The 40510-nt window shown below is 71.2% G+C and carries 40 protein-coding genes; 22 read left to right on the forward strand and 18 right to left on the reverse strand.

The window, feature by feature from the left end; genetic code table 11:
* Positions 1 to 2288, forward strand: a 2288-nt coding sequence (locus P1P75_RS13525; RefSeq protein WP_319254952.1) for an AAA family ATPase, incomplete at its 5' end; no start/stop codon positions are given.
* Here P1P75_RS13525 and P1P75_RS13530 read toward each other — a convergent pair.
* The gene (locus P1P75_RS13530) at positions 2289 to 3977 is read right to left on the reverse strand and encodes a bifunctional 3'-5' exonuclease/DNA polymerase (RefSeq protein WP_319254955.1); all 1689 of its coding nucleotides are present in this window, start codon (positions 3975 to 3977) and stop codon (positions 2289 to 2291) included.
* Between the two features lie 332 nt (positions 3978 to 4309).
* Positions 4310 to 5056, reverse strand: a complete 747-nt coding sequence (locus P1P75_RS13535) for a Clp protease N-terminal domain-containing protein (RefSeq protein WP_319254957.1) — start codon at positions 5054 to 5056, stop codon at positions 4310 to 4312.
* Between the two features lie 85 nt (positions 5057 to 5141).
* Between P1P75_RS13535 and P1P75_RS13540 the strand changes: the two genes are divergently transcribed.
* Entirely contained in the window at positions 5142 to 6248 is a 1107-nt protein-coding gene (locus P1P75_RS13540) for a DUF2786 domain-containing protein (RefSeq protein ID WP_319254959.1), read from the forward strand.
* A 33-nt stretch (positions 6249 to 6281) separates the two neighbouring features.
* Here the strand turns inward: P1P75_RS13540 and P1P75_RS13545 are convergent, their stop codons facing one another.
* From P1P75_RS13545 to rpmB, 4 genes are all read right to left on the reverse strand, one after another.
* The gene (locus P1P75_RS13545) at positions 6282 to 6833 is read right to left on the reverse strand and encodes a DUF4232 domain-containing protein (RefSeq protein WP_319254963.1); all 552 of its coding nucleotides are present in this window, start codon (positions 6831 to 6833) and stop codon (positions 6282 to 6284) included.
* A gap of 93 nt (positions 6834 to 6926) precedes the next feature.
* Positions 6927 to 7478 (reverse strand): hypothetical protein, encoded by a 552-nt coding sequence (locus P1P75_RS13550; protein ID WP_319254965.1) that lies wholly within the window; start codon positions 7476 to 7478, stop codon positions 6927 to 6929.
* 333 nt (positions 7479 to 7811) lie between these two features.
* Entirely contained in the window at positions 7812 to 8117 is a 306-nt protein-coding gene (rpsN, locus tag P1P75_RS13555; RefSeq protein WP_319254967.1) for a 30S ribosomal protein S14, read from the reverse strand.
* Positions 8117 to 8353, reverse strand: a complete 237-nt coding sequence (gene rpmB / locus P1P75_RS13560) for a 50S ribosomal protein L28 (protein WP_073495651.1) — start codon at positions 8351 to 8353, stop codon at positions 8117 to 8119. The genes rpsN and rpmB overlap by 1 nt, the downstream gene beginning before the upstream one ends.
* A gap of 63 nt (positions 8354 to 8416) precedes the next feature.
* Between rpmB and rpmG the strand changes: the two genes are divergently transcribed.
* The 5 genes from rpmG (at position 8417) to P1P75_RS13585 (ending at position 11280) form a co-directional block, all read left to right on the forward strand.
* Positions 8417 to 8581, forward strand: coding sequence for a 50S ribosomal protein L33 (gene rpmG / locus P1P75_RS13565; RefSeq protein WP_073495654.1), 165 nt, complete (start codon positions 8417 to 8419; stop codon positions 8579 to 8581).
* 6 nt (positions 8582 to 8587) lie between these two features.
* Complete coding sequence (locus P1P75_RS13570; RefSeq protein ID WP_319254971.1) at positions 8588 to 8842, forward strand: type B 50S ribosomal protein L31; 255 nt, start codon at positions 8588 to 8590, stop codon at positions 8840 to 8842.
* Entirely contained in the window at positions 8839 to 10023 is a 1185-nt protein-coding gene (locus P1P75_RS13575) for a GTP-binding protein (protein ID WP_319254973.1), read from the forward strand. Before P1P75_RS13570 ends, P1P75_RS13575 begins: the two co-directional genes overlap by 4 nt.
* 3 nt (positions 10024 to 10026) lie before the next feature.
* A complete protein-coding gene (rpsR, locus tag P1P75_RS13580) occupies positions 10027 to 10260 on the forward strand; it encodes a 30S ribosomal protein S18 (protein ID WP_319254975.1) in 234 nt (77 codons plus the stop codon).
* Positions 10261 to 11019: 759 nt separating this feature from the next.
* The gene (locus P1P75_RS13585) at positions 11020 to 11280 is read left to right on the forward strand and encodes a DUF397 domain-containing protein (protein WP_319254977.1); all 261 of its coding nucleotides are present in this window, start codon (positions 11020 to 11022) and stop codon (positions 11278 to 11280) included.
* A 96-nt stretch (positions 11281 to 11376) separates the two neighbouring features.
* On the opposite strand, the gene P1P75_RS13590 is transcribed toward P1P75_RS13585, so the two are convergent.
* Positions 11377 to 11859 (reverse strand): ATP-binding protein, encoded by a 483-nt coding sequence (locus P1P75_RS13590; protein WP_319254979.1) that lies wholly within the window; start codon positions 11857 to 11859, stop codon positions 11377 to 11379.
* Between the two features lie 375 nt (positions 11860 to 12234).
* Here P1P75_RS13590 and P1P75_RS13595 point away from each other — a divergent pair, with 375 nt between their 5' ends.
* The 5 genes from P1P75_RS13595 (at position 12235) to P1P75_RS13615 (ending at position 17245) form a co-directional block, all read left to right on the forward strand.
* On the forward strand, positions 12235 to 13059 hold the full coding sequence (locus tag P1P75_RS13595; RefSeq protein ID WP_319255024.1) for a helix-turn-helix transcriptional regulator: 825 nt from the start codon (positions 12235 to 12237) through the stop codon (positions 13057 to 13059).
* A 149-nt stretch (positions 13060 to 13208) separates the two neighbouring features.
* Entirely contained in the window at positions 13209 to 14669 is a 1461-nt protein-coding gene (locus tag P1P75_RS13600; RefSeq protein WP_319254981.1) for an aldehyde dehydrogenase family protein, read from the forward strand.
* Positions 14670 to 14808: 139 nt separating this feature from the next.
* Positions 14809 to 15450, forward strand: coding sequence for a PadR family transcriptional regulator (locus P1P75_RS13605; protein ID WP_319254983.1), 642 nt, complete (start codon positions 14809 to 14811; stop codon positions 15448 to 15450).
* A gap of 83 nt (positions 15451 to 15533) precedes the next feature.
* Positions 15534 to 16490, forward strand: coding sequence for an ATP-binding cassette domain-containing protein (locus P1P75_RS13610; RefSeq protein ID WP_319254985.1), 957 nt, complete (start codon positions 15534 to 15536; stop codon positions 16488 to 16490).
* Complete coding sequence (locus P1P75_RS13615) at positions 16487 to 17245, forward strand: ABC transporter permease (RefSeq protein ID WP_319254987.1); 759 nt, start codon at positions 16487 to 16489, stop codon at positions 17243 to 17245. Before P1P75_RS13610 ends, P1P75_RS13615 begins: the two co-directional genes overlap by 4 nt.
* A gap of 71 nt (positions 17246 to 17316) precedes the next feature.
* On the opposite strand, the gene P1P75_RS13620 is transcribed toward P1P75_RS13615, so the two are convergent.
* Positions 17317 to 18717 (reverse strand): glutamate decarboxylase, encoded by a 1401-nt coding sequence (locus P1P75_RS13620; RefSeq protein ID WP_319254989.1) that lies wholly within the window; start codon positions 18715 to 18717, stop codon positions 17317 to 17319.
* A gap of 76 nt (positions 18718 to 18793) precedes the next feature.
* The gene (locus P1P75_RS13625) at positions 18794 to 20077 is read right to left on the reverse strand and encodes an ion channel protein (RefSeq protein ID WP_319254991.1); all 1284 of its coding nucleotides are present in this window, start codon (positions 20075 to 20077) and stop codon (positions 18794 to 18796) included.
* A 131-nt stretch (positions 20078 to 20208) separates the two neighbouring features.
* Here P1P75_RS13625 and P1P75_RS13630 point away from each other — a divergent pair, with 131 nt between their 5' ends.
* A complete protein-coding gene (locus P1P75_RS13630; protein WP_319254992.1) occupies positions 20209 to 20973 on the forward strand; it encodes a MerR family transcriptional regulator in 765 nt (254 codons plus the stop codon).
* A 16-nt stretch (positions 20974 to 20989) separates the two neighbouring features.
* Here P1P75_RS13630 and P1P75_RS13635 read toward each other — a convergent pair whose 3' ends face one another.
* Positions 20990 to 21355 carry a YbjQ family protein gene (locus P1P75_RS13635; protein WP_073495697.1) on the reverse strand — a complete coding sequence of 122 codons (366 nt, stop codon included), beginning with the start codon at positions 21353 to 21355 and terminating at the stop codon, positions 20990 to 20992.
* A gap of 139 nt (positions 21356 to 21494) precedes the next feature.
* Between P1P75_RS13635 and P1P75_RS13640 the strand changes: the two genes are divergently transcribed.
* Entirely contained in the window at positions 21495 to 22478 is a 984-nt protein-coding gene (locus tag P1P75_RS13640) for a VTT domain-containing protein (protein WP_319254996.1), read from the forward strand.
* 28 nt (positions 22479 to 22506) lie between these two features.
* Here P1P75_RS13640 and P1P75_RS13645 read toward each other — a convergent pair whose 3' ends face one another.
* Positions 22507 to 24186 carry a threonine/serine exporter family protein gene (locus P1P75_RS13645; RefSeq protein WP_319254998.1) on the reverse strand — a complete coding sequence of 560 codons (1680 nt, stop codon included), beginning with the start codon at positions 24184 to 24186 and terminating at the stop codon, positions 22507 to 22509.
* Positions 24187 to 24313: 127 nt separating this feature from the next.
* A complete protein-coding gene (locus P1P75_RS13650; protein WP_024885835.1) occupies positions 24314 to 24805 on the reverse strand; it encodes an inorganic diphosphatase in 492 nt (163 codons plus the stop codon).
* A gap of 79 nt (positions 24806 to 24884) precedes the next feature.
* Here P1P75_RS13650 and dacB point away from each other — a divergent pair, with 79 nt between their 5' ends.
* The 6 genes from dacB (at position 24885) to folE (ending at position 32589) form a co-directional block, all read left to right on the forward strand.
* The gene (gene dacB / locus P1P75_RS13655) at positions 24885 to 26540 is read left to right on the forward strand and encodes a D-alanyl-D-alanine carboxypeptidase/D-alanyl-D-alanine-endopeptidase (RefSeq protein WP_319255000.1); all 1656 of its coding nucleotides are present in this window, start codon (positions 24885 to 24887) and stop codon (positions 26538 to 26540) included.
* 109 nt (positions 26541 to 26649) lie between these two features.
* Positions 26650 to 27780, forward strand: a complete 1131-nt coding sequence (locus tag P1P75_RS13660) for a zinc-dependent metalloprotease (protein WP_319255002.1) — start codon at positions 26650 to 26652, stop codon at positions 27778 to 27780.
* Between the two features lie 200 nt (positions 27781 to 27980).
* Positions 27981 to 29006: a tRNA lysidine(34) synthetase TilS gene (tilS, locus tag P1P75_RS13665; RefSeq protein WP_319255004.1), complete on the forward strand. Its 1026-nt coding sequence runs from the start codon at positions 27981 to 27983 to the stop codon at positions 29004 to 29006.
* 51 nt (positions 29007 to 29057) lie between these two features.
* Complete coding sequence (gene hpt, locus P1P75_RS13670; protein ID WP_086767428.1) at positions 29058 to 29618, forward strand: hypoxanthine phosphoribosyltransferase; 561 nt, start codon at positions 29058 to 29060, stop codon at positions 29616 to 29618.
* 184 nt (positions 29619 to 29802) lie between these two features.
* Positions 29803 to 31842: an ATP-dependent zinc metalloprotease FtsH gene (ftsH, locus tag P1P75_RS13675; RefSeq protein ID WP_319255026.1), complete on the forward strand. Its 2040-nt coding sequence runs from the start codon at positions 29803 to 29805 to the stop codon at positions 31840 to 31842.
* 141 nt (positions 31843 to 31983) lie between these two features.
* Positions 31984 to 32589, forward strand: coding sequence for a GTP cyclohydrolase I FolE (folE, locus tag P1P75_RS13680; protein ID WP_319255006.1), 606 nt, complete (start codon positions 31984 to 31986; stop codon positions 32587 to 32589).
* 47 nt (positions 32590 to 32636) lie between these two features.
* Here the strand turns inward: folE and P1P75_RS13685 are convergent, their stop codons facing one another.
* The 6 genes from P1P75_RS13685 to P1P75_RS13710 all read right to left on the reverse strand — a co-directional run bounded on the left by P1P75_RS13685 (position 32637) and on the right by P1P75_RS13710 (position 37856).
* Positions 32637 to 33125 carry a DUF3180 domain-containing protein gene (locus P1P75_RS13685; protein ID WP_319255008.1) on the reverse strand — a complete coding sequence of 163 codons (489 nt, stop codon included), beginning with the start codon at positions 33123 to 33125 and terminating at the stop codon, positions 32637 to 32639.
* 70 nt (positions 33126 to 33195) lie between these two features.
* Positions 33196 to 33807, reverse strand: a complete 612-nt coding sequence (folK, locus tag P1P75_RS13690) for a 2-amino-4-hydroxy-6-hydroxymethyldihydropteridine diphosphokinase (RefSeq protein WP_319255010.1) — start codon at positions 33805 to 33807, stop codon at positions 33196 to 33198.
* Entirely contained in the window at positions 33804 to 34163 is a 360-nt protein-coding gene (gene folB, locus P1P75_RS13695; RefSeq protein WP_319255012.1) for a dihydroneopterin aldolase, read from the reverse strand. Before folB ends, folK begins: the two co-directional genes overlap by 4 nt.
* Positions 34164 to 34425: 262 nt before the next feature.
* Complete coding sequence (locus P1P75_RS13700) at positions 34426 to 34947, reverse strand: nuclear transport factor 2 family protein (RefSeq protein ID WP_319255014.1); 522 nt, start codon at positions 34945 to 34947, stop codon at positions 34426 to 34428.
* Positions 34944 to 35921, reverse strand: a complete 978-nt coding sequence (folP, locus tag P1P75_RS13705) for a dihydropteroate synthase (protein ID WP_319255016.1) — start codon at positions 35919 to 35921, stop codon at positions 34944 to 34946. Before folP ends, P1P75_RS13700 begins: the two co-directional genes overlap by 4 nt.
* Positions 35922 to 36029: 108 nt before the next feature.
* Positions 36030 to 37856, reverse strand: coding sequence for a phosphatidylglycerol lysyltransferase domain-containing protein (locus tag P1P75_RS13710; protein ID WP_319255018.1), 1827 nt, complete (start codon positions 37854 to 37856; stop codon positions 36030 to 36032).
* Between the two features lie 231 nt (positions 37857 to 38087).
* Here P1P75_RS13710 and P1P75_RS13715 point away from each other — a divergent pair, with 231 nt between their 5' ends.
* Together P1P75_RS13715 and P1P75_RS13720 are read left to right on the forward strand one after the other, a co-directional pair.
* A complete protein-coding gene (locus P1P75_RS13715) occupies positions 38088 to 39212 on the forward strand; it encodes an alpha/beta hydrolase-fold protein (protein WP_319255020.1) in 1125 nt (374 codons plus the stop codon).
* A gap of 174 nt (positions 39213 to 39386) precedes the next feature.
* A partial coding sequence (locus tag P1P75_RS13720) for a hypothetical protein (RefSeq protein WP_319255022.1) occupies positions 39387 to 40510 on the forward strand: 1124 nt, incomplete at its 3' end.

The raw sequence follows: 40510 nt of genomic DNA on the forward strand, positions 1-40510 counted from the left end.
CCCCGCCTCCTGCCCACTTCACGGGCCGTACCGCCACCCTCCGCTCCCTTCACCGCACGCTCACCACGGAGCCGCTGCCCGGCGCGGGCGCGCTCACCGTCATCAGCGGCATGGCCGGCGTGGGCAAGAGCGCCGTCGCCCTGCATGTGGCCCACGCCCTGAAGGAACGTTTCCCCGACGGTCAGCTCTACATCAACCTGCACGGGGCCACCCCGGGCATGACCCCCCTCACCGCAGGCCAGGCCCTCGCCGCCCTCCTCCGCGACCTCGGCACCGACCCCCGGCACATCCCCGAACCCCCCGACGCGGCAGCCGCATTGCTCCGCACCCTGCTCGCGCCGACCCGCACGCTCCTCGTGCTGGACGACGCCGCACACGCCGCGCAAGTACGCCCGCTGCTCCCGGCCGGCCCCGGCTGCGCGGTGATCGTCACCAGCCGCTCCCTGCTCACCGCCCTCGACAGTGCCCACCGTTTCCCCCTGGCGCCCCTGTCCGACGAGGAGAGCGCCGCCCTGCTCCGCGCGGTGTCGGGACGCGACGGTCTCGGCCCCGGGCACCCGCTCGTCGGCCTCACCGGCCGTCTCCCGCTCGCCCTGCGCGTGGTCGCCGCCCGCCTCGCCGCGCGCCGGGCCCTCACCCCCGACGCCCTGGCGGGCCAACTCGCCGAGACCCGGTACCGGTTGCACCACCTGGAGTACGACGACCTCAGCGTGCGCCGTTCCCTCGCCGTCGCGCACGACGCGCTCGCCGCCTCCGAGCGCGAGGCCGACCGCGACGCAGCCCTCGCGCTCCGCCACATCGGCGCCCTCGACCTCCCCTCCTACGGCGTTCCGCTGCTCGCCCGCCTCACCGGCACCGACGCCCGCCGCGCCGGGGCGGCCCTCGACCGCCTCGTCGACGTCGCCCTCCTGGAGGAGACGGCGTACGGCCGCTACACCCCCCACGACCTGGTGCGGGACTTCGCACGCGAACTGGCGAAGGGCGGCGCGGGCACCGACGGCGTCGTCGACAACGACTCCCCGAGGACGGCCGCCCTGCGCTGGTACGCCGCCGTCGCCGAACGGGCCCTCACGGCCATCGTCGAACCGGGCCCCGACCAGGACGACCGCCGCCGGCCCACCACCGCCCAGCCGCCCGGACACGCGGACCAGGCGCGCGACGTGCCGCCCTTCGCCGGCCCCGAGGAGGCCTTCGCCTGGGCCGACAGCGAACTGGAGAACATCGTCGCGCTGGTGGAGCACGGCACGAACCACCCGCACGGCGTTGCCGAGGCACAGGATGATGCCGGCACCCACGGCGTTGCCAAGGCGCACGGCGATGCCGCCGCCCACGGCGATGCCGCCGCCCACGGCGATGCCGCCGCCCAGGGTGATACCGGCACCCACGGCGATGCCGACCACCACGCCCCCCTCGTCTCCACCCTCCTGCGCCTGCTCTTCCCCTACCTCCACCGCAGCGGCCGGGTCGCCGAGATGGACGTGCTCGGGCGGACCGCCCTACGGGTGGCGCGGCGGCTCGCAGACGAGGCCGCCGAGGCCTACGCGCTGGGCGATCTCGCGGGCCTGCACTTCCTGACCGGCCGCCAGAAGGACGCCCTCGCCCTCACCGACCGGGCCCTGAGGATCTGGCGTCGCCTCGACCGGCTCTCCTGGATCCGGCGCTGCCTCAACAACCGGGGCCTGCTCCTTGAGGGCCTCGGCCGCTACGCGGAGTCCGGCCTCGCCCTGCGGCAGAGCCTGGAGTACTCGCGCCGGCTCGGCGACCGGCACGGCCAGGCCGTCACCCACAGCCACCTCGGCAACCTGTACGAGCACACCGACCCGCGTGCCGCCATCGAGCAGCACCGGCTCTCGCTCGCCATCGGGGACGAGATCGGGGCCGTACTCGTGCAGCACTCGGCGCACTGCAACATCGGCTACGCGCATCTCACCCTCGGTGAACCGGCCGCCGCCCGCCCGCACTTCGAGGAGAGCCTGCTCATTCTCGGGGGCCACGGCGACTGGCACGGCGAGTCCCAGTCCCGGCTCGGCCTGGTCCGTGCGCTGCGCCTGCTGGGCCGCACCGAGTCCGCCGTCCGTGAGTGCGCCGAGCTGCTGCGCCGCGCCGACGCCCGCGCCGACTGCTACACCGGCGCCCTGGCCCGCCACCAGCACGGTCTTCTGCTGCGTGAGCAGGGCAGGCCGGAGCGGGCGGCGGACGAGTGGCGGCGGGCGCTGGCCGCGCTGGCCGGCACGGACGAGAACGCCGTGGTGGGGGAGCTGAGGGAACTGCTCGCCGGGGAGCGGTGATCACTTGGCGTCGGCATAGCACTCCACGACCGCCGTGGTGAACGGGAACCGCACCGGCGTCTGTCCGAACGTGAGCCGTCCGGCCAGGTCGGACGCCTCCCGGATCGCGGCGACGACCGTCTCGGCCTCCTCCTCGGGACAGTGCACGATCACCTCGTCGTGCTGGAAGAAGACCAGCTCCGCCGCCATGTCCGCGCAGGTCTGCCGCAGCGCGGCGAGCAGCAGCAGGGTCCAGTCGGCCGCGCTGCCCTGGACGACGAAGTTGCGGGCGAAGCGGCCCCGCGCGCGGGCGTCGCTGGAGGCGTACCCGGGCACCCACGGGCGGTCCTCGGGAGGATCCTCGTCCCCGGAGGGGATGCCCGCCTCCTCCGCCGCGTCCGCCCCGGCCCCGACCGCGGGTGGGCAGGTCCGGCCCAGCCAGGTCCGGACGAGCCGGCCTTCCTTGCCGGCCTGTGCCGCGTCGTCGACGTAGGCCACCGCGCGCGGGAAGCGGCGGCGGAGCGCGGCGAGGTTCTTGAGCCCGTCGCCGGAGGTCTGGCCGTAGACCGCGCCGAGTACGGCGAGTTTGGCCTGGGCGCGGTCGCCGGAGAAGGCGCGCTCGGACACGGCCTGGTAGAGGTCGCTCTCCCGGCCGGCCACCTCCATCAGTCCCGGATCGCGGGAGATCGCCGCGAGGACGCGCGGCTCCATCTGGTCGGCGTCGGCGACCACGAGCCGCCAGCCGGGGTCGGCGACCACGGCACGCCGGATCACCTTGGGGATCTGGAGGCCGCCCCCGCCGTTGGTCACCCAGCGGCCGGTGACGGTGCCGCCCGCGAGGAACTCGGGGCGGAAGCGGCCGTCGCGTACCCAGTCCTGCAGCCAGGACCAGCCGTGCGCGACCCAGATGCGGTACAGCTTCTTGTACTGGATCAGCGGCTTCACCGCCGGGTGGTCGATCGACTCCAGTTCCCAGCGGCGGGTGGACCTGACCTTGATGCCGGCCTGCGCGAACGCCTTGACCACGTCGGCGGGCAGGTCCGGACGCACCCGGCGCCCGAACGCCGCCGACACCTCGTCCGCGAGTTCGGCGAGGCGCCGGGGTTCACCCCTGCCCGCGTAGCGCTCGCCGAGCAGGTCGTGCAGCAGCGCGCGGTGGACGTCGGCGCTCCAGGGCAGTCCCGCGCGGTTCATCTCGGCGGCGACCAGCATCCCCGCCGACTCGGCCGCCGTCAGCAGCCGCATCCGCTCCGGGTGCTCCGCCCGGTCGTGCCGTCGCTGCTGCTCGGCGTAGACCGCCAGGAGGTCGGCCAGCGGGAGGGTGGCGGCCTGCGGCTCGAAGAGCGAGGACTGCGCGCCGGGCTCCGCGGCGCGCTGCGGCGGGTCGGGAGGCACCGGGCCACCCCGCAGCCGGGCCAGGGCGGCGACGGCCGAGCGGGGCTCGCCGTGCCGCCCCTCGTGGCCGAGGAGGAGGGTCTCGGCGTCCTCGACGTCGTAGCACCGCTCTGCTCGCACCCCCGCGGCGAGCAGACGCGGATACACCTCCGCCGTGGACCGCCACACCCACCGGCCGACGTCCGGCCGGGACCGGACCGCCGCCGCGAGGTCCGGCTCGCGGACCACAGGGCCCGCGGGCAGCCCGTCCGGACCGAGGGGGGCCAGCTCCGCGCCACCGCCCTCGGCCGGAGCAAGTGCCCAGCGTTCGGCCATGCTGCGAGTGTCGCAGGGGGGTCTGACATCGACGCTGATACTCAGGTCCCGTCCTCAGGTCCCGGAGCGACGGCCGGACCCCGGTGTCAGGCGTCGCGCCGGGACAACGGCCGGCCCCCGGTGCCAGGCGTTGCTCCCGGGACAACGGTCGGCCCCCCCGGTCTCAGGCGTCGCGCCGGGACGACCGCGGGGCCCGCAGGTCTCCGCCGTCGCTCCCAGGACGACGTCCGGGCCTGCCGGTTCAGACGTTGCTCTCGGGGCAATGGTCGGCGGACAACGGCCGGGCCCCGGTCTCAGGCGTTGCGCCAGGGCGACGTCCGGGCCCGCCGGTCTCAGGCGTCCTCCTCCTCCGCCTCCTCCCGCGCCCCCACGATGCCGGCCAGCGCCTTTGCCACGTACCGCTCGACGCCCGCCTTGTCGACGCCGAGCCCGCTGAGGACGCCCTCACCGTTCTCGAACTCCAGCAGGGCCAGCAGGATGTGCTCGGTGCCGATGTAGTTGTGGCCGAGGCGCAGGGCCTCGCGGAAGGTGAGTTCGAGGACCTTCTTGGCGTCCGAGCCGTAGGGGACGAGTTCGGGCACCTCGTCGGCGGCGGGCGGCAGCGCGGCGGTCGCGGCCTCGCGCACCGCCTGAGGGGTGACGCCCTGCGCCGCGAGCGCCTTGACGGCGAAGCCTTCCGGTTCGGCGAGCAGGCCGAGGACGAGGTGGGCGGGAAGACCCTCGGAGTTGCCGGCCGTCTTGGACGCGGTGTGGGCGGCCATGACGGTGTTGCGCGCGCGGGGGGTGTACCGGTTGAAGCCCTGGCTGGGGTCGAGGTCGGCCGACTCCTTGGGCACGAACCGCTTCTGCGCGGCCTGCCGGGTCACGCCCATGCTCCGGCCGATGTCGGTCCAGGAGGCCCCCGAACGCCGGGCCTGGTCGACGAAGTGACCGATCAGGTGGTCTGCCACGTCACCGAGGTGCTCGCCGGCGATGACGGCGTCCTGGAGCTGTTCCAGGGGTTCGGGGTGGACCTTCTTGATGGCGTCGATCAGGTCGTCGAGACGGATGGAGGACGTGGGATCCTGTCGCGAAGTCATGTGTCAACCGTAAGTTGACACCCCTCCACTGTCAACTCTTGGTTGACAGTCCCGTGCCGCCACGCGCGCGTGGCACGATCCATGGGTGAGCAGCACGCCCAGCACCGTGGAACGCGCCTTCCAGGCAGCCCTCTACGACGACACCGACACCACTCTCGACACCGGCGCCTCCCTGCTGGCCGCCGACCCGGCCTCGGACGCCGAACTCGACCGGCGCGGCGAGGAGTTCCTGGCAGCCGCCTGGCGCCGCGGCTGGGAGCCCGCCGACCTCGTACGGCTCGTGCGCCGCGACCTGGGGGACGCCCACGTACGACTGCTGTCGGCGCTGATCCGTGCGCAGGCGCCGCACGACCGGGCCCGCGGCCGGCGCTGGACGGCCCAGCTGGAAGAGTTGCCCACCGATCCCTCGCCCCGTACCGGCGACCGCTTCTCCCATGCCACGGCGGTTCTGGAGCTGTACCGGCTGCTGCTGCGGCTGCCCGCCCTGGAACCCCTCCAGGAGGCGGGCGGACGGCCGCGCTCCGACTCGCGCATGCTCACCCGCATCCGCGCGCTGCTCGCGAAGGCGGAGGCGACCGGGTTTCCCGAGGAGGCCGAGGCGCTCACCGCGAAGGCGCAGGAGCTGATGGCCCGGCACAGCGTCGACGAGGCGCTGCTCGACGCGGCGGCCCCGGCGCCGGACGCGCCGGGCGCCCGGCGCATCGGCGTCGAGCCGCCGTACGAGCAGGCCAAGGCGGTGCTGCTGGACGCGGTCGCCGGCGCGAACCACTGCCGGGCCGTGTGGAACGAACCTTTCTGCTTCTCCACGGTCGTCGGTTTCGAGGCCGACCTGGAGGTGGTGGAGCTGCTCTACACCTCGCTCCTGGTGCAGGCGAGGACCGCGATGACGAAGGCCGAGGCGGCACAGCGGGCGGGCGGCCGTAAGCGCACCAAGAGCTTCCGCCAGTCCTTCCTGGCCGCCTACGCCCACCGCGTGGGCACCCGCCTGGCCGCCGCGGCCGGGACCCCGGTCACCGCCGACCTCCTCCCGGTCCTGGCCTCGCGGGAGGTGGCGGTCACAGCGGCCACGGACCGTCTCTTCCCGCGGACCACCACCACCCGTCTGCGAGGCGTCACCGACGAGGCGGGCTGGACGCAGGGCGCCGAAGCGGCGGACCGGGCACAGGTCCACTCCCGCCCGCACCTGCCCTGACGGACCGGTGACCGGGCCCGGCCGAACCCGGAATCAGTCCCCCGCCACCTGGAACGCGCTCACCGAGGCGTCCGGCTTGTCGCCGTCCTTGAGGGCGACCGCGCCGTACGACCAGTCCAGGCTCTCGGTGGCGGAGGCGTCCGGCAGGCCGTACGTGACGGTCTTGACGGCGAGGCTGCTCGCGCCCTCCTCGCCGCGGACGTAGGTGATCGTGAATGCGGCGGCGCCCTGCTCGGCGAGGGGCAGCGGCTGGGACTGGGCGCCCTCGTCGTGGGGGACGGCGGCGGTGGTGCCGTCGGCCTCCAGCTCGACCTTCGGGAAGCCGTCCAGGGTGCACGCCTTGCCGCCGTTGGTGACCGTGACGGTCACGTTGCCGGTGTCCCCGGCGGCCGGCGCGGCGTTCACGGCACCGGCCGCCATGGTGAGGTCACCGGCGGCGCACGCGGTACCGGAGGCGGCAGCGGTGCCGGACGCCGAGGAGGCCTTGCTCTCCCCGTCGCCGGAGGCGCTGTCGTCCCCGCCCCCGCAGGCGGTCAGAAGGAAGGCGGCGGCAAGGGCGGTGACGGTGATCGGAACGGCGCGCATGAGTGGTCCCTACGGTTACGTGACGGTGCTCGGAGGATCATCACGCATGAACGCCCTCCTCCGCCGCACGTCCCCGCCCTCGTGATCGCTTCGCTATCCCAGACCGGCCGTCGGCAGCCCGGACGGCCACTGCCCGTCCTCCGCCTTGGTGTACGTCTCCGCGCCGGCCGGCCCGTCCCAGGTGATCTTGAGGCTGTCGCCCTCGGCGGAGTCGACCATGCCGGTCGTCCGGTCCTTGGTCCCGCTCGGGCAGCTGAGCCGGATCATCGTCATGTCCGCCTCCTTGCCGGCGGTCCCGCTGCACACGGTCCCGCCGGTCGCGAAGAGGGCGGCCTGCTCCCCGGTGATGATCAGGGCGACGGCCCGTCCGTCCGCCGTGGCGAGCCAGCTCCCCTCCAGATCACCGGAGGCCGTGACCGGGGACGAAGGCGTGCTCGCCTCGCCGCTCCCGGTGCCCGAGCCGGCCGTCACACTCGGCGTGGCCGAGGACGAGCTGTCGGAGTCACCGTCGCCGCTGCACGCGGAGAGCGCGAGCGTCCCCGCCAGTACGGCGGCGGTCACGGCGGCGGCCCGCACCCCTCGGCGGGACGTCCCGCGCGCGGGACGTGAGGCGGGCGAGGGGCGCGAGAAGTTCGCCGAAGTCACTGCGGGCTCCCAAGCAGTAGCCGGACGGCCGGATCGGCCGGAAGGACCGTCAGCAAGCTACCAGCCGGGAAACAAGGAGGCCCCGACTCGCGCACTCCCGCAAGCGACGCCCCGACTCGGGCACTCACACAGGGAGGCCCCGACCCCGGCACTCACACAAGGAAGCCCCGACTTGGGCTCACACAGCGGATCTCCGACTCGGGCACTCCCGCAAGCGACGACGCCCGCCCCGGCGGCAACACCGGCGGACGGGACAGGACCCGCAGGGACCTCACGCAGGGGAGGCCCCCGGGGCCCCTCGGCGGGAACACCGGAGCGCGCGAGCCCCGGACCTCACCAGGAGGCCTTGCGCACCCCCGGCAGATACCCCGCGTGCGCCTGCCCCCGCAGGCTCACCCGGGACAGCCCGAACGCCCGGTAGTACCCGCGCGGCCGTCCGTCCACCTGGTCCCGGTTGCGTACGCGCGTGGCGCTCGCGTCCCTCGGCTGCCGGCGCAGTTCCCCTTGTGCGGACAGCCGTTCCGCCTCCGTCGACGAGGGCCGCCGGATGATCTCCTTCAGTTCGGCCCGCCGCTCGGCGTACCGGGCGACTACCTCCTGCCGCCGCTCGTTCTTCGCGATCTTGCTCTTCTTCGCCATCAGACCCGCACCCCCCGCGCCCGGATCCGGGCGACCGCGGCCTCGACGCCGATCACGTCGACCGTCTTGATCCCCTTCGTGCTCAGCCGCAGCCGTACCTGACGGCCCTCGCTGGGCAGCCAGTACCGCTTGGACTGGATGTTGGGGTCGAAGCGGCGCGAGGTGCGCCGGTGGGAGTGGGAGATGCGGTTGCCGAAGCCCGGCTGGGCGCCGGTCAGCATGCAGTGCGCGGACATGGGTGACGTACCTCTCCTCGAAGCCAAGATGCTAATGGAAGTCATTTTCAGTAAGGTAGCAGCATGGCACGCAACGAACTGCGCCCGGTCATCAAGCTCCGCTCCACCGCGGGGACCGGCTACACCTACGTCACCCGCAAGAACCGCCGCAACGACCCGGACCGGATGACCCTGCGCAAGTACGACCCCACCGTCGGCCGCCACGTCGACTTCCGAGAGGAACGCTGACCAGCCATGCGCAAGGGAATCCACCCGTCCTACGGCCCTGTCGTCTTCCGCGACCGCGCCGCCAGCCACGCCTTCCTCACCCGCTCCACGATGAGCAGTGAGAAGACGGTCGAGTGGGAGGACGGCAACACCTATCCGGTCGTCGACGTCGAGATCTCGAACGTCAGCCACCCCTTCTACACCGGCACCGCCCGCGTCCTGGACACGGCCGGCCGCGTGGAGCGCTTCGAGCGCCGGTTCGGGAAGCGGGGAGGGGCGTGAGTCTGCCGGTGGTGATCGTCGGCGGGCTGCACGCGGACGCCCGCCGGAGCACCGTCGCGCGGCTGCTCGCCGACGTCCCCGGCAGCGTGGCCCTCCACCACGACCTGGCGACGGCGGCGGCCGGCACGGTCGTCCGCACGATCCGGGACGCCGACGGCATCCTCTCCGCGGGCGAGGCGCCGCTGGTCAACGACTGCGCCTGCTGCGCCCTGCGCGAGGACCTCGTGCCCGAGCTGCTCCGCCTCGCCGACGACCCCGCCACCCGGCTGGCGGTCGTCGAGCTGTGGGACTCCGTCGAGCCCAAGGCGATGGCGGAGGTGGTCGTCGCCGGTGGTCTCACCGTCACCGGCGTGATCACCGCCGTCGACCCGGCGCTCCTGCTGCCGTACCTCGGCAACGGCGACGACCTCGCCGAGCGCGGCCTCGCTGCCGCGGCCACCGACCGGCGGACCGTCGCCGACACCTTCGCCCGACAGCTGGAGTACGCCCCCGTCCTGGCCGTCGTCGACTCCCCGGAGGCCGATGACGAGGACCGCGAGCTGCTGGCCCAGCTCCACCCGACGGCCCGCCGGGTCCCCGTGCGAGGCGGCCACCTCGCGGACCCGGCGGGCGCATCCGCACGTGCAGGCGCACCGGAGCCGCACGCGCCGCTCACCGCAGCCGCGTTCGCCGGCTTCGACGTGGAGGCCGCCGCCGCGGCCCAGCACCCCGCCTGTGCCCTGCTGCCCGCGGAGGCCGACGCACACGGCGTCGCCACGTTCGTCTGGCACCGCCGCCGCCCCTTCCACCCGGAGCGGCTGTACGCGGCGCTGGAGGACCTGACCTGCGCCGCCGCCCGCAGCCGGGGCCGGTTCTGGCTCGCCGACAAGCCGGACGTGCTGCTCCACTGGGACGCGGCCGGCGGCGCCCTGTGCGTGGAGTCCGCGGGCCCCTGGCTGGCCTCGCTGCCGGACGCGGCCTGGGAGATGCTGCCGCCGGTCCGCCGCGCCGCGGCCGCCATGGACTGGCACCCCGAGCACGGCGACTGCTGCCAGCACCTGGTCTTCACCTCGCCCGGCCTCGACCGCGACGGACTCCACGAGCTGCTGGACTCCTGTCTGCTCACCGACGCCGAGTACGCCGCCGGGCGCGACGCCTGGAAGCGGCTGCCGCCCGCCTTCGACACCCTTCTGGAGGTCTGACCCGTGCCCCGCAAGACCGAACGCAAGCCCGCCAAGAACCGGCCCAACCCGCTGGATCAGGCCGGAATCACGTACATCGACTACAAGGACACCGCGCTGCTGCGGAGGTTCATCTCCGACCGCGGCAAGATCCGCAGCCGCCGGGTCACCGGGGTCTCGGCTCAGCAGCAACGCCGCCTGGCACGGGCCGTCAGGAACGCCCGCGAGATGGCGCTCCTGCCGTACAGCACCCGCTGACACCCCGCCGAACCCCGGTCACCTCCGTACGATCACTCCCCTCATCACCGTAGGAGCTGTTCGCTGTTCGTACGACGGGGAGCACGCCCGGCGTCCCGTCGTCCTGGCGGGAGGACCGACCCTCATATCCGTCAACCGGCTGCCTTCCCTCACTCGTCGGGAGACGGCTCCCCCCTCGCCCCCGTGGACGACGCCCGCGTCGCTCACGGGGGCGAGTCCGTTTTGTGCCGGGGAGGCGGAGGCGGCGGCCCCGGCCTGTTCGCGGCGGGGGAGGCCACGGCGCGGACGGCTGCCGTGAGGTCCGTGGCGGGGCGGCCGGAGTCTCCCCGCCGGCCGGACGGCCCACCGAGTGGACGGCCGGCGTCCGCCCAGGCGGGGTGATCCGGCCACCCGCCGGGGCCCGCGACGGGGGTCGGTCGGCCGAACCGTGTCCGGGACGACGGAACATCGAGGGCACCCGATGCGTCTCTTCCTGTGCACGAGTGGTTCGATCCGTACCACCACCTGTCCTGACCGCCCTGCCGCAGGTCACCCGGAAGACCGGTCATCGCATGCGGGGCGGGCTTCGGGGCAGACGCGCGAAGGGGCCCCAGCACCGTCCTGGGCTCGGTAAAGCAGGCGTCAAAGCTGTAACCGCGTAGGCACCCCGCGTGCACGTGCATCTGCTCATGCAGGCGCACGTGAACGGGGCTATGATCCGGAACAGTTGACCATGGCATCTATGGCCGCACGAGCCAGTGCACCACCAGGGAGCGACCTGTGGACCACGACGTTGACGGGGGGCACGACGTGTACAACGGCATGGCGGCCACACAGCTGTACGGCGTTGCCTGGCAGAAGAGCCGGCACAGCAACTCCCAGGGGTCCTGCGTCGAGTTCGCGCGGCTGCCCGGCGGTGAGGTGGCCGTACGCAACTCGCGTTTCCCGGACGGTCCCGCGCTCGTCTACACCCGGGCCGAGATCGAGGCGATGCTCCTGGGCATCAAGGACGGCGAGTTCGACCACCTGATCGCGGGCTGACGGCGGTCGGTCCCGGCGTACGACATGCCGGGAAAAACGGTGCACAAGGGGCTGTGACGCGCGTAGAACCGCGGCACCGGAAGGCGCCGCGGTTCGTCATTCGCCGGGAGTGTGCAGGCGGAACAGCGCCCAGACGACCTTGCCGCCCAGGTTCGGCGACAGCGGCTGCCAGCCCCAGCCCTCGGCGAAGGAGTCGACGAGGAACAGGCCGCGGCCCGACTCCGCCGAGAAGTCGTCCACCTCGCGCGGCAGGGGACTGTCGTGACTGGGGTCGCGCACCGCGCACACCAGCCGCTCGGTCCACCGCAGCAGGTGCAGACGCACGGGTGCCTGCTGCTCGGGTACGCGCGGAGCGGCCTCGGGTGACAGTCCGTGCCGCAGGGCGTTGGTCACCAGTTCCGAGACGACCAGGCATATGTCGTCGAACCGCTCGCCCACGTCCCACTGGCCCAGGGTTCTCCTGGTGAACTGGCGTGCCTCGCGCACCGCTTCGAAGCGGGCCGGCAGGGCGCAGGAGGCCGCGTCGGACACGGCCGCGGGATCAAGCGGCGGAAGGCCCTGCCGTAACGGCTCGAGCATGGTCGATCCATTCGTCCCCATGCGAGGCACTCCCGGGATTCGCGGTCGTTGCGATGCAGCGGTGGCGCGGGACCATGGTTTCCGATGCGAAGGGCAGATGCAAGGGCAGATGCACGTGCACGTGACCGAAATGGACCCGCCCGTACCGCTTCTTGGCCATTTTTTCCGCCATCTTCTTGTGGTTGGCGAACACTTCCCTTGCTTTCTCCTCACCCTTCCCTCGCGCGGCACCACGTGTACCCTTTGGCTTTTTTCCATCTCTGTAATCGGACGAGTACTGCTCGAAGTGTTTTAGTGGCAGACTGCGGGCCCTGAGGACGGTTGGGGAGGCTGGCGAACGTGAGCGCGGGAGAGCCCGGATCGGTGGTGCGGCGGATGCTGCTCGGCTCGCAACTACGGCGACTGCGTGAGGCGCGAGGCATCACACGCGAGGCGGCGGGTTACTCGATCCGGGCGTCGGAGTCGAAGATCAGCCGGATGGAACTGGGCCGGGTGAGTTTCAAGACCCGTGACGTCGAAGACCTGTTGACGCTGTACGGCATCGCGGACGACGCCGAACGCCAGGCGCTCGTCGGACTCGCCCGCGAGGCCAACGTCGCCGGCTGGTGGCACAGCTACTCCGACGTCCTGCCCAACTGGTTCCCCACCTACGTGGGCCTGGAGGGCGCCGCCGCCCTGATCCGGGCGTACGAGGTGCAGTTCGTGCACGGTCTGCTCCAGACCGAGGCGTACGCGCACGCGGTCGTGCGGCGCGGGATGAAGGGCGCGAGCGCGGCCGACATCGACCGGCGGGTGGCCCTGCGCCTGGAGCGCCAGAAGTACCTCGTCGCCGAGAACGCCCCCGACTTCCACATCGTCCTCGACGAGGCCGCCCTGCGCCGCCCCTACGGCAACCGTGAGGTCATGCGCGAGCAGCTCCAGCACCTGATCGAGGTCTCCGAGCGGCCCAACGTGCGGCTGCAGGTGATGCCGTTCAGCTTCGGCGGCCACTCGGGCGAGTCCGGCGCCTTCACCATCTTGAGCTTCCCGGATTCCGACCTCTCGGACGTCGTCTACCTGGAACAGCTCACCAGCGCCCTCTATCTGGACAAGCGCGAGGACGTCACCCAGTACGAGCAGGCGTTGAAGGAACTCCAGCAGGACAGCCCCGGCCCCGACGAGAGCCGGGACCTCTTGCGCGGGCTGATCCAGCTCTCCTAGCGTTCGCGCGGCGCTTTCCGGGTTTCCTCCCGGGAAGCCCAGAAGTGCCCCAAGCGTTGCCCCAACTCCCTTGAAACACACGTACGATGACGTGTGATCAGATCGTGATGTCGATCGCAGCCGATCGCAGCAGGGGATTGAGGGATCACATGTCGTCGTACTTCACAGACCTGGCCCAGCAGTACATCGACGGTAAGTGGCGTCCAGGGACCGGGTCCTGGGACATCATCGACTTCAATCCCTACGACGGCGAGAAGCTCGCGTCGATCACGATAGCCACGGTCGGCGAGGTCGACGAGGCCTACCGCGCCGCCGCCCGCGTCCAGAAGGAGTGGGCCGCCACCAACGCCTACGCCCGCCGCTCGGTCTTCGAGAAGGTGCTGCGGCTGGTCGAGGAGCGCGAGGCGGAGATCAGCGAGGTCCTCGTCGACGAGGCCGGCGGCACCTTCGGCAAGGCCGCCTTCGAACTCCACCTGGCCAAGGAGTTCCTGCGCGAGTCGATCCACCTGGCGCTGCGCCCCGAGGGCCGCATCATCCCCTCGCCGATCGACGGCAAGGAGAACCGCGTCTACCGCGAGCCGGTCGGCGTCGTCGGCGTGATCAGCCCCTTCAACGTGCCCTTCCTGCTCTCGCTGAAGTCGGTCGCCCCCGCCCTGGCCCTGGGCAACGGCGTGGTCCTCAAGCCGCACCAGAACACCCCGATCTCCGGCGGCACCATCATCGCCAAGCTCTTCGAGGACGCCGGCCTGCCCCCGGGCCTGCTGAACGTCGTCGTCACCGACATCGCCGAGATCGGCGACGCCTTCCTGGAACACCCGATTCCGCGGGTGATCTCCTTCACCGGCTCGGACAAGGTCGGCCGACACGTCGCCACCGTCGCCGCCTCGCACTTCAAGCGGTCCATCATCGAACTCGGCGGCAACAGTGCCTTCGTCGTCCTCGACGACGCCGACGTGGACTACGCCGTCGACGCCGCCGTCTTCAGCCGCTTCGTCCACCAGGGCCAGGTCTGCATGGCCGCCAACCGCATCCTGGTCGACCGCTCGCTCGCCGACGAGTTCACCGAGAAGTTCGTCGCCAAGGTGAAGACGCTGAAGTCCGGCGACCCGCGCGACCCGGGGACCCTCATCGGCCCGGTCATCAACTCCTCGCAGGCCGAGGCCGTCTCCGGCGTTGTCGACCTGGCCGTCGCCGAGGGCGCCACCGCCCTGCTGCACGGCACGACCACCGGCAACCTCGTCGAGCCCTCGGTGCTGAGCGACCTGCCCGCCGACTCCGTCCTGCTCCAGCAGGAGGTCTTCGGACCGGTCGTCTTCATCAACACCTTCGACGGCGAGGAAGAGGCCGTACGCCTCGTCAACGACACCCCCTACGGGCTCAGCGGCGCCGTGCACACCGGCAGCATCGAGCGGGGTGTCGGCTTCGCCCAGCAGATCGTCACCGGGATGTTCCACGTCAACGACGCCACCGTGCACGACGAGCCGATCGTGCCGTTCGGCGGCGAGAAGAACTCCGGCGTCGGCCGCCTGAACGGCGAGACGACCCTGGAAGCCTTCACGACGACGAAGTGGATCTCGGTCCAGCACGGCCGCAGCCCGTTCCCCTTCTAGTCCGCCTTCCCCGGCAGGCCCTGCGCGTGGCCGGGCCCCTGCCCCGTTCCGGCCGGTCCCCCTCCGGGGTCCGGCCGGTTCTGTTTCCCGCACCCGGCCCGTTGTCCGTCGGGGCTGCGGGCCGCCTAATCTGGACGCCATGTCAGCGATCCGTCTCCTCGTGCTGGGCTCGGTGCGTCAGCACGGGCGGGCCCACGGCTACCAGGTGCGCAACGACCTGGAGTACTGGGGCGCCCATGAGTGGTCCACCGCCAAACCGGGCTCGATCTACCACGCCCTGAAACAGATGGCGAAGCAGGGACTGCTGCACGCGCACGAGATCGCCCCCTCCACCGTGGGCGGCCCGCCCCGCACCGAGTACGAGATGACCGAGCGGGGCACCGAGGAGTACTTCCGGCTGGTGCGCGAGTCGCTGACCTCGTACGACCAGAAGATGGACGTGAAGTCGGCGGCCCTCGGCGTCATCGTGGACCTGCCGCGCGCCGAAGCCGTGTCGCTGCTGAGGGAGCGCGTCCGCCGGATCGAGGAGTGGCGCTCGGCCGTCACCGAGAACTACGTGCCCGAGGCGGGCCCGGAGCAGCTCGGGCACATCGGCGAGATCATGAACCTCTGGGTGCACACGGCGGACGCCGACGCGCAGTGGACCCAGGGCCTCATCGAGCGGATCGAGGGCGGGGCCTACACGTTCTCCGGCGAGGGCGAGCCGTTCGTCGGCGTCCTCGCCCACGGCCAGGAGAACCCGTACGCGACAGGGGAGCGACACCCCGGAGACCGACACTAATCAAGTTTGACGACTGCGATCGGTCGAGTTAGTCTGGCGCGATAGTCAAGTTTGACTACTAAGGGCACGTGGGGGTTCGGTACATGGCCGATGCGGCAATCACCGTCGAGGACGTACGCAAGAGGTACGGCGACAAACAGGCACTGGACGGGCTCGACCTCGCCGTGGCCCGCGGCACGGTGCACGGGGTGCTCGGCCCCAACGGCGCGGGCAAGACGACCCTCGTCAGGATCATGTCCACGCTGCTGCGGCCGGACTCGGGCCGAGTCGAGGTGGCCGGGTACGACGTGGTGAGCCGGGCCCGTGAGGTCCGTCTGCGCATCGGCCTGCTCGGCCAGCACGCAGCGCTCGACGAGGAACTGGGCGGCCGCCAGAACCTGGAACTGTTCGGCCGCCTCCACCACCTGGGCGCCCGCCGCGCGCGGCTGCGCGCGGACGAACTGCTGGAGCGTTTCTCACTGGGTGACACCGGCCGCAAACCGGTGCGCTCCTACAGCGGCGGCATGCGGCGGCGGCTGGACCTCGCCGCGTCCCTGATCACGGACCCGGAGGTGCTGTTCCTGGACGAACCGACCACCGGCCTCGACCCGCGTGGCCGTGCCGAGGTGTGGTCCTCGGTCCGCTCCCTCGTCGGCGCCGGCACGACGGTCGTGCTCACCACCCAGTACCTGGAGGAGGCCGACCAGCTCGCCGACCGTATCTCCGTCGTGGACCACGGGCGGATCGTGGCCGAGGGCACCGCGGGCGAACTGAAGGCACTCACCGGCGGCGACCGCATCGACGTCGTCCTGCGGGACCAGGGCATGCTGGGCGCCGCGCTCGCCCTGCTGCCCATGGCCAAGGACGAGATCTCCGTCGACCCCGACCGCCGACTGCTCAGCGCCCCGGTCACCGACCGTATGGCCGCCCTCTCCGCCGTCGTCCGCGCCCTGGAGGAAGGCGGCATCCAGGCGGAGGACGTGGCCCTGCGCCGCCCCACGCTCGACGAGGTGTTCCTGCACCTGACCGGTCAGGCCGACCGCACGAAGGAGGCCGTGTGAGTACGTACGCGCTGACCGATTCCTGGACCATGACCCGCCGCGAACTCGCCCACTGGGTACGGCAGCCCGGTCGGCTGGTGGTCGGATTCGTCTTCCCCGTGATGCTGCTGCTGATGTTCGCCTATCTGGTCGGCGGCGGCCGCGAGGTGACCGGTGACTACCTCGACTACCTGATCCCCGGCATGCTGGCGCTCACCATGGCCTTCGGCCTGGAGGGCACGATGCTCGCCATCACCCAGGACCTCAACAAGGGCGTCATCGACCGCTTCCGGTCCATGCCGATGGCCGACGGCGCGGTCCTGGTGGGCCGCTCGGCGGCCGACATGCTCCAGTCGGCACTGGGCCTTGTGGTGCTGATCGGCGTCGGGTACGCGCTCGGCTGGCGCGCTCAGGGCGGTGCCGGTGCCTTCCTGGGGGCCGTGGGTCTCCTCCTCCTGTTCCGCTTCGCGATGCTCTGGATCGGCATCCTGCTGGGGCTGGTGGCCGGGAAGCCGGAGATGGTCCAGGCCGTGCAGATCCTCGTCTGGCCGGTCGGCTTCCTCTCCAACGCGATCGCCACCCCGGAGTCCATGCCGGGCTGGCTCGGCACGGTCGTCGAGTGGAATCCGATGTCCCGGACGGCGACCGCCGTACGTGACCTGTTCGGCCCGGCGGGGAAGACCGACGAGCTCTGGCCGGCCGTCGTCTGGCCGCTGGTCCTGCTCGCCGTGTTCTTCCCGCTGGCGGTCCGCAGGTTCGGGCGCATGAGCCGCTGACCCGAAGGCTCGGGGACTCGGGTCCACTGATTCACCGGTTCGGTGCCTCAGTGCCTCAGTGCCTCAGCGCCTCAGTGATGGAAGCCGGTGGCCGCCTCCTTGTCCCGCGTCAGAGGGTGCGGCTGCCGGCGCAACTCCGGCAACAGCCGCGTCAGGTCGTCCATGAACAGGTCGGCCAGGTCGGAGGAGAAGCCGTTGCGGCACACGATCCGCACGACGGAGAGGTCCTCGCGGTTCGGCGGGAAGGTGTACGCCGGCACCAGCCAGCCGTGCTCACGCAGCCGCCGGGAGACGTCGAAGACGTCGTAGGCCTCGACGCCCGGAGCCGTGGTGAAGGCGAACACGGGCAGTTCGTCGCCCCGGGTCAGCAGCCGGAAGTCGCCGAGCGCCTCCACCCGGTCGGCGAGGCCCCGGGCGACCTCCCGCGTGGAGCGCTGCACGGCCCGGTAACCCGAGCGGCCCAGCCGCAAGAAGGTGTAGTACTGCGCGACGACCTGGGCGCCGGGCCGCGAGAAGTTCAGTGCGAAGGTCGGCATGTCGCCGCCCAGGTAGTTGACCCGGAAGACCAGCTCCTCGGGCAGGGCGTCCCGGTCGCGCCACAGCGCCCAGCCGACCCCGGGATAGACCAGCCCGTACTTGTGCCCCGAGGTGTTGATCGAGGCCACGCGCGGGAGACGGAAGTCCCATACGAGATCCTCGTCCAGGAAGGGCGCGATCATCGCGCCGGACGCCCCGTCGACGTGCACCGGGATGTCCAGGCCGGTGCGCTCCTGGAGGCCGTCCAGGGCCGCGCACAGGTCGGCGATCGGCTCGTAGGACCCGTCGAAGGTGGAGCCGAGGATGCCCACGACCCCGATGGTGTTCTCGTCGCACAGCTCGGCGGCGGCCTGTGGGTCGAGGTGGAAGCGGTCGCCCTCCATGGGCACGAGGCGGGCCTCCACCTCCCAGAAGTTGCAGAACTTGTCCCAGCAGACCTGGACATTGACGCCCATGACCAGGTTCGGCCGGGCGGTCGTGCCCGGATTGCGTGCGCTCCACCGCCGCTTGAGGGCCATCCCGGCCAGCATGCAGGCCTCGCTCGACCCGGTCGTCGAACAGCCCACGGCCGCCGAGGGATCAGGCGCGTTCCACAGGTCGGCGAGCATGGCCACGCAGCGGCGCTCCAGCTCGGCGGTGCGCGGGTACTCGTCCTTGTCGATCATGTTCTTGTCTCGGCACTCCGCCATCAGCACCCCGGCCTGCGGCTCCATCCAGGTGGTGACGAAGGTGGCCAGGTTCAGCCGCGAGTTGCCGTCCAGCATCAGTTCGTCGTGCACGAGTTGATACGCCGTCGAGGGCGGCGTCGGCCCGTCCGGCAGCCGGTGTTTGGGCGGGGCCTCGGTCATACCGCTGACCGGGTCCGCCTCGCCGTAGAAGGGGTTCACGGACAGGGAGCGCTCGTCGGACTTCGCGGGGCCTTTGTGCAGGGGCATGGGATTCTCCTGTCGGGGTGGGGCGGCGGAAACGGTGGTCTCCTGCCGCTTCATCGGATCGAGGGCTCTGATCGGTTCACCGGATCGCCGTCCCGTCCTCCCGCAGCTGCATCTGCGGCCGGCCGGTCACCAGCAGCCAGGCCGGCAGCGAGGCGATGCACAGCAGCGCGATGACCGCGGGGGAGGAGACCAGGACGGCGGCGACGAAGAGGCTCACCCAGCCCTGCCGGGTGATGGCCAGGAGCACACCGAGCACGCCCGTCGCCACCCCGACCGCGGGATGTACGGCGGGCACGACGGCATGAGCGGTCAGGCCGAGGGCGACGCCCACGAACACCGCCGGGAAGATCCGCCCGCCCCGGAAACCGCAGGACGCGGCAACGAGCAGCGCGGCCAGCTTCACCACCGTCATCGTGGCGAACTCTCCGGCCGTCCAGCCCTCGGGATCGTGGGCCAGCTCCGCGACCTCGTCCAGCCCCTTGAAGAGCGTCAGATGGCCGCCCAGGGCCGCCAGCAGCCCCAGTACGACCCCACCGGCCGGCAGCACCAGCATGGGATGCCGCAGTCGCGCGAACGCGCCGTGGACGTAGGGGAAGGCGCGTACGGCGGCCATGCCGAGCAGCGCGCCCACGGAGGCGATCACCATGGCCGACAGCAGATCGCCCCAGTCGGGCTGCCCGAACGGCGGCAGACCGAGGTCGAAGTTCGGACGGGCCACCAGGGTCGCCGTCATCGCACCGGTCGCCGCCGCGACCAGCGGCGCGAAGACGTTGTCCCACAGCGGCCCCTCGGTCTGCCGCCCGGCCAGCGCCTCGGAGATCAGCAGGGCCGCCGCGACCGGAGTGCCGAACAGTGCCCCGATCGTCGCCGCCTCCGCCAGCACCGGCCACACCCGGCCGGGCGCCCGGGGCAGCAGCCGGTGGCCCAGCCAGTACACGAGAGCGACGTTCACCGCGATGATCGGGTTCTCCGGGCCGAGGCTCGGCCCGCCCGCCAGCATGAGCATGGTCGCCAGCAGCAGCCCCGGCAGCACCACGAGCGGCAGGACGGGCGCGTCGAGGCCGGTGGTCGCCGGATCGGGACCCGCGTGCCCCGGCGCCTTCCACACCACCAGCCCGACCGCGATGCCGGTGGCGGTGAGCATGACGACCATCCACAGCACCGAGTAGCGGCCCACCCCCAGGGCGTCCGGCAGGTTCTTCCACAGCACGTCCTGCAACTGCTCGGCCACCTCGCTCACCAGCAGCAGAAGCAGGCTCGCCAGCACCCCGACGACCAGAGCGGGCGGGATCGCGGGCAGCAACGCGCGCGCGGGACTCGCCGGGGAGGGGGGCGCCTGCCGCGCGGAGTCCTGAGCCACGGGCTCACGATAAGCGGACAAATCCGGCATCGCCCGGGGAGGTGCCGACTGCCCGAGGACGGGCTTGCACCTGACGTCACGTGAGGGCCCACCGTGGAGTGCGAAATGAGAAGGGGAAAGGAGCGGACCAAGTGAGCTACTCCGTTGGACAGGTCGCCGCTTTCGCCGGAGTGACGGTGCGCACGCTGCACCACTACGACGGCATCGGCCTGCTCGTCCCGAGCGGGCGCAGCCACGCGGGCCACCGGCGCTACGGCGACGCCGACCTCGACCGGCTGCAGCAGATCCTGTTCTACCGAGAACTCGGCTTTCCGCTCGACGAGGTCGCCGCCCTGCTCGACGACCCGGAGACGGACCCGCGCGCGCACCTGCGCCGGCAGCACGAGTTGCTGACCGTCCGCATCGAGCAGCTTCAGAAGATGGCCGCGGCCGTGGAACACGCCATGGAGGCACGTGAGATGGGCATTGACCTGACCCCCGAGGAACGCTTCGAGGTCTTCGGCGACAAGGACCCCGAGCAGTACGCCGAGGAGGCCGAGGCGCGCTGGGGCGGCACCGAGCTGTACGCCGAGTCACAGCGCCGGGCCGCCCGATACACCAAGGATGACTGGCAGCGCATGCAGGCGGAGGTGGCGGACTGGACCGGGCGCTACGACGCGCTGATGGCCGCCGGAGAACCGTCCACCGGCGAGCGGGCCATGGACATGGCCGAGGAACACCGGCGGCACATCACCGGCTGGTTCTACGAATGCTCGTACGAACTCCACCGGTCTCTCGGCGAGATGTACGTCACCGACGAGCGGTTCAAGGCGTTCTACGACTCCACGCGCGCGGGACTGGCCGAGCACCTCAAGGAGGCCATCACCGCGAACGCGGCCCGGCACACACCCGCGTAGCGTCCCGTGGCCCGGGTCACTCCCGGGCCACGACCACTGCCGTCCCGTACGCGCACACCTCGGTGCCGACGTCGGCCGCCTCCGTCACGTCGAAGCGGAACGCCAGCACGGCGTTGGCGCCACGCGCGCGTGCCTGCTCCACGAGACGGTCCATGGCCTGGTTGCGGGTCTCGACGAGCGTTTTTGTGAGCCCCTTCAGCTCACCGCCGATCATCGACTTCAGCCCGGCCCCGATCTGGCTCCCGAGGTGCCGCGAGCGCACGGTCAGCCCGAAGACCTCCCCGATGACCTGCTCGACCCGGTGTCCGGGTACGTCGTTCGTCGTGACGACCAGTACGTCCGGCTGGGGCCCCTGGCCGCCGCCGTATTCTTCGATGCCCATGCTCACAGGTTTGCCCCACCGGGCTCACAGTGCATCCTGGGGAGCCCCATGGAACCTGGGGCGGACGCAATGCGTTGATAGCTTTGTGCGGCCGTAGAAGGACGCTGTATTTCCTCACCCCTGTCAGGAGCCCGCAACCGTGACGACCCTTGCCCTCGGACCGAGCTGGCTGGACCCCGATCATCTGCTCGACAGTTACGGCATCTGGGGCCTGCTGCTCATCGTCTTCGCGGAGTCGGGCCTGCTCATCGGCTTCTTCCTGCCGGGTGACTCGCTGCTGTTCACCGCGGGTCTGCTGATCACCTCCAACCAGCTGGACTTCCCGCTGTGGGCGGCGGTCGTCCTGATCTGCGTCGCCGCGATTCTGGGCGACCAGGCGGGCTACATGTTCGGCAAGAAGGTCGGCCCGTCCCTCTTCACCCGCCCGGACTCCCGCCTCTTCAAGCAGGAGAACGTCACCAAGGCACACGAGTTCTTCGAGAAGTACGGCCCCAAGTCCCTGGTCCTGGCCCGCTTCGTGCCCATCGTCCGCACGTTCACGCCGATCATCGCGGGCGTCAGCGGCATGCGGTACCGCTCGTTCCTGATCTTCAACGTCATCGGCGGCATCCTGTGGGGCGCGGGCGTCACCCTGCTCGGCTCCTGGCTGGGCAACATCGACTTCGTCAAGACGAACATCGAGCCGATCCTGCTCCTGATCGTCCTCCTCTCGGTGGTCCCGATCATCATCGAGTTCCTCCGCGCGCGCTCCCAGTCCAAGAAGAACGCCCGGCAGCCCGAGCCCGCCGCCCAGCAGCAGCCGCAGCCCGTGTACCAGCAGCAGCCGATGGACGACGCCACGACCCAGCTCCGCCGCATCGAGGAACACGACCCGTACGGCGACCAGGGCGGCAACCAGGGGCGGACCGGGTACCAGGGCCAGGCCCCGTACTCGGGCGAGTACCAGCAGAACGACTACCAGGGCCAGCAGTACCAGCAGCAGCCGTACCCCGATCAGCAGCAGCACCCCCAGCAGCAGTACCCCGACCAGCAGTACCCCGAGCAGCAGGGCTGGCAGCAGCAGCCCCAGCAGCAGCCCCAGCCGCAGAACGGCCAGTACCCGTACAACCAGGGCGGCTACTGAGACACGCCACACCGGTAGGACGCCGGCGTCAGAATCCTCGGGTCCGCTTCGCGGCACGTCGCTTCTCCGCGGACCCGACCCGCAGGAACAGCCGCGAGATCTCCGACCCCAGGTTCACCCCGATGGCGATGGCCATCGCCAGTGCGGCCGCCTTGGTCAGGGAGACCAACCCGGCGTCCACCTCGTTCTGCGCGATGGCCAGCAGTCCGAAATAGGTGGCCGACCCCGGCAGCAGGGGGCCGATCGCCGCCGTCGTGTAGGGCAGCGCCGAAGCGAACCGGTACCGCGACAGCAGCTGCCCGAACAGCCCCACCACCCCCGCCGCGACGGCCGTGGAGGCCACCGGTGAGATCTCGCCGGCGTAGTGCATCGCGCCGTACACCGACCAGGCGACGCCCCCGTTCAGCGTCACCGCCAGCACGGTGGCCCGTTCCTGCTGGAGCAGCACCGCGAAGGTCAGCGACAGCAGCATCGACGCGCCGATCTGCCACAGCGGCCGCTCGGTGATGCCCAGGTCGGCGTCGGGGTTGAGATGGGCGCCGAGCTGCACCCCGAGGTAGAGCATCAGCAGCACGCCGACGACGATGCCGACGAAGAAGTACATGACCTCCAGGAGGCGGGCGGCAGCGGTGATGTAGAAGCCGGTCAGGCCGTCCTGGACGCCCGCCACGAGGGCCCGTCCGGGCAGCAGCGCGAACAGCCCACCGGTGATGACGGCGGACGCCTTCACATCGACGTGCCCGAGCGTCAGCGCGATGCCGATCGCCGCGGGCGGCATCGCGGCCACCAGGAACTGGTAGAACTCCGGCAGCCCGCGCCCCGCGCACAGCCACGCCAGCCGGTCGCCGAGCATCGCTCCGATCGCCGCCGCCACGAACACCACCAGGTCGCCGCCGACGAGCACCGAGGCCGCGCCCGCGAGCAGCCCGGTCGCCGAGGTCAGCACCCACGTCGGGTACGGGTGCCGGTTGCGCCGCATCTCCGCGAGCCGCCGGTAGGACTCCTCCAGGGAGATGTGTGTCTCGGGGTCGCTGAGGTCGTCGACGAGGTGGAAGACGGCCGCCAGCCGTGTGTAGTCGGTGCCCCGGCGCCGTACCGTCCGGGACGCCGTCACCGGGTCCTCGACGAGGGACGGCTGGTAGGAGATCGACAGCAGGGTGAAGGTGACGTTGGGCTCGCAGCGGTCGAGCCCGTAGGAGCGGCAGACCGCGAACATCGCGGCCTCCACGTCCTCGGCGCCCTCCCCGCCCGCCAGCAGCAGCTCACCGATGCGCAGGGTCAGGTCGAGCACGCGCGGGACGGCCGGACCGCCCTCCTCCGCCTTGGGCGGTGGCTCGGGCGCGGGCCGCTCGGCCACCGGCATGCGCAGCATCGTCCGCATCCGGTCCTGCCAGGGCACGTCCTTGGTCAGGCTGACCACGGGAAAGCCCTCGGCGGGCGTGAAGGCGGGCGGGGCGTGCCGCGCGCTGTACGTCCTGGGCAGACTGAACGCCGATCCCTCGGACTCCGCGCCGGCCGGCTGGCCGACGTCGAGGCCTTCCGGAACGGCGAACTCCGACGTGGTCTCCGGTTCGCCCCCGCCCTTCTGACCTCTGGGACCCTTCGGTGCGGCCAGTCCCTGGGGGATCGCGAACTCGGAGGTGATCTCCGGATCGAACGTGCCCTGCGCCTCGTCCGACTGCGGCTTGCGGCCCTCCGCCTCCGTCACTGGGCAACGCTCCCTGAACGAAACATTCCGTAGACCTCAGTATGCGCACCGACCTGTGCGCACAGGCATGCCAAAGGGCCGCACGCGTGCGTGCGGCCCTGCACGGCCCCCTCAGGGGCCCGGCGACTCAGTGACCGCCCTGGTCCTTGAAGCGCTTGTACGACCGCTCGATCTCGGCCTCCGCGTCGACACGGCCCACCCAGTCGGCGCCCTCGACGGACTTGCCGGGCTCCAGGTCCTTGTAGACCTCGAAGAAGTGCTGGATCTCCAGCCGGTCGAACTCCGACACGTGGTGGATGTCCCGCAGGTGCTCCACGCGCGGGTCGGTCGACGGGACGCAGAGCAGCTTGTCGTCGCCGCCGGCCTCGTCGGTCATGCGGAACATGCCGATCGCGCGGCAGCGGATGAGGCAACCCGGGAAGGTCGGCTCGTCCAGGATGACCAGCGCGTCGAGCGGGTCACCGTCCTCGCCGAGAGTGTTCTCGACGAAGCCGTAGTCGGTCGGGTAGGCGGTCGAGGTGAAGAGTCGACGGTCCAGGCGGATCCGACCGGTCTCGTGGTCCACCTCGTACTTGTTCCGCGAACCCTTCGGGATCTCGATCGTGACGTCGAACTCCACCGGTGGCTCCTCCATGATCAGCACATAGTTCTGGTGGTTAAGTGTCCCTCACGCAGGTGTGTGATCGCGAAAGGGGCTGGTGATCGTGCCCGAGCTGAGGCCTTGGCGGGCCGCGAGACCCCACGTGGTGCGGGCCGCGGACGCCGTACGACCCCGTCTGGCACGGGCCGCAGGGATCGTACGGCCACGTCTCGCGCGTGCGGCGACCGCTGCCGAACCGTGGGTCGCACGGCTCACGCAGGCGGTGAAACCGCAGCTCGCGCGGAACACGAGGCCGAAGACCGGCCGGACCTGGCAGTACACCGCGGGTGCGACGACCGCCGGACTGGCCCTGGCCGTCGGCGTGGCGACCGCCGCCGGTCCCTGGGACTCCACAGGTCAGCGTACGGCCGAGCGGGACCGGGCCGTCGCACTGGAGCGGGCGGGTGGCGTAGATCACGGCCGCTCGTCCGAAGCGTCCGGTACGTCCGACACGGCTGCCGGGGCGCCCCGGCCCGCCCCCAGCGCCGGGTCCGTCCTGACCGGCCTCGGCGGCGCGACGACCACCGTGAAGTCGGCCCCGGGTTCGGCCACCCTCGCCCGTGTCCTCGGCCCGCTCCTCGCCGACCCGGCCCTCGGCACCCGCCGTACGGCCGCCGTCGTCGACGTGAGCACCGGCCGGCGGCTCTACGGCAGCGGAGCCGACACGGCGCTCACCCCCGCCTCCACCACGAAGATCGCCACCGGGGTCGCCGCCCTCGCCGCGATGGGCCCCGACCACCGCCTCACCACCCGCACCGCCCTCGAACCCGGCACCAGGGAGGTCGTCCTCGTCGGCGGCGGCGACCCCACCCTCACAGCCCGCGAGAAGCCCGAGGGCTGGGCGAGCCTGCGCACCCTCGCCGCCTCCACGGCCACGGCCCTCAAGAAGCGCGGCATCACCCAGGCGACCCTGTCGTACGACACCACGCTGTACGCCGGCACCGAGGTTCACCCGATCGGAGTCAACCCGAACCTCGCCCGCGTCACCGCCCTGACCGCCGACGAGGGCCGCACAAACGGCTCGTCGAGCGGCCCGGTCACCCGCGTGCCCGACCCGGCGGCGGACGCGACCAGGAAGTTCGCCGAGTTCCTGCGGGCGCACGGCGTCAAGACGTCAGCGCCCGGCCCGTCGAAGGCCACCGCGCGCGCGGAGACCCTGGCGACGGTCTCCTCGGCACCGCTCGCCTCGATCGTCGAGCGGATGATGACGAACAGTGACAACGACATCGCCGAGGCCCTCGCCCGTCAGACCGCCCTCGCGACCGGCGTGCGCCCCGACTTCGCGGGCGCGGGCAAGGCGATCCGCGTCCAGCTGGGAAGGCTCGGACTGCCGTTGAACGGCGTCGACTTCAGCGACGGCAGCGGACTCGACCGCAACGACCGCCTCACCGCGAACCTCCTGACCGCGCTCCTGGTGAAGGCCGCCGACCCGGCCCGCCCCGACCTCCGCCCGGTCCTCACCGGCCTGCCCGTCGCCGGTTTCACCGGCACCCTGACCACCCGCTACACGGAAGCGGCGGCCGAAGCCGCCGGTGTCGTCCGCGCCAAGACCGGCACTCTGACCGGCGTCAACACCCTGGCCGGCACGGTCGTCGACCGCGACGGCCACCTCCTCGCCTTCGCCGTCCTCACCGCGAACACCACGGACCCGATGGCAGCCCAATCGGCCCTGGACAGAGCGGTCGCGGCCCTGGCGGTGTGCGGCTGCGCCTGAAACGTGCGGCAACCCCCGAGCACGAGCGGGTGGCACGGGAACCCTGACGCATCCCCCACTCCCACGCCACGCCCTGCCCGCGACGGCACCCCTCACGTACGGTTGACGCATGACGAGCATCGGTGGTGCCTCTTCCGGGATGGTCGACTGGAATCTCGCGGTCGCGACCGCGACCCGGCTGGTACGGCCGGGCCCAGAGGTGAGCCGCGACGAGGCAAGGGCCGTCGTCGCGGAACTGCGTCGGCACGCCAAGGCCTCGGAAGGACACGTCCGGGGCTTCACCCGTATGGGCACCGAGGACATCCACGACACCCCCGTCCTGGTCGTCGACCGTCCCGGCTGGATCCGGGCGAACGTGGCCGGCTTCCGGGAGATCCTCAAGCCCCTCCTCGACAAGATGGAGGAACGCCGCGGCGGCGGTGCGGGCGGCGCCGTCCTCGGCGCTGTCGGCGGCAAGGTCACCGGCGTGGAACTCGGCATGCTGCTGTCGTTCCTGTCCTCCCGCGTCCTCGGCCAGTACGAGACCTTCGCCCCCGCCAGCCGCGAACTGCCCGCGGGTGCCAACGGCGGCGGCCGACTGCTCCTGGTCGCGCCGAACATCGTGCACGTCGAACGCGAACTGGACGTGGATCCCCACGACTTCCGCCTCTGGGTGTGTCTGCACGAGGAGACCCACCGCACGCAGTTCTCCGCGGTGCCGTGGCTCCGCGATCACCTCGAGGGTGAGATCCAGTCGTTCCTGGCCGAGACGGACGTCGACCCCATGACGTTCCTGGAGCGGGTCAGGGAAGCGGCCCAGTCCCTCGCGGGCGGACGCCCCGAGGGCGAGGAGGACGACGGCGGCCGTTCCCTGGTCGAGTTGGTCCAGAGCCCCGCCCAGCGGGAGATCCTCGCCCGGCTCACCGCGGTGATGTCCCTCCTGGAGGGCCACGCCGACTTCGTGATGGACGGCGTGGGCCCGGAGGTCGTACCGACCGTCGCCGAGATCCGCGAGAAGTTCCAGCAGCGACGCGCCAAGGGCGCCTCGCGGCTGGACATGGCCCTGCGCAAGCTGCTCGGCCTGGACGCCAAGCTCAGGCAGTACAAGGACGGTGAGCGTTTCGTGCGGTCCGTCGTCGGCGAGGTCGGCATGGACGGCTTCAACCGCGTGTGGACCTCGCCCAACACGCTCCCCACCAAGGCCGAGATCGCCAAACCGGCGGACTGGGTCGCGCGGGTGCACCGCAAGACCGAGTCGTGAACCGGTGAGCGGTCGTGGTCCGTCGTGAATCGAAATCGGCCGACGGCAGGAGAACGCCTCTTCAATCACCCGTCCGAGGGACCGTGAGTCCCCATCAGGCGTGCAATGCTCGGGGAACAGCCCGGTTCTGTCACCATCTACACACTCTGCGTGACCGATCTCGGCTTCAGCCCCCGAAAATTTCATGAAGGGAACCGGACATGGGTCCCCATCCTGCGGTCGCGGCGATACGCCTGGCGGTCCGCCGCGTCCTCCACGACATCCTCACCGACCACCACAGCACGACTGACGCCACTCCCCACGAGCGTCCGCCCTCGCCGCTCGTGCTCGTGGCCTGCTCCGGAGGCGCCGATTCCATGGCGCTCGCCTCCGCCCTCGCCTTCGAAGCCCCCAAGCTCGGCATCCGCGCCGGCGGGGTCACCGTCGACCACGGCCTCCAGCCCGGCTCCGATCTGCGCGCCGACGAGGTCGTCCTGCGCCTGCGCGAAATCGGCCTGGACCCGGTGGAGGCCACCGCGGTCACCGTCGGCCGTGAAGGCGGCCCCGAGGCCGCCGCTCGCGACGCCCGCTACGCCGCCCTCGACGGCGCCGCCGACCGCCACGGCGCCGCCGCGGTCCTCCTCGGCCACACCCGTGACGACCAGGCCGAGACAGTCCTCCTCGGCCTCGCCCGCGGCTCGGGCATCCGCTCCCTGTCCGGAATGGCCGCGGTCTCGGGGGCCGGCGGCCGTTACCGCCGGCCCTTCCTCCAGCTCGACCGGCAGACCGCCCGCAAGGCCTGCATGGCCCAGTCCCTCCCCGTCTGGGACGACCCGCACAACACCGATCCGGCCTACACCCGCTCCCGGCTGCGCCACGAGGGCCTGCCCGCCCTGGAGAAGGCCCTCGGCAAGGGCGTCGTCGAGGCCCTCGCCCGTACGGCCCAGCTCTCCCGTGACGACGCCGACGCCCTCGACGCCTGGGCCGGCCAGGCCGAGGCCGCCGTACGGGACAGCACGGGTCTGCTGGAGTGCGCCAAGCTCTACGCCCTGCCGCCCGCCGTGCGCCGCCGCATCCTGCGCCGCGCGGCCATCGAGGCGGGCGCCCCGGCCGGTTCGCTCTTCGCCCGGCACATCGAGGAGATCGACCGGCTGATCACCGGCTGGCGCGGCCAGGGAGTCATCAATCTCCCCGGCAAAGTCGTCGCCCAGCGCCAGGGTGGCAGACTGGTGATTCGGCAAGGCTGAATCCCGACCCTCCAATCGGAGGGGCGGCGGCCGGTGGGACGACCGAAAGTGATGCGGGTGGACGCGAAAGACATGGGTGCCGACCTCAAGACGGTGCTCATCACCAAGGAAGAGATCGACGTCAAGCTGGCGGAGCTGGCTGCGAAGATCGACGCGGAGTACGCGGGCAAGGACCTGCTCATCGTCGGCGTCCTCAAGGGCGCGGTGATGGTCATGGCCGACCTCGCGCGGGCGCTGTCCACCCCCGTCACCATGGACTGGATGGCCGTGTCCTCGTACGGCGCGGGCACCCAGTCCTCCGGCGTGGTGCGGATCCTCAAGGACCTCGACACCGACATCAAGGGCAAGCACGTCCTGATCGTCGAGGACATCATCGACTCCGGACTGACCCTGTCCTGGCTGCTGTCCAACCTCGGCTCGCGCGAGCCCGCATCCCTCAAGGTGTGCACCCTGCTGCGCAAGCCGGAGGCGGCCAAGGTCGCGATCGACGTGGAGTGGGTCGGCTTCGACATCCCCAACGAGTTCGTCGTGGGATACGGCCTCGACTACGCCGAGAAGTACCGGAACCTCCCGTTCGTCGGTACGCTCGCGCCCCACGTGTACGGCGGCTGAGCCACAAGAGCGTCCTGTGTAGGACGATCGGGAACCCCAGCGGGTTCCGCGCCGTTGGAGCATGCAGACGGGTTCGTCAGCCTTCCCCGCGCGGCTTCGCGCGACAATGCTGGGGTACCGTCAGAAGAACTGTCTTATCAAACTCACTATGGCAGGAGGGACGGGGCGGCACCGCTCCGTATGGATGGACGTGAAGCGATACTTCCGTGGGCCGGTCATGTGGATCGTGCTGGCCGTCCTTGCCGTGGTCGTGTTGATGCAGGTCGTCGGCTCGTCCGGCGGCTACAAGACGGTGGACACAGGCCAGGTCGTAGCAGCGATCAACGACAACAAGGTCGAGTCGGCCAAGCTCACCACCGGTGACGAGCAGATCATCAAGGTCACGCTCAAGGACGGCACAAAGGTCAAGGGCAGCTCGAAGATCCAGGCGAGCTACATCGGCGATCAAGGCGTGACCATCGCCAACACGCTGCAGACCAAATTCCAGGACAAGCAGATTCCGGACGGTTACACGGTCTCGCCGACGAAGCAGAACGCTTTCGTCGGGATTCTGCTGTCCCTGCTCCCCTTCGTCCTCATCGTCGTCGTCTTCCTGTTCCTGATGAATCAGATGCAGGGTGGCGGCTCCAGGGTCATGAACTTCGGCAAGTCCAAGGCGAAGCTCATCACCAAGGACACGCCGAAGACGACGTTCGCGGACGTCGCCGGCTCGGACGAGGCCGTCGAGGAGCTCCACGAGATCAAGGAGTTCCTCCAGGAACCGGCGAAGTTCCAGGCCGTCGGCGCCAAGATTCCCAAGGGTGTGCTCCTGTACGGGCCTCCCGGCACCGGCAAGACCCTGCTCGCACGCGCCGTCGCCGGCGAGGCGGGCGTCCCCTTCTACTCGATCTCCGGTTCCGACTTCGTCGAGATGTTCGTCGGTGTCGGTGCCTCCCGGGTGCGTGACCTCTTCGAGCAGGCCAAGGCGAACGCCCCGGCGATCGTCTTCGTCGACGAGATCGACGCGGTCGGCCGCCATCGCGGCGCCGGCCTCGGCGGTGGTCACGACGAGCGTGAGCAGACGCTGAACCAGCTGCTCGTCGAGATGGACGGCTTCGACGTGAAGGGCGGCGTGATCCTCATCGCCGCCACGAACCGGCCCGACATCCTCGACCCGGCACTGCTGCGCCCCGGCCGTTTCGACCGCCAGATCGCGGTCGACCGTCCGGACATGCAGGGCCGTCTGGAGATCCTCAAGGTCCACCAGAAGGGCAAGCCGGTCGCGCCCGACGTCGACCTGGCCGCTGTCGCCCGCCGCACCCCCGGCTTCACGGGTGCCGATCTCTCCAACGTGCTGAACGAGGCCGCGCTGCTGACGGCCCGCTCGGACCTGAAGCTGATCGACAACCACATGCTGGACGAGGCGATCGACCGTGTGGTCGCGGGCCCGCAGAAGCGGACCCGGATCATGTCGGACAAGGAGAAGAAGATCACCGCGTACCACGAGGGCGGCCACGCCCTGGTCGCGGCGGCTTCCCCCAACTCCGACCCGGTCCACAAGATCACGATCCTGTCCCGCGGCCGGGCCCTCGGTTACACGATGGTGCTCCCGGAAGAGGACAAGTACTCGACCACTCGCAACGAGATGCTCGATCAGCTCGCCTACATGCTGGGCGGTCGCGCGGCCGAGGAACTGGTCTTCCACGACCCGACCACGGGCGCCGCGAACGACATCGAGAAGGCCACCACCACGGCCCGCGCGATGGTCACCCAGTACGGCATGACCGAGCGTCTGGGCGCCATCAAGTTCGGCGGCGACAACACCGAGCCCTTCCTCGGCCGTGAGATGGCTCACCAGCGCGACTACTCGGAAGAGGTCGCCGCGCTGGTCGACGAAGAGGTCAAGAAGCTCATCGAGAACGCGCACAACGAGGCCTGGGAGATCCTGGTCGAGAACCGCGACGTGCTCGACAACCTGGTGCTCCGGCTGCTGGAGAAGGAGACGCTGAACAAGGAGGAGATCGCCGAGATCTTCTCCGCCATCGTCAAGCGCCCGGCCCGGCCCGCCTGGACCGGCTCCTCGCGGCGTACGCCGTCCACCCGTCCGCCGGTGCTCTCCCCCAGGGAGCTGGCACTGACCAACGGGGCCAACGGCGCGACGCCCGCGATCAGCACCGCGAAGTCCTCCGCGGTGGACCCTGCCGCGGTGGCCGACCCGGTCCCCGAGGAACGTCCGGAGAGCTGACGCTCCGGTCCCGGTGGCCTCACCAGGCCCGGAATGCATGCCGCGCCCCCCAGGTTCTAGCCTGGGGGGCGCGGCATTTCAGGTTATGGCCGCACCGTCACGCGTGATCCACACGCGACCCGCACAGGAACGAGGCACAGCATGACCGACCCCGTGACGCTGGACGGCGAGGGCCTCGTCGGCGATTTCGACGAGAAGCGGGCCGAGAACGCCGTACGTGAACTGCTGATCGCGGTCGGCGAGAATCCGGACCGGGAAGGGCTGCGGGAGACGCCCGCGCGGGTGGCGCGTGCCTACCGGGAGATATTCGCCGGGTTGTGGCAGCAGCCCGAGGATGTGCTGACGACGACGTTCGACCTCGGGCACGACGAGATGGTGCTCGTGAAGGACATCGAGGTCTACAGCACCTGTGAGCACCATCTGGTGCCGTTCCACGGTGTCGCCCACGTCGGGTACATTCCGGCCACCAGCGGAAAGATCACCGGCTTGTCCAAGCTGGCGCGGCTGGTGGACGTCTATGCGCGCCGCCCCCAGGTGCAGGAACGTCTCACCACGCAGATCGCGGACTCCCTGATGGAGATCCTGGAGCCGCGGGGAGTCATCGTCGTCGTGGAGTGCGAGCACATGTGCATGTCCATGCGCGGCATCCGTAAGCCCGGTGCCAAGACCATCACCTCGGCGGTGCGCGGACAGCTGCGGGACGCGGCGACGCGCAACGAGGCGATGAGCCTCATCATGGCGCGCTGAGACCCCTCACGAGGTGCTGAGGCGGGCCGGGGCGAATGGGCCGCGGCCTACGCCGCCGAGGCCGCTCCCGAGTTGCTGTCGTCGTCGTCCTCGGGGAGCTTGCAGACGTGCTCCAGGAAGATGGCAGCGGCTATGACACCGAAGCCGGCCAGGACCGAGAACCCCGCGTAGACGGCCTGGTCGCGGCGGGCCGGGATGTCCAGGGACTCCAGCAGGAAGGCGCCGACGCCGCCGTACATCCCGGCGACCAGGGCGGCGACGAGCGCGCTGGCCTGGCCGAAGACGACCGCGCGGGCCGCCATCAGGGGATCGACGCCCTTGGCCTCGGGGCGGCGCTCGCGCTGCGCCTTGAGACGGGCGCGGATCGACAGTGCCGTGGCCAGCAGCACCACGGCGATCACGGCGAGGACGATGGGGGCGGCCAGGGGAACGCTGGGCAGGGTCCCGACGGAGTTCCAGAGGCGGGCGCCCGCCCACGACAGAACGCCCGCGACGACGAAGACGCCGGCCAGCATCCTGATGCGCAGCTCTCTCACGGTGTCCCTTCGCATTCCCCCGGGGTCCACGGCCCTCGGCCGTGGACGATCGTCGTCCTGACCTTAACGACTACTCGGGCAGCTGGAGTTCCAGGTCCCTGCGAGCGGCAACACCCTCGCGCGAGACGGTGTCGAGCAGCTCGGCTACCGGGCCGCGGCCGGGAACCTGCGCGCCTGGCTCCACGTCGTGCCACGGGGCGAGGACGAAGGCGCGTTCGTGGGCGCGCGGGTGGGGCAGGGTCAGCGACGGATCGTCCGAGACGACGTCGGCGTACGCAACGATGTCGACGTCCAGGGTGCGTGCGCCCCAGCGCTCGTCCCGGACGCGGTGGAAGGCCTCCTCGACCGCGTGCGCCCGCTCCAGCAGGGAGGACGGGGGCAGGGTCGTCTTCAGGACGACGACCGCGTTGAAGTACGAGGGCTGGCTGCCCGGCTCCACGCCCCACGGCTCGGTCTCGTACACCGGGGAGACGGCCTTGATGCGCACGCCCGGCGTGTCCTCCAGGGCGTCGATGGCGCCCTGGAGGGTCTCCAGGCGGTTGCCGAGGTTGGAGCCGATGGAGATCACGGCCCGCTTCGGATTGTGCAGGGTGGTGTCGGCGGCATCGACCTTCTCGACCACGGCGGCGGGCACGGGCTGCACGGTCGGGTCGGTCTGTCCCGCGGTGAACGGCCTGGTCATACGCGGCTCCGGGTGATGGTGACGGTCACATCGTCGAAGGGAACGGTGATCGGTGCGTCCGGTTTGTGGACGCAGACCTCGACCTCCTGGACCTCTTCGTGTTGCAGACAGGTTTGGGCGATGCGTTCGGCGAGCGTCTCGACGAGGTCGACCGGCTCGCCCTGGACGACGGCCACGACCTCCTCGGCCACGATGCCGTAGTGCACGGTCTTCGCCAGGTCGTCGTCGGCCGCGGCCGGACGGGTGTCCAGGCCCAGGACGAGGTCCACGATGAAGGTCTGGCCCTCCTCCCGCTCCCGGGGGAACACACCGTGGTACCCACGGGCCTTGAGGCCGCGCAGCGCGACACGATCCACGCGAATCACTCCTGCAATCGTCGGGAACGGCCGGTCCGTGCCGCCTGCGGGCGGCACACCGGCCTCGAACGAATCTACCTGCGAGCACCGACACGGCCGGGCCGCGGGGGCACCGGCCGCGTCGGAGGCGGAGGATTCACCGTGTGTTTCCCCCGGGGAACCCGGCGGCTCACGGGCTGGTAGCCGCCCCTGCCCGGGCGGGCGTGACGCCCATCACGTCCCGCTCCCGAGGGCATGCGCGGTCCTCCTGACGCCTACCCGTTCAGGACGGGGTCTCCTCGTCGGGGTCCTCGGCGTCGTCGGCGTTCTCGGTGTTCTCGGCCATGACCGGGGAGGCGTGGTGCGACCAGAGCTTCCAGCCGTCCGGGGTGCGGCGGAACACGTTCGTGGCGACCACCAGCTGGCCCACGAGCGGCCCCAGCTCCTCGCCGTCCTCCGGGGCGGGCCCGCCGCTGAGGATGTTCTCGGTGCAGGTCACCAGGGCCGTGTCGCCGGTGACGGACACATGCACATCGGTGAGGAAGAACTGGATGTAGTCGGTGTTCGCCATGATCAGCGCATACGACCGCAGCACCTCGCCGCGCCCGGTGAGCACCGGCCATCCCGGGTGCACGCAGGAGACGACGCCCGCGTCCGCCGGGTCGTGGAACTCCTCGTCGATGCCCAGGTCGGAGGGGGTGAGCCAGAGTGAGGACACCACGTCGAAGTCGCCCTGTTCGAGTGCCTCGTAGAAGGCGGTGTTGGCGGCCTCGACCTGCTCGACGTCGGTGTGGGGGGCGCTCACCGGGCTCCTTCTGCGCCGTGCGGTGTGCGTGAGGGGCGCGTTTCCTGAGAGGCCGGCGCGTCGGGCGTGCCAGACGCCCCGTCCACCGTGTCTTCGTCCGGGGTGTCACTGTCCGCGCGCGCTCCTTCCACGGCGCGCGCGACACGCACCGCGTCGGCCGTCGCGCGCACCTCGTGCACACGCACCGCCCACGCGCCGGCCTGCGCCGCGAGGGCGGAGACGGCGGCCGTGGCGGCGTCGCGCTCGCGGGCGGGCGGGGGCGCGCCCTCCGGCCCCGCCAGCACCCGGCCGAGGAACCGTTTGCGGGAAGCTGCGACGAGCAGGGGGTGACCCAGTCCGTGCAGCCGGTCGAGGCGGGCGAGCAGGGAGAGGTCGTGGCCGGCCTCCTTGGAGAAGCCGAGCCCCGGGTCGACGACCACCCGGTCGGGGGCGATGCCGCCCGCCAGGACGGCGTCCACGCGCGCGTGCAGTTCGTCGACGACCTCGCGGACGACGTCGTCGTAGACACCCTTGACGTTGCCGCCATCGAGGAAGCCGCGCCAGTGCATGACGACGAAGGGCGCGCCGGCGTCGGCGACGACCGGGATCATCTCCGGGTCGGCGAGGCCGCCGCTGACGTCGTTGACGAGGGCCGCGCCCGCGGCGAGGGCCTGGGCGGCGACGGAGGCGCGCATGGTGTCGACGGAGACGACGACGCCTTCGGAGGCGAGGCCGCGGACGACGGGGATGACGCGCCGGAGCTCCTCGGCCTCGTCGACACGGGTGGCGCCGGGCCGGGTGGACTCGCCGCCGACGTCGACCAGGTCGGCTCCCTCGGTGACCAGCGCGAGTCCGTGCTTGACGGCGGTCGTCGTGTCGAACCAGCGACCCCCGTCGGAGAAGGAGTCGGGGGTCACGTTCACGACCCCCATGACCGCGCACCGGTCCCAGTCCGGAAGGCCGGCCACGCGCCCTCGTCCGCTCTGCTTGCTCATACGTTCAGCGTAGGCCCCGTGGGGGACCGCCACGCCGGGTGGCCCGGGGGAAGCCCCAGGGCTGAGCAGTGGGGGTTCCGCCCGGACCGGCGCTCTGGATCAAGGCGCCTAGGCCGCGCGTACGTCCCTGTCGGCCATCGTGTGCTCGGCCACCGCGTGGGCACACGCGCGGGCGGCGGACGTACGGCGGCGCAGGAAGTGCGGCAGGGGCAGGGCGAGGTTGACGAAGCCCTCCGCCTGCATGGCGGCGAAGCCGATGCGGGGGAGGTCACCGGAGGCTCGGTAGACGACGAAGCGGGGTTCCCAGCGGGGCTGGAACTTGGCGTTGAACTTGTACAGCGATTCGATCTGGAACCAGCGCGAGAGGAACACCAGCAGTCCGCGCCAGGCGCGCAGCACCGGGCCGGCGCCGATCTTCTCGCCGCGGGCCAGTGCCGAGCGGAACATGGCGAAGTTGAGCGACACGCGCGCGACGTCGAACTTGGGGGCGGCCTGGAGGGAGGCGACGATGAGGAGTTCGTTCATGCCGGGGTCGGCCGAGCGGTCGCGTCGCATCAGGTCCAGGGAAGCCCCGTCCGGGCCCCACGGCACGAAGTGAAGGATCGCCTTGAGGTCGCCGTACGGACCCGGTTCGGCGTCCGCCTTGTGGGCGGTGGCGATGAGGCAGTCACCGTCGGTGGGGTCGCCGATGCGGCCGAGGGCCATCGAGAAGCCGCGCTCGGTGTCGGTTCCACGCCAGTCCTCCGCGGCGAGCCGGATGCGCTCCAGTTCGCCTTCGCCGATGTCACGGACACGTCGGACCCGGGTTTCGTAACCGGCGCGTTCGATGCGCTTGACCATCTGGCGCACGTTGCGCATCGCGCGGCCGGCCAGCGAGAAATCCGCGACGTCCACCACCGCCTCGTCGCCGAGTTCCAGGGCGTCCAGTCCGGTTTCGCGGGTCCACACCTCGCCGCCGGTCTCGGAACAGCCCATGACGGCGGGCGTCCAGGAGTGGGCCCTGGCCTCGTCCATGAAGCGCTCGATCGCGCCGGGCCAGGCCTCCACGTCGCCGATGGGGTCACCGCTGGCGAGCATCACGCCGGAGACGACGCGGTAGGTCACGGCCGCCTTGCCGCTGGGGGAGAAGACGACGGCCTTGTCACGGCGCAGCGCGAAGTGGCCGAGCGAGTCCCGGCGGCCGTGCTTGTCCAGCAGGACGCGCAGCCGGACCTCGTCCTCCTCGGTGAGGCGCGCGGCCGGGTGCTCCGGGCGGAAGGCCAGGTAGACGGTGGTGATGGCGGTGAGCAGGCCCAGGGCACCCAGGGAGAAGGCGACCGTCCAGGAGGTGTTGCCCTGGTAGTCGACCGGGCCCTCGAAGCCGAAGAGGCCGTACAGGACGTGGGAGATGCGGTCGGCCAGGCTGGGGTCGCCGACCAGGCGCCCCGGATGGGCGCTGACGATGACCAGGCCCAGCCCGAGGGAACCGGCGCCCATGAGGACGAAGTTGGCCAGCGCGCGCCAGCGGCTGCGCGGGTCGGGCAGCGCCGCGAACTGGTCGCGGTGGCGCAGCAGCGGCACCAGGAGCGCGAGGGAGATCAGCGCGCCGACGAGCGAGTGCCGGTAGGCGAACTGCGCGACGGCACCCGCCGGGAGCAGGGCGACGGCCGCCCGCCAGGCGCGCCGCTTGCTGCGCTTGAGGCCGTGCGCGAGGAGCAGCAGCAGGACGCCCGCGCTCAGCGACAGCGCCGCCGCGAACGGGCCCAGCGCGCCGGGCAGCACCTCGGCCAGGGTGTGCATACGGCTGTGGCGGAACCGCGGGAAGACCCCGGCGGCGACGTCCAGCAGACCCACGAGCGCGCAGGCCCGGCCGACGAGGGCGGGCACGGCCTCGGGGCGCGGCCCCCTGATCAGCTTCCGCACCCGGCTTGATCGATTCGGAACCCCGATCGACATTTCCCCATCTTCCCTGACAGACATCGCATCCCGTAGTTCCGCGAGAGACTCTGAAATCCGGGCCCGATTCGGGCATCCGGCGACATTGCGCCCTCTAGGACGGTGTCTCGGGGGGAGAGGTTCACTCAACTCTTTCAAAGCCGCCGAAAAGGCAAGGGAAAGTCCGGGAGAAGTCCTCGCGGGGAGCGGGGGCCACGGGAACCCGGACGGAGAGCGCAGGCAGGAACACCGATGGGTCTCACGAGCAAAACAGTGCTGCTGCTGGCAGTCCTGTCCGCCGTACTGCTGTTCGTCGGCACGGTGTGGCAGTGGCCGCGGCTGGCCGGGCGCGGCTGGCGGTCCGTCAGCGCGCGTGTCGCCCTGCTGTTGGGCACCCAGCTGGCACTCTTCGCGTCCGTGGGGCTCGCGGCGAACCAGGCCTTCGGGTTCTACGCCAGCTGGGCGGACCTGTTCGGCCAGGAGACCGAGCAGGGCGTCGTCGTCGACCACGCGGGCGAGGGACCGCTGCGGGTGCTCGACACCCGGCGCGTGGAAGGCGGCGGCGGGCGCCCGGAGTTCGGCGGGCAGATCCAGAAGGTCGCCATCAACGGCCGTACGACGCGCATCGCCTCGCCCGCCTTCGTGTACCTGCCGCCGGAGTACTTCGACCCGCACGAGCGCGCGCGTACGTTCCCGGCGGCCGTCGTCCTCACGGGCTACCCCGGCACCGCGGAGGCCCTCGTGGACAAGCTGGACTACCCGCGCACCGCGCGCGGGCTCGCCGAGGACGGCCGTATGCAGCCGATGATCCTGGTGATGATGCGGCCCACGGTGGCGCCGCCGCGGGACACGGAGTGCGTGGACATCCCGGGCGGGCCGCAGACGGAGTCCTTCTTCGCCAAGGACCTGCCGGCCGCCGTGACGGCCCACTACAGGGTGAACAGGGCGCCCGGCAGCTGGGGTGTCATCGGCGACTCCACGGGCGGCTACTGCGCGCTGAAGCTGGCGATGCACCACCCCAAGGTCTACGGGGCGGGCGCCGGCCTGTCGGCGTACTACAAGGCGCCCACCGACCCGACGACCGGGGACCTGTTCCACGGCGACGAGACGCTGCGCAACGAGGCCGATCTGCGCTGGTTCCTGAAGCACCGGCCCGCGCCCGACACCTCATTGCTCGTCACCAGCAGCAAGGTGGGAGAATCCAACTACAAGGACACGCTGAAGTTCATCGAACTGGCGAAGGCCACCCACAGGACAAGGATCTCGTCGATCGTCCTCGAAAGCGGCGGACACAACTTCAACACCTGGCGGCGGGAGATCCCGCCGACTCTGGAGTGGATCAGCGGGCGGCTGAGCGAGCGGGCGAGCGGCGGTTGACCGGCCGGTGACGTCGGCGGACGGCCTCCGGTGGTCGTGGCGACCGGAAATGATCTTGATTGCCGGTGAATTCCGCGACCGGTTTGTTTCCTGATGCCGTGTGAGAGCTTCGGTATGGCTGCTTTTTACGGGGCGGGGCGCCAACATTCGCCTACGCGCGGTAAGTTTCTGGCCATGCCACGTGGACGTCACCGCCATTCCCCACCTTTGCACCGGCTGCTGCCTCCCTCGACGATCGCAGGCGTCTCCCTCGTCTGCGCGCTCGGCCCCTGGGTCTTCACGGAGCCGTCGTTGCTCCGTGGTCTGGCCGCGGCCGCCGCGGCGACGGCGGTCGGGAGCGCGTTCGTCATGCGCCGCTGGGACATCCAGGCCGGCAAACAGGTGGCCGACCTCACGCGCGCGCGTGCGGGTGACGAGTGGCGCTACGAGGAACGGGTCGCCGAACTGGAGAGCGACCTCGAGGAGTCGCGTGAGCTGCGCAAGAAGCTGGAACAGCGGCTGCGGGCCAAGCGCGCCGAACTGGCCGGGCTGCGCAACGAACACGCGTCCCTGCTGCGCCGTTACGCCACGGCGGAGACGGAGCGGGCGAGCGCCCTGGAGGGCCGCCGCCTGCTCGAGATAGAGAGCGGGGCGCCGGCACTGGCGCTGCCGCCCGCGCGTGCGGCCGAGGACGACGCCACAGAGGCCGCCAAGGCTGCGGACGGTACGGAGGCCGAGGAGCCCGAGACCGGAATCGCCGAGGCCCCTGACGCCACCGGGACCCCTGACGCCACCGGGACCCCTGAAGCCGCCGAGGACGAGCAGGAGGTTCCCTCGGTCTTCTCTCCCTCCGGCTCCAAGCTTTTCCTGCGCGCACAGGCCGCCCTGGCCCGCTTCGACACCGACGGCCCGAAGCCTGCGCGGAGCACGGCCGCGGACGCGGAGTCCGTGGACGCCGAACCCGTCCGGGCGGCCGAGCCCGCCGAGTCCGGCGTCGACGCGGAGGCCGCACGGGAGGACGAGGTCAAGGGGAAGCCCGAGGCGGTCGACGAGCACGCGCGTGCGACCGCCCTTCACCTGACCGCCGAGGCGAACGGCACTCCGGACGAGAAGGTCATCCCCGAGGAACCCACTGCCCGGACGAAGCCCCAGGACACCCCGCCCGCCGATGAGGCCGAAGCGGCCGAAGCGGCCGAGGGGTCCGAAGGGGCGGAGACCCTGGAAGCCCCCGTGGCGGCCACCGGCACGGAGCCCGCCGCCGAGACCGCCGGGACCGGCTCGCTCTTCCCTCTAAACAACCTTCACCCCCCCCCCGAACC

The organism is Streptomyces sp. ID05-39B (genome assembly GCF_033794725.1).
In the GTDB taxonomy this organism is placed as follows: Bacteria; Actinomycetota; Actinomycetes; order Streptomycetales; family Streptomycetaceae; genus Streptomyces; species Streptomyces bobili.

Coding starts and splice junctions, on each gene's coding strand:
- P1P75_RS13715 (WP_319255020.1), top strand. CDS start 38,088: ATGGGTCTCACGAGCAAAACAGTGCTGCTGCTGGCAGTCCTGTCCGCC.
- rpsN (WP_319254967.1), bottom strand. CDS start 8,117: ATGGCGAAGAAGAGCAAGATCGCGAAGAACGAGCGGCGGCAGGAGGTA.
- P1P75_RS13710 (WP_319255018.1), bottom strand. CDS start 37,856: ATGTCGATCGGGGTTCCGAATCGATCAAGCCGGGTGCGGAAGCTGATC.
- P1P75_RS13545 (WP_319254963.1), bottom strand. CDS start 6,833: ATGCGCGCCGTTCCGATCACCGTCACCGCCCTTGCCGCCGCCTTCCTT.
- P1P75_RS13570 (WP_319254971.1), top strand. CDS start 8,588: ATGCGCAAGGGAATCCACCCGTCCTACGGCCCTGTCGTCTTCCGCGAC.
- tilS (WP_319255004.1), top strand. CDS start 27,981: ATGGGTCCCCATCCTGCGGTCGCGGCGATACGCCTGGCGGTCCGCCGC.
- P1P75_RS13595 (WP_319255024.1), top strand. CDS start 12,235: ATGCTGCTCGGCTCGCAACTACGGCGACTGCGTGAGGCGCGAGGCATC.
- P1P75_RS13530 (WP_319254955.1), bottom strand. CDS start 3,977: ATGGCCGAACGCTGGGCACTTGCTCCGGCCGAGGGCGGTGGCGCGGAG.
- P1P75_RS13660 (WP_319255002.1), top strand. CDS start 26,650: ATGACGAGCATCGGTGGTGCCTCTTCCGGGATGGTCGACTGGAATCTC.
- folK (WP_319255010.1), bottom strand. CDS start 33,807: ATGACCAGGCCGTTCACCGCGGGACAGACCGACCCGACCGTGCAGCCC.
- P1P75_RS13535 (WP_319254957.1), bottom strand. CDS start 5,056: ATGACTTCGCGACAGGATCCCACGTCCTCCATCCGTCTCGACGACCTG.
- P1P75_RS13610 (WP_319254985.1), top strand. CDS start 15,534: ATGGCCGATGCGGCAATCACCGTCGAGGACGTACGCAAGAGGTACGGC.
- P1P75_RS13635 (WP_073495697.1), bottom strand. CDS start 21,355: ATGGGCATCGAAGAATACGGCGGCGGCCAGGGGCCCCAGCCGGACGTA.
- folP (WP_319255016.1), bottom strand. CDS start 35,921: ATGAGCAAGCAGAGCGGACGAGGGCGCGTGGCCGGCCTTCCGGACTGG.
- rpmG (WP_073495654.1), top strand. CDS start 8,417: ATGGCACGCAACGAACTGCGCCCGGTCATCAAGCTCCGCTCCACCGCG.
- P1P75_RS13605 (WP_319254983.1), top strand. CDS start 14,809: ATGTCAGCGATCCGTCTCCTCGTGCTGGGCTCGGTGCGTCAGCACGGG.
- hpt (WP_086767428.1), top strand. CDS start 29,058: ATGCGGGTGGACGCGAAAGACATGGGTGCCGACCTCAAGACGGTGCTC.
- P1P75_RS13590 (WP_319254979.1), bottom strand. CDS start 11,859: ATGCTCGAGCCGTTACGGCAGGGCCTTCCGCCGCTTGATCCCGCGGCC.
- folE (WP_319255006.1), top strand. CDS start 31,984: ATGACCGACCCCGTGACGCTGGACGGCGAGGGCCTCGTCGGCGATTTC.
- P1P75_RS13600 (WP_319254981.1), top strand. CDS start 13,209: ATGTCGTCGTACTTCACAGACCTGGCCCAGCAGTACATCGACGGTAAG.
- P1P75_RS13620 (WP_319254989.1), bottom strand. CDS start 18,717: ATGCCCCTGCACAAAGGCCCCGCGAAGTCCGACGAGCGCTCCCTGTCC.
- rpmB (WP_073495651.1), bottom strand. CDS start 8,353: ATGTCCGCGCACTGCATGCTGACCGGCGCCCAGCCGGGCTTCGGCAAC.
- ftsH (WP_319255026.1), top strand. CDS start 29,803: ATGGACGTGAAGCGATACTTCCGTGGGCCGGTCATGTGGATCGTGCTG.